This window comes from Nostoc sp. FACHB-152, assembly GCF_014697475.1.
Classification (GTDB): Bacteria; Cyanobacteriota; Cyanobacteriia; order Cyanobacteriales; family Nostocaceae; genus Nostoc_B.
On record NZ_JACJRV010000040.1, the window covers coordinates 1 to 57,671 of the forward strand.

Annotated in this window: 48 protein-coding genes, 1 tRNA gene and 1 pseudogene (1 of these 50 running past the window's edge); 28 read left to right on the plus strand and 22 right to left on the minus strand. The window is 41.4% G+C overall.

The window, feature by feature from the left end:
- Positions 1 to 127 precede the first annotated feature (127 nt).
- Positions 128 to 316 carry a hypothetical protein gene (locus H6G76_RS22120; RefSeq protein ID WP_190705612.1) on the plus strand — a complete coding sequence of 63 codons (189 nt, stop codon included), beginning with the start codon at positions 128 to 130 and terminating at the stop codon, positions 314 to 316.
- A 198-nt stretch (positions 317 to 514) separates the two neighbouring features.
- Here the strand turns inward: H6G76_RS22120 and H6G76_RS22125 are convergent, their stop codons facing one another.
- On the minus strand, positions 515 to 1,753 hold the full coding sequence (locus H6G76_RS22125) for an acetate kinase (RefSeq protein ID WP_190705615.1): 1,239 nt from the start codon (positions 1,751 to 1,753) through the stop codon (positions 515 to 517).
- A gap of 309 nt (positions 1,754 to 2,062) precedes the next feature.
- Between H6G76_RS22125 and H6G76_RS22130 the strand changes: the two genes are divergently transcribed.
- Together H6G76_RS22130 and H6G76_RS22135 are read left to right on the plus strand one after the other, a co-directional pair.
- Positions 2,063 to 2,917, plus strand: a complete 855-nt coding sequence (locus H6G76_RS22130; protein ID WP_190705617.1) for an RnfABCDGE type electron transport complex subunit D — start codon at positions 2,063 to 2,065, stop codon at positions 2,915 to 2,917.
- A 15-nt stretch (positions 2,918 to 2,932) separates the two neighbouring features.
- Complete coding sequence (locus H6G76_RS22135; protein WP_190705619.1) at positions 2,933 to 4,309, plus strand: DUF2330 domain-containing protein; 1,377 nt, start codon at positions 2,933 to 2,935, stop codon at positions 4,307 to 4,309.
- A 20-nt stretch (positions 4,310 to 4,329) separates the two neighbouring features.
- Here the strand turns inward: H6G76_RS22135 and H6G76_RS22140 are convergent, their stop codons facing one another.
- Complete coding sequence (locus tag H6G76_RS22140) at positions 4,330 to 4,701, minus strand: 2TM domain-containing protein (protein ID WP_190705621.1); 372 nt, start codon at positions 4,699 to 4,701, stop codon at positions 4,330 to 4,332.
- A 262-nt stretch (positions 4,702 to 4,963) separates the two neighbouring features.
- Positions 4,964 to 5,749 (minus strand): aquaporin Z, encoded by a 786-nt coding sequence (gene aqpZ, locus H6G76_RS22145; RefSeq protein ID WP_190705623.1) that lies wholly within the window; start codon positions 5,747 to 5,749, stop codon positions 4,964 to 4,966.
- Between the two features lie 423 nt (positions 5,750 to 6,172).
- On the opposite strand from aqpZ, the gene H6G76_RS22150 reads away from it, so the two are divergent.
- Positions 6,173 to 6,823 (plus strand): sigma-70 family RNA polymerase sigma factor, encoded by a 651-nt coding sequence (locus tag H6G76_RS22150; protein ID WP_190705722.1) that lies wholly within the window; start codon positions 6,173 to 6,175, stop codon positions 6,821 to 6,823.
- A gap of 771 nt (positions 6,824 to 7,594) precedes the next feature.
- The gene (locus H6G76_RS22155; protein WP_190705627.1) at positions 7,595 to 13,459 is read left to right on the plus strand and encodes a translocation/assembly module TamB domain-containing protein; all 5,865 of its coding nucleotides are present in this window, start codon (positions 7,595 to 7,597) and stop codon (positions 13,457 to 13,459) included.
- Between the two features lie 194 nt (positions 13,460 to 13,653).
- Here H6G76_RS22155 and H6G76_RS22160 read toward each other — a convergent pair whose 3' ends face one another.
- The 7 genes from H6G76_RS22160 to dapF form a co-directional block, all read right to left on the minus strand.
- Positions 13,654 to 13,959: a 4a-hydroxytetrahydrobiopterin dehydratase gene (locus H6G76_RS22160; RefSeq protein WP_190705629.1), complete on the minus strand. Its 306-nt coding sequence runs from the start codon at positions 13,957 to 13,959 to the stop codon at positions 13,654 to 13,656.
- A gap of 103 nt (positions 13,960 to 14,062) precedes the next feature.
- Positions 14,063 to 14,905: a Coq4 family protein gene (locus H6G76_RS22165; protein ID WP_242056488.1), complete on the minus strand. Its 843-nt coding sequence runs from the start codon at positions 14,903 to 14,905 to the stop codon at positions 14,063 to 14,065.
- 38 nt (positions 14,906 to 14,943) lie between these two features.
- A complete protein-coding gene (locus H6G76_RS37235; protein WP_242056489.1) occupies positions 14,944 to 15,240 on the minus strand; it encodes a hypothetical protein in 297 nt (98 codons plus the stop codon).
- Between the two features lie 412 nt (positions 15,241 to 15,652).
- Complete coding sequence (locus H6G76_RS22175; RefSeq protein WP_190705631.1) at positions 15,653 to 15,799, minus strand: hypothetical protein; 147 nt, start codon at positions 15,797 to 15,799, stop codon at positions 15,653 to 15,655.
- Between the two features lie 56 nt (positions 15,800 to 15,855).
- Positions 15,856 to 17,640 (minus strand): ATP-binding protein, encoded by a 1,785-nt coding sequence (locus H6G76_RS22180; protein WP_190705730.1) that lies wholly within the window; start codon positions 17,638 to 17,640, stop codon positions 15,856 to 15,858.
- Positions 17,641 to 17,731: 91 nt separating this feature from the next.
- Entirely contained in the window at positions 17,732 to 20,308 is a 2,577-nt protein-coding gene (locus H6G76_RS22185; RefSeq protein ID WP_190705633.1) for a PAS domain S-box protein, read from the minus strand.
- A gap of 647 nt (positions 20,309 to 20,955) precedes the next feature.
- Complete coding sequence (gene dapF / locus H6G76_RS22190) at positions 20,956 to 21,795, minus strand: diaminopimelate epimerase (protein WP_190705635.1); 840 nt, start codon at positions 21,793 to 21,795, stop codon at positions 20,956 to 20,958.
- Positions 21,796 to 22,028: 233 nt separating this feature from the next.
- Here dapF and H6G76_RS22195 point away from each other — a divergent pair, with 233 nt between their 5' ends.
- Complete coding sequence (locus tag H6G76_RS22195; protein WP_190705637.1) at positions 22,029 to 22,247, plus strand: Hfq-related RNA-binding protein; 219 nt, start codon at positions 22,029 to 22,031, stop codon at positions 22,245 to 22,247.
- 14 nt (positions 22,248 to 22,261) lie between these two features.
- Here the strand turns inward: H6G76_RS22195 and H6G76_RS22200 are convergent, their stop codons facing one another.
- Positions 22,262 to 24,583 (minus strand): cation:proton antiporter, encoded by a 2,322-nt coding sequence (locus H6G76_RS22200; RefSeq protein ID WP_190705639.1) that lies wholly within the window; start codon positions 24,581 to 24,583, stop codon positions 22,262 to 22,264.
- 210 nt (positions 24,584 to 24,793) lie between these two features.
- On the opposite strand from H6G76_RS22200, the pseudogene H6G76_RS22205 reads away from it, so the two are divergent.
- Positions 24,794 to 24,946, plus strand: a pseudogene (locus H6G76_RS22205) (Uma2 family endonuclease); the annotation flags it as partial.
- A gap of 15 nt (positions 24,947 to 24,961) precedes the next feature.
- On the opposite strand, the gene H6G76_RS22210 reads toward H6G76_RS22205, so the two are convergent.
- Together H6G76_RS22210 and H6G76_RS22215 are read right to left on the minus strand one after the other, a co-directional pair.
- Complete coding sequence (locus H6G76_RS22210; protein WP_190705640.1) at positions 24,962 to 25,546, minus strand: Uma2 family endonuclease; 585 nt, start codon at positions 25,544 to 25,546, stop codon at positions 24,962 to 24,964.
- Positions 25,547 to 25,613: 67 nt separating this feature from the next.
- Positions 25,614 to 28,313 carry a CBS domain-containing protein gene (locus H6G76_RS22215; protein WP_190705733.1) on the minus strand — a complete coding sequence of 900 codons (2,700 nt, stop codon included), beginning with the start codon at positions 28,311 to 28,313 and terminating at the stop codon, positions 25,614 to 25,616.
- Between the two features lie 341 nt (positions 28,314 to 28,654).
- On the opposite strand from H6G76_RS22215, the gene psbZ reads away from it, so the two are divergent.
- The 5 genes from psbZ to H6G76_RS22240 all read left to right on the plus strand — a co-directional run bounded on the left by psbZ (position 28,655) and on the right by H6G76_RS22240 (position 32,062).
- Positions 28,655 to 28,843 (plus strand): photosystem II reaction center protein PsbZ, encoded by a 189-nt coding sequence (gene psbZ / locus H6G76_RS22220; RefSeq protein WP_190705643.1) that lies wholly within the window; start codon positions 28,655 to 28,657, stop codon positions 28,841 to 28,843.
- 157 nt (positions 28,844 to 29,000) lie between these two features.
- Positions 29,001 to 29,558, plus strand: coding sequence for a 6,7-dimethyl-8-ribityllumazine synthase (gene ribH, locus H6G76_RS22225; RefSeq protein WP_190705735.1), 558 nt, complete (start codon positions 29,001 to 29,003; stop codon positions 29,556 to 29,558).
- 102 nt (positions 29,559 to 29,660) lie between these two features.
- A tRNA-Gly gene (locus H6G76_RS22230) sits at positions 29,661 to 29,732 on the plus strand.
- A 640-nt stretch (positions 29,733 to 30,372) separates the two neighbouring features.
- The gene (locus H6G76_RS22235; protein WP_190705646.1) at positions 30,373 to 30,786 is read left to right on the plus strand and encodes a hypothetical protein; all 414 of its coding nucleotides are present in this window, start codon (positions 30,373 to 30,375) and stop codon (positions 30,784 to 30,786) included.
- A gap of 4 nt (positions 30,787 to 30,790) precedes the next feature.
- The gene (locus H6G76_RS22240) at positions 30,791 to 32,062 is read left to right on the plus strand and encodes a glutamate-5-semialdehyde dehydrogenase (RefSeq protein ID WP_190705649.1); all 1,272 of its coding nucleotides are present in this window, start codon (positions 30,791 to 30,793) and stop codon (positions 32,060 to 32,062) included.
- A 184-nt stretch (positions 32,063 to 32,246) separates the two neighbouring features.
- Here H6G76_RS22240 and H6G76_RS22245 read toward each other — a convergent pair whose 3' ends face one another.
- The 3 genes from H6G76_RS22245 to H6G76_RS22255 form a co-directional block, all read right to left on the minus strand.
- Positions 32,247 to 33,314: a fatty acid desaturase gene (locus H6G76_RS22245; RefSeq protein ID WP_190705738.1), complete on the minus strand. Its 1,068-nt coding sequence runs from the start codon at positions 33,312 to 33,314 to the stop codon at positions 32,247 to 32,249.
- A 216-nt stretch (positions 33,315 to 33,530) separates the two neighbouring features.
- Positions 33,531 to 34,583, minus strand: a complete 1,053-nt coding sequence (locus H6G76_RS22250) for a fatty acid desaturase (protein WP_190705650.1) — start codon at positions 34,581 to 34,583, stop codon at positions 33,531 to 33,533.
- A gap of 229 nt (positions 34,584 to 34,812) precedes the next feature.
- Positions 34,813 to 35,631 carry an acyl-CoA desaturase gene (locus H6G76_RS22255; protein WP_190705653.1) on the minus strand — a complete coding sequence of 273 codons (819 nt, stop codon included), beginning with the start codon at positions 35,629 to 35,631 and terminating at the stop codon, positions 34,813 to 34,815.
- Positions 35,632 to 35,716: 85 nt separating this feature from the next.
- Between H6G76_RS22255 and H6G76_RS22260 the strand changes: the two genes are divergently transcribed.
- Positions 35,717 to 36,946, plus strand: a complete 1,230-nt coding sequence (locus H6G76_RS22260; RefSeq protein ID WP_190705656.1) for a methionine gamma-lyase family protein — start codon at positions 35,717 to 35,719, stop codon at positions 36,944 to 36,946.
- A 63-nt stretch (positions 36,947 to 37,009) separates the two neighbouring features.
- Here H6G76_RS22260 and H6G76_RS22265 read toward each other — a convergent pair whose 3' ends face one another.
- Positions 37,010 to 37,387 carry a GxxExxY protein gene (locus H6G76_RS22265; RefSeq protein ID WP_190705658.1) on the minus strand — a complete coding sequence of 126 codons (378 nt, stop codon included), beginning with the start codon at positions 37,385 to 37,387 and terminating at the stop codon, positions 37,010 to 37,012.
- Positions 37,388 to 37,473: 86 nt separating this feature from the next.
- A complete protein-coding gene (locus H6G76_RS22270; protein WP_190705661.1) occupies positions 37,474 to 38,673 on the minus strand; it encodes a Coenzyme F420 hydrogenase/dehydrogenase, beta subunit C-terminal domain in 1,200 nt (399 codons plus the stop codon).
- Between the two features lie 52 nt (positions 38,674 to 38,725).
- Between H6G76_RS22270 and H6G76_RS22275 the strand changes: the two genes are divergently transcribed.
- The 7 genes from H6G76_RS22275 to H6G76_RS22305 all read left to right on the plus strand — a co-directional run bounded on the left by H6G76_RS22275 (position 38,726) and on the right by H6G76_RS22305 (position 46,726).
- Positions 38,726 to 38,929, plus strand: a complete 204-nt coding sequence (locus H6G76_RS22275) for a type II toxin-antitoxin system HicB family antitoxin (RefSeq protein ID WP_190705664.1) — start codon at positions 38,726 to 38,728, stop codon at positions 38,927 to 38,929.
- A 159-nt stretch (positions 38,930 to 39,088) separates the two neighbouring features.
- Complete coding sequence (locus tag H6G76_RS22280; protein ID WP_190705667.1) at positions 39,089 to 39,550, plus strand: DUF29 domain-containing protein; 462 nt, start codon at positions 39,089 to 39,091, stop codon at positions 39,548 to 39,550.
- A gap of 679 nt (positions 39,551 to 40,229) precedes the next feature.
- Complete coding sequence (locus H6G76_RS22285; RefSeq protein ID WP_190705670.1) at positions 40,230 to 40,487, plus strand: hypothetical protein; 258 nt, start codon at positions 40,230 to 40,232, stop codon at positions 40,485 to 40,487.
- 367 nt (positions 40,488 to 40,854) lie between these two features.
- Positions 40,855 to 41,064, plus strand: coding sequence for a hypothetical protein (locus H6G76_RS22290; protein ID WP_190705672.1), 210 nt, complete (start codon positions 40,855 to 40,857; stop codon positions 41,062 to 41,064).
- A 101-nt stretch (positions 41,065 to 41,165) separates the two neighbouring features.
- Complete coding sequence (locus tag H6G76_RS22295; RefSeq protein WP_190705675.1) at positions 41,166 to 42,887, plus strand: DnaJ domain-containing protein; 1,722 nt, start codon at positions 41,166 to 41,168, stop codon at positions 42,885 to 42,887.
- A gap of 694 nt (positions 42,888 to 43,581) precedes the next feature.
- Positions 43,582 to 45,027: a glycoside hydrolase 100 family protein gene (locus H6G76_RS22300; protein ID WP_190705677.1), complete on the plus strand. Its 1,446-nt coding sequence runs from the start codon at positions 43,582 to 43,584 to the stop codon at positions 45,025 to 45,027.
- A 307-nt stretch (positions 45,028 to 45,334) separates the two neighbouring features.
- Complete coding sequence (locus tag H6G76_RS22305; protein WP_190705680.1) at positions 45,335 to 46,726, plus strand: glycoside hydrolase 100 family protein; 1,392 nt, start codon at positions 45,335 to 45,337, stop codon at positions 46,724 to 46,726.
- A gap of 59 nt (positions 46,727 to 46,785) precedes the next feature.
- Here the strand turns inward: H6G76_RS22305 and H6G76_RS22310 are convergent, their stop codons facing one another.
- The gene (locus tag H6G76_RS22310) at positions 46,786 to 47,637 is read right to left on the minus strand and encodes a hypothetical protein (RefSeq protein WP_190705683.1); all 852 of its coding nucleotides are present in this window, start codon (positions 47,635 to 47,637) and stop codon (positions 46,786 to 46,788) included.
- Positions 47,638 to 47,910: 273 nt separating this feature from the next.
- On the opposite strand from H6G76_RS22310, the gene H6G76_RS22315 reads away from it, so the two are divergent.
- Positions 47,911 to 49,260: a 16S rRNA (cytosine(967)-C(5))-methyltransferase gene (locus H6G76_RS22315; RefSeq protein WP_190705685.1), complete on the plus strand. Its 1,350-nt coding sequence runs from the start codon at positions 47,911 to 47,913 to the stop codon at positions 49,258 to 49,260.
- A gap of 57 nt (positions 49,261 to 49,317) precedes the next feature.
- Positions 49,318 to 49,740 (plus strand): TerB family tellurite resistance protein, encoded by a 423-nt coding sequence (locus tag H6G76_RS22320; protein ID WP_190705687.1) that lies wholly within the window; start codon positions 49,318 to 49,320, stop codon positions 49,738 to 49,740.
- Between the two features lie 77 nt (positions 49,741 to 49,817).
- On the opposite strand, the gene psb35 is transcribed toward H6G76_RS22320, so the two are convergent.
- The gene (gene psb35, locus H6G76_RS22325) at positions 49,818 to 50,042 is read right to left on the minus strand and encodes a photosystem II assembly protein Psb35 (RefSeq protein ID WP_190705690.1); all 225 of its coding nucleotides are present in this window, start codon (positions 50,040 to 50,042) and stop codon (positions 49,818 to 49,820) included.
- A gap of 280 nt (positions 50,043 to 50,322) precedes the next feature.
- A complete protein-coding gene (gene namA / locus H6G76_RS22330) occupies positions 50,323 to 51,390 on the minus strand; it encodes an NADPH dehydrogenase NamA (protein WP_190705693.1) in 1,068 nt (355 codons plus the stop codon).
- Between the two features lie 378 nt (positions 51,391 to 51,768).
- Here namA and H6G76_RS22335 point away from each other — a divergent pair, with 378 nt between their 5' ends.
- From H6G76_RS22335 to H6G76_RS22350, 4 genes are all read left to right on the plus strand, one after another.
- Positions 51,769 to 52,182 carry a secondary thiamine-phosphate synthase enzyme YjbQ gene (locus tag H6G76_RS22335; protein ID WP_190705696.1) on the plus strand — a complete coding sequence of 138 codons (414 nt, stop codon included), beginning with the start codon at positions 51,769 to 51,771 and terminating at the stop codon, positions 52,180 to 52,182.
- Positions 52,183 to 52,281: 99 nt separating this feature from the next.
- Positions 52,282 to 53,070: a Nif3-like dinuclear metal center hexameric protein gene (locus H6G76_RS22340; protein ID WP_190705699.1), complete on the plus strand. Its 789-nt coding sequence runs from the start codon at positions 52,282 to 52,284 to the stop codon at positions 53,068 to 53,070.
- A gap of 252 nt (positions 53,071 to 53,322) precedes the next feature.
- Positions 53,323 to 53,532, plus strand: a complete 210-nt coding sequence (locus H6G76_RS22345) for a hypothetical protein (protein WP_190705701.1) — start codon at positions 53,323 to 53,325, stop codon at positions 53,530 to 53,532.
- Positions 53,533 to 54,208: 676 nt separating this feature from the next.
- Positions 54,209 to 54,520, plus strand: coding sequence for a DUF6679 family protein (locus H6G76_RS22350; RefSeq protein ID WP_190590263.1), 312 nt, complete (start codon positions 54,209 to 54,211; stop codon positions 54,518 to 54,520).
- Positions 54,521 to 54,570: 50 nt separating this feature from the next.
- Here H6G76_RS22350 and H6G76_RS22355 read toward each other — a convergent pair whose 3' ends face one another.
- Positions 54,571 to 56,241 (minus strand): MBL fold metallo-hydrolase, encoded by a 1,671-nt coding sequence (locus H6G76_RS22355; protein WP_190705704.1) that lies wholly within the window; start codon positions 56,239 to 56,241, stop codon positions 54,571 to 54,573.
- Between the two features lie 730 nt (positions 56,242 to 56,971).
- Between H6G76_RS22355 and H6G76_RS22360 the strand changes: the two genes are divergently transcribed.
- Positions 56,972 to 57,562 (plus strand): ParA family protein, encoded by a 591-nt coding sequence (locus H6G76_RS22360; RefSeq protein WP_190705708.1) that lies wholly within the window; start codon positions 56,972 to 56,974, stop codon positions 57,560 to 57,562.
- A protein-coding gene (locus H6G76_RS22365) for a CopG family transcriptional regulator (RefSeq protein ID WP_190705711.1) crosses the window boundary here: on the plus strand, positions 57,559 to 57,671 show its 5' end (the start). The gene runs 157 nt beyond the window's last position; 113 of the gene's 270 nt are visible here — the first part of the coding sequence; the start codon lies at positions 57,559 to 57,561; the stop codon falls past the right edge of the window. Before H6G76_RS22360 ends, H6G76_RS22365 begins: the two co-directional genes overlap by 4 nt.

The window sequence follows — 57,671 nt, forward strand, 5'->3', positions numbered from 1 at the left end:
ATTCGGTTTATAGCTTGGGTTTTCTCTATTAACCAATCTAAATTATCTAAGTTTTATTTAATTTTCTTATATTATTTTACCATAGTTACTCTGGGAGAGCCATTTTAATTTCTGAACTGGAGGGTGAATGCAAACTATTGAGCAGCTAAAAACACGCATTCGAGAGTTGGGCAAACTTGCTGCACAGTTAAGTCAGCAAGCTGTTGATGTAAGTACAACTAACCACGAACAAAGCAAAAATATGATGAGACAAGCTAGAGAGGCTAGTAAACAGTGTCAGATATTGATACAAGAGTTAAAAAGACATAACTATTAGAATCGCTTCAAAGACAACAAATTAAACTGTTTATGACTCCATAAAAAATTGAAAGGGAACAGTAATCATTTTTGCCTGGAATTTTCGTAAATTCATAATCAAGCTCCGGAAGTTTTACGATCGCCTACAAATTTATCATGTGAAGATGTTCTCCCTGGTTTTAGTTTAAATTTGCAGGCGATTTTTGCATAAATAAATCTACTCCCCACTCCCTGCTTCATTCTTTTTCATGATTTGCCAACATTGTTGAGCGATCGCCCAATCTTCTTGTGTATGTATAACTAAAACCCGCACTGTAGAATCAGCAGTGGCGATATCTTGATCAACAGGTTTATTTTGATTTTTTTCAGGGTCAATTTTCAAACCTAAAAATCCAAAGGCTTCGCAGACAGCTTGGCGAATTCCCGCAGATTTTTCACCTACACCTGCGGTAAAGAGCAATACATTTAATCCTCCTAGACTAGCCAGCATAGAACCAATACCAGACCGCAGGCGATGGACGTACATATCCCATGCAAGCTGGGCGCGGTAGTTACCTTGGGCGATCGCATCAATAACTTGCGGTAAATCGCTAGATATTCCCGAAATTCCTCGTAAGCCAGATGCTTTATTTAATACATAATCTAAACTTTCGGCTGAGTAATTAGATTGGCGCAATAGATAAATTAAAATTCCAGGGTCGATGGAACCGCAGCGACTACCCATCATTAACCCGTCTAAGGGCGTGAAACCCATTGTGGTATCAACACTACGACCATTTTTAATGGCTGCTAACGAACAACCATTACCTAAGTGACAACTAATGATTCGCAACGATGCCAAATCTCGACCGAGAATTTGCGCCGCACGTCCAGCACAATATTGATGGCTGATGCCATGAAACCCATAGCGGCGAATACCTTGTTCTACCCATTCATAAGGGCCGGGATAAATAGCAGCAGCTTCCGAGAGAGTAGAATGAAATCCGGTATCAAATACTGCTACTTGGGGTACATCTTCTAAACTTTTTTCAATCGCTTCAATGCCTTCCAAGGCAGCAGGATTATGTGCTGGGGCAAGATTAGACAGCCGAGCGATCGCGCCTTTAACTTCTTCAGTAATCACCACACTATGACGGTAATCTTGACCACCATGAACTACACGATGTCCCACCACATCAATTTCTGATAGCTGGCTAACTACTTTAGTATTACCACGGCTGAGAGTGTAGAGCATATAAGCAACGTGTGCTTGGCGAGAATCACCATAAATAGATTCTTGTAGGGTTGTACCAGAAGCTGTTTTTACCTCTATTTCAGCTACACCCCGGTCTTGAGTCCAGTTGACTTTGCCTTCCCACAGAGGTTGAGGCGCTTCCTGTGGCAAAGCATCATCTGCTATTTCATACAGACAACTTTTTTGGCTGCTGGAACCAGCATTTAATATTAGTACTTTCATTACTTTTGCGTCACTCAGGTTTGCGAACAGTGAACAAACTTAATAGCAATACTTGAGAAATCCATCCTCCCAAGGGACTGGACGACATTATTATAGACGACGCTATAGTTTTGGACTGATTGCAGACAACCTTATTATTTCTTGACAAATTTAAGACAGTTTTGATAAGTGTCAAGCTGCCTGAGGCAGCTTATTTCTATCACCTGTCACCTACTATTTTGTAACAAAATCTGTAACAGCAATATTATTTAGGCTTTAATTCAACTAAATTAGTGTCAAATCTACGGGTAATCCCTGAATCTAGAGGTAATGTTGTTAAAAGACATACGGGACTATCAAATTCTGTTTTTGGGTTCATTTCTGGCCTTGGGTATTGGTACAAGGGACTGGACACTGCGACCAGAAATGATTGGAGTGGCGATCGCTTGTTGTTTATCAACGCAACTGATTTTTTCATTTCTTAATGGTCAAGAACAAAAGTTAAATCTGCGTAGTGCGTTGATTACTTCCTTAGGACTCAGCTTACTATTACGGGCTGACCATTGGGCAACAATGGCATTAGCAGCAGTCAGTGCGATCGCCAGTAAATTTCTGTTCAAAGTTGGCGATAAACATTTTTTCAATCCCGCCAATTTTGGCATCATCTCTGCCTTAGTTTTCACCTCCGATGCTTGGGTATCACCAGGACAGTGGGGTGAAGAGTGGTGGTATGGACTGTTATTTGCTGGCACAGGCGGCATGATTTTGCAACGAATTGGTCGCTGGGACACCACAGCCGCTTTTTTAGGTTCCTACTCTTTGTTAGAAGCCATCCGCAACCTTTGGCTAGGTTGGACTTGGGACGTATATTGGCATCGATTAATGAGTGGTTCCTTGCTGTTGTTTGCCTTATTTATGGTGACTGATCCGCGCTCAATTCCTAACGCCAAAATCGGGCGAGTAATCTGGGCAATTTGTATCGCCAGCTTAACATTTATCCTGCGAAATTATTTCTTTCTTTCCACAGCAGTTTTTTGGTCATTGTTTGCCCTTGCACCGTTGACTATTCTTATAGATTTTCTCTGGTCATCTCCCAGATTTTCTTGGCTAGAGGGAAGAGGCAGGGAGGCAGGGAGCAGAGAGCAAGGGGGAGAAAAACAAATGACAGTTGACTCTGCACTTTAAAACAAGAGGTATAAAATGAAGCGATTTCGATTATTAATTTCCTTATTTATCGCCTTAATTGGCGTGTTGTGCTTTGCACCAACAGCCTGGGCATTTTGTGGATTTTATGTAGCTAAAGCGGATAGTAAATTATATAACCAAGCATCTCAAGTAATCCTGGCGCGAGAGGGCGATCGCACTGTTTTAACTATGGCCAATGACTTTAAAGGCGAAGTTAAAGATTTTGCGATCGTTGTACCTGTACCAACAGTTCTCACAAAAGAACAAGTGCGTGTTGCTCAACCCAACATCATCGAACGTTTAGATGCTTTTAGTGCGCCACGCTTAGTAGAGTATTTTGACCCTGATCCTTGCGATGACGATAGAGATAGGCTATATCAAGAAGCTGTACCCGCACCAGCCGCCAGAAGTGCAGGCGCAGCCAGAGGCGGCGATGCGAACTTAGGCGTGACAGTCGAGGCACGTTTTAACGTTGGCGAATACGACATTGTAATTTTGAGTGCCAAAGAATCTGGTGGACTGGAAACTTGGCTAAATCGCAATGGCTATAAAATTCCTAGAGGCGCAAACCAGTTACTGAAACCTTATGTTCGCTCTGGCATGAAATTTTTTGTTGCTAAAGTCAACCTCGATAAATTTGAGCAATCTGGTTATCAGTTTCTGCGTCCGCTACAAATTTCTTATCAATCACCTAAATTCATGCTACCGATTCGGTTAGGCATGATTAACGCCAATGCTGCTCAAGATTTGATTGTGTATGTCCTCTCACCCACAGGACAAGCAGAAATCACTAACTACCGAACCGTAAAAGTTCCTTCTGATGTCAACATTCCTGTATATATCAAAAATGAATTTAGTGATTTCTACAAGTCCATGTTTCAAACAGCCTATGTTAAAGAAGACAGAAAAGTAGCATTTTTGGAATATGCGTGGGATATGAGTAATTGCGACCCTTGTTCTGCGGAACCCCTGAATCAAACGGAATTGAAGCAAGCCGGTGTATTTTGGCTAGATAATAATTCCTCTGATGATTTGCCAGCACTACCAAATTTCCGCCGTCCCTTTCCTCCTACTAGTAGCGTGTTTATCACCCGATTGCATATTCGCTACACCCGCGACAAGTTCCCAGAAGACCCAATATTTCAAACTACCTATAACCGCGAATCTTTCCAAGGTAGATACGTTCTACAACATCCCTTTACAGGCGAACTCAACTGTCAAGCTGGTAAAGAATACAAGCGGTCTTTACCCAAACGGTTTGAACAAGAAGCGCAAACTCTGGCGAGATTAACTAATTGGAATATCCAAGATATTCGCAAAAAAATGAAGTTGGCAGTGGGTAATCTGACTTACTCCTGGTGGGAAAATTTATTATCCTGGTTGGGGATGTAGTTCATTTTGACAAATGATTCTTATCTTTTTTGCAGGTAAACACTAGAAATGTGTAAACCTAGACCCAATCCCCAACCTAAAAGCGGATAAATTGCCCAGAAATAATTAGGGCTAGTGACCAAATTCAACACAATTAAAAAGACATTAATCACAAGATAGCTAATCAAATGTGCTTTGATTTGTTCCAGGCGGTAAGACTTAGAAGCTTGCCGCCGTTTTATTATCTCTTTTTCTCGTTGCCATTCTTGTTGGGCGGTTTGAAGAGTTACAAATGAAATACCAAGCTCTGCTGCCATTTCTTGTAACTGCTGTTCCGAAAAATTTTCTTGTTGTTTCTCAGCCATTGCTCGCTGAAGAATCTGCTGCACATCTTCTGGGCGAAAGGATGTCATAGATTTAGGCTCCTAGATTCCATCTTTCGCCATCATTGTTCAGATTTGTCTAAAATTTTGTGCTTTCAGAACCTTTTTAAGATGTCTTACAGGAATTGATGACTCTATTTTTAATTCTATCTCTTACACCCGCTCATCCAGCCATCTCCAGGGTTTGTGCTTTTCTTAGTGCCATTCAGAGCAGAGGGGAAGTCTTCTTTCTTGCTCCTTTGCCCCTCTGCGCCCTCAATGAAGAGATACCTTTCTTGAGCTACTTTTCTAACTATCTGCGTGAATAATCATCTATCCCGGACGAAAAATCACGTTCTGCCTCACCTACAACTGGCGCGCCTGATTCACCTAAAGCCTTGGAATAAAATAGACCTGCCAATATCGCACCTAAAATTGGAGCTACCCAAAACAGCCATACTTGCTTAAAAAGTTCTACACCAGCAAAAAGTGCGGGGCCAGTACTACGAGCAGGATTAACCGATGTATTCGTAATGGGTATACTGATCAAATGAATTAGTGTCAGTGCCAAACCAATAGCAATTGGTGCAAAACCCTTTGGCGCACGACCATCTGTTGCACCTAAGATCACAATTAAAAAAATAAAAGTAAGTACAACCTCTGTAATAAAACTAGCAGCCAGTGAATAACCTCCAGGAGAATGTAATCCAAAACCATTTGTTGCTAATGGGTTGGAACCAGAAAGTGTAAATCCTGGTTTACCAGTGGCAATTAAATAAACTACACCTGCGGCTACTATTGCTCCCAATACTTGAGAAATAATGTATGGAAGCAATTCAGAGGCAGGAAAACGCTTTCCTGACCAAAGACCAAATGATACAGCTGGGTTAAAATGAGCACCGGAGATATGACCAACTGCGTAGGCCATAATTAGCACTGTTAAACCAAAAGCCAGAGAAACACCAACAAAGCCAATGCCCAATTCATTAGCTTTTGCGTCTGGAAATGCTGCGGCAAAAACAGCACTTCCACATCCACCTAGAACTAGCACAAATGTCCCAACAAACTCTGCAAGACATCGTGTTAAGAGTGGTACCATATATAGCTCCTTACTTCAGAACCTCAGTGAAAAGCTTAGAAACCCTCTTTTGTTACTTCCAGCAGAGAATATTTTTAAAATCTTGTTGCTAGGTACTTCCTCAACAACTCTAATTACAAAATCGGAATGCGATCGCCTTTAGTGTTGGCGTAGCCAACGCTAAATTTCTGATTTTGTCTTAAGTTTGGGTTGGAGAGAGGATTTTTCTCTTCTTGTAGTAACAAAAACGAGAGCAATTAAGCGTTTAGGAATTTCTTTAATACATCGTTAAATTTATCAGCTTTTTTACACTCGAATAGTAACTCTAGAAACTCTTAACAATATGTGCTAGAGAACAGATGTTGGCTGCAACAAAATATTCTTCTGGAGTGCCTATGTAAGCAATACTTATGATATTCTTGCTTTTTTCTTGCCGAAATTGCCATCATGGAATTTGATCAAGAGCTACGCAACTTAGTTACCCAAGCCTGCAACCACCCACCTGGAAGTCCCCAACGCCAAAAACTGCTGACGCAAATTATCCGCTTAACCTCACGTAGACTTTGGCGGGAAAACACTCCTTATTACCAAGATGCACTGCAACAAACTTGGCTATATTTCTGTCGTAATGTTTGTGATGGTTTAACAGGTCAGACCTATGACCCCGCTTACGGTACTGTAGTTACTTGGCTGAATGCTTATTTAAAACGCAGACTCCAAGATTTTTATCTTAACCAGCATCGAGAACAAGCCATTACAGTGCCTTTACAGGTACGCCAATCTTTATCTAGTGGTAACAGTGACGTTATTCATCCTGTAGATAACCTCCCGGCTACTCCTCAAGCACCTCCTATTCTTGAAAATGTAGAGACATGGGCCAATACAGATGTAGACGGAGATTTACGCAATACTCACATTAAAGGTCGTCCAGATGTCAATTGTCAGGTAATAATTCTCAAACGCTTACCCCCGGAAGTTAGCTGGAAAGAACTATCTGAGGAATTTGGATTACCTATCCCTACCTTAAGTAGTTTTTATCAACGCCAATGTCTGCCGCGCTTGCGAAAATTCGCGGAATCAGAAGGTATCTTATGAAATCTATAGATGAGTATTAAGTATTTTCACACAGTTCCTACTGGTGATCAGGCTTTACTGGCTAATTCTTAACTATATCTTTATGAATTTATAAAAATATAGTATAAATAGTATCAGCTATTATTGAGTTTTTTTAGTTTGTCTTTAAACATCGAAACTATAGTTAGTTAATTTACTTAATTAAATGCATTATAAATTACATGAATTTTAGTGAAGAATTTAAGTTGAAATTGTGAGTTATGAAAAAGATGATTGTTGTCTAATTTAAATTTTGCAACTTCTTCTGTTCTAATTTGTCTCAACTCTGAATTCGGTTTTCAATCAAAGTTTCACGCGATCGCGTGAAACTTTGATTGAATATTCCCTCAACTCACGCTAGTCACACGCCACTTGCTACATCCCGCAGTGCTGGACTCACCGCAACGCCGTGGCTCCCCTTAATGGTCAGGCTGAGTTGACCGAAGTCATGCAAATTTCTAAATGTAAAATTAGTTTGTATCTTGAAATTGCCAGATTCAAAAGGGGGTAGGGGGCAGCGTGTGGGTTGTAGTGACCCAAGTTGAAAAACGTGGGATTGAGAACAAGGACGCGCTCATTTCATCGCACTTCGTGTGTCGAAATACATCTTTTTTTAACTGGGCTTTAGACCCATAACTAAAGTTTTTTCTCCATCCCCTACACCCCTACACCCTACACCCCTACACCCTACACCCCACACCCTGTTTTTGAGCAATATGTCCACTACATCCAGCGAATCAAGAGTGAAACCACATGACTAACTCTCGCCATCAAAAACGTCAATCTATTACCCGCACCCCTGCGCGTCTGGGGTTGCTGATTTTGGGTCGTGTTGGCATTCCTTTGTTAGGAATTTCGTTGGTAGGCATTATCGCTGGCTTCTGGCGGTTACAAAGTTTTGTGCAGAAAGAGTTAGCACCGTTAGCCCAACAAAGTCTCACTAATACTATTAACCGTCCCGTCAAACTGGGACAAGTAAGAAACTTTTCCCTGACAGGGGTGGAGTTTGGGACTTCAACTATTCCGGCAACGCCACAAGACCCAGATAGGGTAGAAATTGCGGCTGTAGAAGTGGGTTTTAATCCTTGGCAATTGATTTTTAACCGTCAGTTAAAACTAGATGTTACCTTAGTTAACCCCGATTTCTACATCGAACAAGACAGACAAGGGCGTTGGGTAACTACCAAAATCTCGCCGCCAAAGAAAGGCGGATTGATTAAAACAGATTTAGATCATCTGCGCTGGCGTAATGCCAAGTTAGTGCTGGTTCCCCAAAAGAAGGTACTCGGAAAACGAGGCTTTCCAGGGGAAGTAGGTTCTCCGGTGGGGTTTGTTCAACTTCAAGGTTCTGCCCAATTGCTGGAGAACAACCAACTAATTAAGTTTGATGTTGTGGGAAAGGCACAAAGAGGTGGTAATCTAGCACTTCAAGGAGAAACGCGCCCGAAAACTCAAGTATATGATATGCAGTTGCGCGGACAAGATTTACTCGCTTCTGACGTGACGCGTTTGGTGAAGTTACCTCTGGATATACAAGCAGGTAGAGTCAATGGTGACTTGCAGATTAAATTAGCACCAGAGCAAGATCCATTACTATATGGCAGTGCGGATTTACAAAAAGTTACTCTGCAAGTTCCCCGTGTACCCCAACTTTTTAGGAATACTGAAGGCGACATTTATTTTAAAGGTACAGAAGTCCGACTTGACAATGTAACTAGCAACTACGGCAAGATTCCTTTGGTGGCTAAAGGAATTATCGATGGTAACGCAGGTTATAAGTTGACAGGCAGAGTCAAGGCAGTAAGTGTAGCAAATGCTCAACAAACCCTCAAGTTAAAACTGCCTGTACCTGTAGCTGGACAACTAAAAGCTGATTTGCAACTGACTGGGACTAATACTAAACCTTTTCTTTCCGGTGTAGTTACTACTATCAACACCGCCCGAATTGACAAAATTGATTTTAAGACTATTAGCAGTAAGTTTAACTATTCTGCCGATACTTCGCTGCTGACTTTGAGGGATATTCAAGGTACAACGACCTTCGGCGGACAAATCAATGGTGCTGGCGACATCCAATTGGGAACAACACCTCAACTGGATTTAAATTTTGCGGCTAAGAATGTTTCTGGGGATGCGATCGCCCAACTTTACAATACCACTCCAACTTTTAAAATTAGTACTGTCTCCGGCACAGCCTCTTTAACTGGCGCACCTACCAATGTCACAACTTCGATCAGGTGGCAAGCACCCCAAGCAACTTACCCCGGTACTGGTGAAACTATTGTCGCCCCTGACCGCACTGTATATTTCCGCAATGTGGCGTTGAATGTGGGTGGCGGTGTAGTGCGAGGAACAGGTAGTTATGCTAATGAGCGTTGGCAAGCTGTCGTTGATAGTGATGGCTTACAAATAGCACGTTTTGTCAACCAAAATCAACTGCAAAATGTCTCCTTGGCAGGGGCAGAATTTAATGGTCGCTTGATTTTAGCTGGTAGTTCTGCACCATTTAAAATTGCCTCGGTTCGCCCTCAAGGTGCAGCAGTGCAAATTGCTGGCGGGAGAATTGGTATCACTAGTCTCCAGTTACAAGACCAAACTTTTGCTGCACAGTTAGTAGCCAATAATGTGCGGTTAGGACGTATCCTCAAACAAGCACCCCCAGCTTTACAAGGTTCATTAGCTGGAACATTCCAAATCGCTGGGAATAGGGAAAATTTCAGCCTCAAAACTCTTCAAGGTACAGGCCAAGCTAACCTCAGGGTAGCTGGCGGTACAGTCACAGCGACAAACATTCAACTGGCGAATGGTCGCTATAAAGCGCAACTGTTAGCCAGTAATTTGGCGGTGCAAGAACTCACACCAAATACACAAAAAATTCGGGGTAGGTTAACTGGTCAGTTTAATGTGGCTGGTTCGGTTGAATCTTTCCAACCACAAAACATCCAAGCCAGTGGACAAGGGCGGTTGAATGTCGCTGATGGTGTAATTACTGCCTCGAATATCCAAGTTAATAACGGTCGTTATCAAGCCCAACTCCAAGCTAACAATGTGCCAGTGCAACGCTTGACCACAGTACCGCCGCAATTCCAAGGGAATTTAACAGGCCAATTTAACGTTGCTGGTTCCGTTGCTGCCTTCCAACCGCAAACCATCCAAGCCAGTGGACAGGGAAAGTTGAATGTGGCAGGTGGCACAATTACCGCCTCCAATATTCAAGTTAATAACGGTCGTTATCAAGCGCAACTCCAAGCTAATAATGTACCTTTGCAAAGGTTGGCAGCAGTCCCGCCACAATTCCAAGGAAATTTAACAGGTGAACTGAAAGTTGCTGGTTCCGTCGCCTCTTTTCAACCCCAAACCATCCAAGCCAGTGGACAGGGGCGGTTGAATTTGGCAGGTGGTACAGTTACCGCCTCCAATATTCAAGTTAATAACGGTCGCTATCAAGCTGTAGTCGATGCGGCTGGTGTGCAATTAACCAAGTTAAATCAACAATTGCGGGGTCAGTTGGGCGGTAGACTCCAAGTAGCTGGGGCGTTGGGTTCAGCGTCATTAGCGAAACTGAATGCTGCTGGTAGAGTACAGTTATCTCAAGGTTTGCCAGGATTAGAACGACCAATAAATGCCGCGATCGCCTGGAATGGTGAGAAACTAGCAATTAATCAACTTACCGCCCCAGGTTTAAATGTCACAGGCGACATCTTAGCCAACGCCAATAACCCAGGTATCCCCGAAATTACAGCCTTAAATCTCAACGTCCAAGCCCAGGACTACAATTTGCAACAGTTACCAATTAATCTACCTAATCAGGTGGCTGTAAAAGGTAAGGTAGATTTTAACGGCAGAGTAACTGGTAAGTTACCTTTACCAAACGTCAGTGGAGACGTTGCCTTACGTAACTTAGTCGTGCAAGACATCGCCTTTGAACCATTGTTAACTGGTAAGATTAATTCTGCCCAAGGACGCGGCTTAAATCTAAACGTAGCGGGGAATAAAGACCGAATTGCCTTCAACTTGGATGCCAACAATCGACCGCAATCATTCTTAGTAAATTGGCAAGATGCCTCGGCTACAGGTCAGTTTCAAGGAAACAATGTTGCACTCAATGTGCAGAAATTCCCCCTGCAAATCTTGAATTTATCCACACCACCAGCCCTGCGTTTAGGAACTGGTACGATAACCGGGTTAATTAGTGGTGATTTGCAAGTTAATCAGCAGACATTGGCAGCTAATGGCAACTTAGCGATCGCCAGTCCCAAACTTGGTAGAATCAAAGGCGATCGTTTAACTGCTCAATTCAGCTACGCCAACGGTAAAGCCACACTTACTAAGAGTGAATTTGTTAGAGGTAGCAGTATTTACGCCTTTGCTGGGACATTAGGGCAAACTTCTGGAACACCACAAATACAAGGCAAACTTAACGTTAGTCAAGGTAACATCCAAGATGTCTTAGCAGTAGCGCAGATATTTGACATTCAAGACTTTCAGCGTGGTATGTCAGAGCAAGCTTATGGCACAGCCGCAGATTTGACAACATACTCACGGGGGTTACCCAATGAACCTTTGTTAGATCAACTCCAGCGATTTTACGAAATTGAAGCCCAGTTAGCCCAGCAGCAACAACAACGGCGTGATTCTACTCCCCTACCAGAACTAGCAGACTTGCAAGGAAAGTTCAACGCCGAAATTGCTTTAGATACGGCCACAGCTAATGGGTTATCAGTACAATTTGATATTAATGGACAGAACTTTACCTGGGGTAAGAAAGAAGAAAGCGATCGTTTTTACCAAGCTAAACAAATTATTGCCCAAGGTAACTTTGAAAATGGCGTGTTGCAGTTGCGACCCCTGCGGATTGAGTTAGAAAATAGCCTGTTAGCCTTTACAGGTAACATCGGTGGTAACGACCAATCAGGCCAGTTACGAGTCATTAATTTTCCCATCGCTTTAATCAATAACTTTGTTAAACTCCCAGTTGATATCACAGGTAATCTCAACGCCACAGCAGCGTTAGCAGGCGGTGCAGCCAATCCTCAAGCGCAAGGAGAATTCGACATTACAGGCGGAACCCTGAATCAAAAGCCCGTCGAGTCAGCTACAGCCAGCTTCAACTATAGCAACGGACGCTTAAACTTTAGCAGTAATGTTTCAGTTGCTGGGCCAGAACCAGTTAACATTGTTGGCAGCATACCGTATAAATTACCCTTTGCTACAACCTCACCAGCAAGTAATGAAATTAGTTTAGATGTTCAAATCAGAGATGAAGGATTAGCACTGTTAAACTTGCTGACTGATCAGGTAGCCTTTGAGAGTGGAGAAGGTAACATTGACCTCACAGTACGTGGCACCTTAGATCAGCCACAGTTAACTGGTGTTGCTAATGTTAATGATGCTACTTTTGCTGCCCAAGCTTTACCCGGCAAAATCAGAGACGTGCAAGGCCGAGTACAATTCAATTTTGACCGGATCTTAGTAGATAGTCTCCAAGGCAAGTTTAGTCGAGGCCAAGTTGCTGCCTCTGGCGAACTTCCGATATTCAATAATGGACAAGTGGCTAATAATCCTCTCACTGTCGCCCTTGATAAACTCAATTTGAATCTCAAAGGATTGTACCAAGGTGGTACTAGTGGCAAGCTACAAATTACTGGTTCTGCCCTCAACCCCATCATTGGTGGTCAAATTAGTGTGTATGATGGTCAGGTTTTACTAGCAGAATCTACCAATACTAATTCTGGTAGCGTGTCACCACTCAAAGCCAACAAGCAAGACAAGGCACCAGCAAGAAATAACACCACCAGGTTAAGTAATCTGGAATTAACATTAGGCAACAACATCAAAATTACCCGTGCGCCAATTCTCAGTTTTCAAGCCGCAGGTAGTCTCAAAGTTAGCGGTTCTTTAGCTGATCCTATACCAGATGGTACAATCCGCTTACAAAAAGGAGGGGTAAATTTATTTACAACGCAATTTAATTTAGTGCGTGGTTATAAAAATACAGCTACATTTCGGGCTAGTCAGCCGCGTGACCCTATTTTAGATGTGCAATTATTTGCTAAAGTGCTGGATGTAGTACAGGGTACAGATTTTACTAGAACGAATATAACAGGTGGATTAGGTGCTTTAGAAAGTGTACGAGTTGAAGCCACAGTCCAAGGTCTGGCTAGCAAACTCAACGAAAATTTGGAACTTACCAGCAGTCCGTCACGCAGCCAAACAGAAATTGTGGCTTTGTTAGGCGGTGGATTTGTTGATACTCAAGGGCGTGGTGATAGCACTTTAGGTTTAATTAACATTGCAGGTTCCGCCGTATTTAATAACTTCCAAACTGCTTTTAACCAAATTGGAAATGCTTTTGGACTGAGTGAATTCCGGGTATTTCCTACTGTCATTTCCGATAATCCGGAAGCGGGAAGAACTAGTTCTACTTTAGAATTAGCCGCAGAAGCTGGGGTTGATATTTCCACGAAATTCTCTATTTCTAGTATTAAAATTTTGACAGCTAGTGACCCATTCCAATGGGGGATTAATTATCGAATTAATGATGAATTGCGTGTCCGTGCTTCTACAAATTTAGCTGATGATAGTCGGGCGATTATTGAGTATCAAACTCGATTTTAGAGTGCTTTTTTAGTAGTTGGCTAACAATTCTCAGAGCTAATTCGTAAACAAAAGTTTAACCCTCTTCTGTCACTTTCCCTAGATAAAAATCTAGAATTATTACTGTTGAGCCATTGTATTTGATTTCTTCCCTTATATTACTTGGACTGAACGGTTCAATGGACTGATATGAAGTCCTTACCGGAAGCAGGACTTTACAACTCTAACGTATCAATGCTTTGGGCAAGAGTAACATCATTCATGGTAATTCCACCTGCATCGTGGGTTGTCAGTTGAACTGTAACCTGGTTATAAACATTGAACCACTCTGGATGATGGCCTTGGGTTTCTGCAATCAGTGCAACGCGAGTCATAAAGCCAAATGCTGCGATAAATGAGGTGAATTCAAAGTGGCGGTAGAGTTTACCGTCTACAATCTTCCAATGATTTAGTCTTGCGATCGCGTGTTCGAGTTCATCTGGTGATAGCACAGCGCAATGTACCAATTGATTGCCAATCATACAATTTATGTCTCCAATCGATTTATCAGAATTGCGTCAAACTTGAAGGGCATCTGAGCCTGTTGGATGCCCTTCAAAGCCTGATCAACGAGAGATGATGTCCTCAACAGTCGACCAATGGGCGCTGCGCTGCGAGGGTGGGAGCGATCGCATCCCGCAGATCAGGACGGCTATACCAACTCCAGAGTCCTTCGGTCACTGGCACAATGTTTAATTCGGCACGCCACTCGTCTATAGGACGTTCCAGTCCTTCTTCAAACTTCACCGGAAACAAGGGTTTCGCTTGCCGTGCAATGCCGATGCCTTGAGAAACCAGGTCAAAATTATATCTCAGAGGAGAATCGATGCCTTCCCGTGCTTGATTAGCCATGAACGCTAGCAACGAACCAACCAAATCAATGAACGTGAATGCGGGATAGCTAATTTGCCCAACCGTCACTGAAATCACTCCCAGTTCACCGTAGTCATCAAAGCTAAAGCCCGTCAAAATATGATGCAGATCATGAGTTTTGCGAACGCGATGGGTGATGTAATCGACATCTGATTCAATTTTTCGGAGGCGATAGAACCGTGGATCATAGTTCATGGCACTGAGAACACGAGCATAAGTCCAACCCAATGAGCCTTCCGGCAGCTTCAGCAAGGTTTCCAGATCAAACTCTGGACCCATATAACGCTCATCAACTAATTGTGCTGAGTCTGGATTTTGACGGACAACCTGCAAACATCTTTTCATTTGCTCACTATCAGTCAAAGCATCCTCAATATCGAAGATGTTTTGCGTGTCAACTCTCCCCCCAGCCACCATGTCAACTAACGACAGCAGTTTATCAACATTTTCAGGAGTTGCTAGTTCGTTGATATATTTGAATCCCATGATTGTTACCTCGCGGTGCGTTGTTTGTTTTCGACAACTGCATCTTACGGTGACTCCACAGGTAAGCAACAGGGGCTTTTTTTGATATAAGTCAAATTTGATCTTGATCAAATTTCCTGGGCTAGATGACGGCGGCGTTGCTGATTTCGATATCTGGCGCGGATGCGACTGAGGGTTTCTTGGGTTATTCCCAAATAGGAGGCAAGATGTCCTAGCTTGACGCGATCGAGGATATCAGGGTGTCTCTGAACGAGATCCTCATATCGTTCAAAAGCGGTTTTAGTTTTCATTAGAAAAGCCCATTCTGCTAACTCAATATAATAATGTTCTATTAATAATCGTCCAATCTTATTCCATGCAGGGTCGTTGTCGTAAAGATATTGCAACCCCTCATAAGTTGTCACAAAAAACTGGCAATTTGAAACTGATTTAATATTTTCTTTACTTGGTTTTCTCAAAATAAAGCTATGAGGTGAGTAAATAAAATCATCTTCAAATGCAAACCTTGACGTGATCTCCTTGTCTTCAACACAGTAAAATTGCCTAACTACCCCTTTAACCAGAAAATACAAATAGTTTGATATTTCACCTGACTTCAGGAGTTGATAGTCTTTTGGGAACTCCTGGTACTTGAAAAATTTACGAACATTTTCCTGCTGTTGTTTACTGAATATGACTACTCGATCTAAAACTTGAAATAGCTTTTCGTATTGATCAATTTCTTGCTGCATATGCATCATGTATGTATGGGTGACTATAATCACTCTAAATTCTAGGCAAAATTCTGACAGTACTATAGAATCCAATACAGTTTAGTTAAGCATAACTGTATGTTGGGTGGAACAAAGTGTAACCCAACAAAACGTCTGGAGGCTCTTGTAATGCCTGCCATAGTAATGCTTGCTGTACATCGTCTAAAAGTGGGTTACTACTTCCTAGATTTAAAACTCTTTGATCTTCCAATGTTTCAACTCCACTGCTTAGAAAATAAAGCCACAAACCCATCCCTAGCCAGAGTTTTAAACTCTGCCTCCTGCCTCCTGCCCCCCGCCTTCTAATATGATTGGTAACGTAAACCAGAATGTTGCACCACCAGCTTTTAGCCCACTGTCTAAGCCAATTTCGCCGCCATGAGCATGGATAATTTGCTTACACAGATACAACCCTAATCCTAAACCAACAGAATTACGGTTATTACCGCGAAAATATAAATCAAATAGGCGATCGCTCTGTTCTTGGCTGATGCCCACACCGTTATCGCTGACAGTACAATAAATTTTATCGCCCTCAGACTGAGCATTGATTGTGATCTGCAATCCTGGCGGATTATGTTTAATTGCATTACCAATTAAGTTAGAGAATACCCGCCACAGTTGCGTTGCATCGGCATTGACTAATGGTAAATCTGCGGTGATTAAATTAGATAGGGTTGTTTGATTTTTGGTAAGCATTGGTTGTAAATCTGCGATCGCATCTGTGACAACCGTATGTAATTGCACAGGTTGCAGTTGTAAAACTACTCCTTGCATATCATTTACATGGGCTTCCATCAAAGAATTAATCAAATTTAGTTGGCGATCGCAACTTTGCTCCATCCGTTCTAAAATGAAGCGTGATACCGGAATTTGGGAAGATGTATCATTCCCACTCAGCAAATTCCGCAGCACCATCAGACTTCCCAAAACTGGGTTGCGTAAGTCGTGAGAAACTGCATGGAAAAATACCCGCAGTGCTTCTTCGGCTTGCTTGCGTTGGGTAATGTCTTCAGTTAACCCTTCATAATACAGCAGCTTTCCGGCGGCATCACGCACTGCGTAGGCTTTTTCGGAAATCCAAACAACGCTACCATCTTGGCGATAAATCTGCGATTCAAATTCGGAAATAATGCCATACTTTTCAATTAATCGCACAAATTCAGCGCGGCGGCTGGAATCGACATACAATTGACTTTCAATATCTGTGAAATTCGCTGTCACTTCTTCTGGCGATGAATACCCGTAAATCCTGGCTAATGCTGGATTTGCCGTAATATAACGTCCATCAGGGCTGCTTTGGAAAATACCTTCAATAGCGTTTTCAAAAATGCTGCGATATTTAGCCTCTGCTATTACTAGTTTTTTGTTAGCTGACTCTAATGCTTCACGGGCATTAAACTCAGAATATTGCAGGCGATCGTATAAGTAAACGCCAACATCACATATAGTACAAAACCAAAATATATACAAAATAAATGTCACATTGTATATTTCTGGAAGTTCCGGCAGTATTGGTTTTAGCCCTAATGCCGTATTCACAGCAAAATAATAAACGAGAATACTCATCTGAGACAGCAAGTGCAAAGGCCAACGGACTGGCATAAATATTGCTTGGCTGAGAAATAACAGCGACCAACCGAAGGTGTCAGGTAGGGCAAAACCATTAATAGTGGCAAATAGCTGGGATGCGAAGCTAATAGACCAAGATGTTCCTAAAAATAATCTTCCTGGGTGACGCAGCCCAAACTGAGTTTTATGTACAGCAAAACAGACAAGTAAACTCAGTAGCATGGCAATGTTGATAGCTAACCCCTGAATCCTCAGTACTTTTGGTAACTGTGACAATTCTTTTAAGGGAAAAAACAAGTCATAAATATCTCGTAAAGTAAAACTCAACAAGCAAATAAGCGCCAACCATAACCATAGGCGCAACCTCTCCCATAAGAATTGTGTACGCCAAGATTGATATTCAGCAGTAATTACATCTATTGTTGGGGAAGCAAAAATCTGTTTCCACCACTTTGCCAATTGTTGTAATAAGCTAGCCATCAGTGTTTTACCAACTTTGACCATACCGTCACAGGTGTCGTGCAATTACACCTCGTAATTATTATCGTGACTTATGGCTAAGTTTTGACGACTAACTTGCTACAGGCAATGTGAACCAAAATGTTAATCCACGTTGGCTGCGACTAATCACATCAATCTCTCCACCGTGGGCTTGAATAATTTGCCGAGAGAGATACATTTTTAATCCTAGAATTGTGGAGCAAGGTGCTTGCGGGTCACGTACATACAAATCAAAAAAGCGATCGCAGTCTAACTTGCTGATGGCTACACCGTTATGTTCAATCTGAATCCGAATCATCCCGGCTTCAACAGTAGCATTGAGGCAAAAGTGTAATCCTGGTGGGTTGTTTTGCAAGCTATAAATCAGCAAAGTCAGTAAAACTCGCTGTAATTGAGTCGCATCTGCCATTACTAAGGGCAAATCTGCGCTGACTAAATTCTCCAGGGTTGCTTGATTTTGCTCAAGTAGCGGCTGTAAGTCGGGAATGATTGACTCTAGTAGTGTGTTGAAGTGAACCTGCTGACGCTGGAGAACTACACCTTGCTCTATGAAAGAATGAATTTCTAACAACGCGTTAATCATGCCTAGTTGACGCTCATTGCCTTGAATCATCCGTTCGATCATCGAGCTAGGTATGGAGACGGGATAAGAAGAACCAGAGTGAGGATTTTCTGGCAGAGGGGCGGAGGAACAAAAAGGCAGAGAAGAGGACTTCCCCTCTGCACCCCTGCACCCCTGCACCCCTGCTTCTTGATTTTGCAGTAAATTCTTGAACACCATCAAGTTCCCCATCACCGAAGTTCGCAAATCATGGGCAACTGTATGCAAAACAACGTCTTTGACCTTTTGCAGTGTTTCTAGTTCCTGCATTTTTTGTTGCAGTTGGGCGGTTCGTTCTTCTACCTGATGTTCTAAATTAGCGTTGAGTTGGGCGAGTTCTTGGTAGAGTCGTACTTGCTGAATAGCGATCGCTAACTGCTCTGATAACTGCAAAACTAAATCTATTTCTATTGGCTGCCAATGACGCGGGCCAGAACATTGATTGGCAATCAAAGCACCAAACAATTCTTCCCCCAGCATAATGGGTACAGCCAAGGTTGCTTTTGTTTGAAATTTTTGATAATGTGCTTTTAACTTGGGAGATGCCGTGATTTGACTGATATCATCAACTACACGTACGCGATGAGTTGTGAGGATAGTTTTCAATTCTTGTAGATAATTTTTATCTTCGCTTGTCCAACCTAAGATTGATGGATAGCGGGAGTCTACTGATTCGGCAACAGTTTTAGCTTTGACCTCGTAATCATTCAACCCAATAAAAACCCGATCTGCTTGCAAAAATTGCCGCACTTCGGTCACAGTAGTTTGCAGAATTTCTTCTAAATTGAGCGAAGAGCGAATGCGTACCAAAGTTTCTGTCAACAAGCGATCGCGTTGTGCCGCTAAACGCATCTGAGCTTCTGCTTGCTTGCGGGCTGTAATATCATGATTGATTGCTAAAATGCAAGGTACCCCATCTAAATCAATCACATCAGCAGAAAGCAGGGTTGTTAGTAACTCCCCAGATTTGCGCCGAAAAGCAAATTCTAAATTGCGAATTGCCCCGTTGGTCTGTAACTGGTCTAATAATTGATTGCGATCGCTTTTGTTGTTCCAGATTTTTAATTCAAAAGCCGTATGACCAATAACTTCATCTTGTTCATAGCCTGAAAGTCTCACGAAACTATCGTTAACTTCAATGAAGCGTCCTTCGTTCAGTGTACTAATAGTAATTGGATCAGGACTACAACTAAAGGCTTTAGAAAACTTTTGAGCAAGATTGCGAAGTGAGGTTTCTGCTTGTTTGCGTTCTGTAATATCCCTCACTATCGCTAATACTTCATCTGGGCCGCTGACTACCAAACGTGCTTCATAATCTCGGATTCCCGCAGGCGTTGGTAGTTGATATTCACAAGTTTGCAATGTTCCTGCATCCAAAGTTTTCGTGATAGTTTCTTGCCCAATCAAAGCTATATCATTAGGTAATAAATCCCGCATATTCTTACCAACTATTTCTTCTTTGGTAAGAGCGATTGCACCCTCGCCTTTCAAATCGAGATACTCACCATCCCGGCTCATCCGAAACATTAAATCAGGAATAGCATCCAAAATTGCCTGATACCTCGCTTCACTTGCACGCAACTTTTCTTCTGTTTGTTTTCTATCTGTAATATCTATGGCTAAACCATCACCAATAATTTCGCCATTAACTTGTGTTTCTAGCTGACAAGCTGCCTGAATCCATTTAATTTTGCCACTGGGAGTAATGATGCGACCTTCCCAATGCCAGGGTTTGAGAGTAGCAAAAGCCACACCTAGAGTTGTGGTGAAACTGTTGATATCCTGAGGGTGGATTAGTTGATAAAACTTTTGCCAGTCTGCTTGTATAGTCTCTGGTTCTAATTCACATACAGCGAGACTTCCAGAACTTACATATGAGACAAACAGCAAACCATCTGGCTGTTGTCGAAATTGAAAAATCATCCCTGGTAAGCTAGCCGCAACTTTTTCCAATAGCGCGATCGCCTCCGGGGGAAAATCTGGCTTATGTAGCAGTTTTATGGCTTCATCCACTCTTCCATCCTTTGATATACAAACAACTGGCATAATTTTCCAGGAGATTGTAACTATTACGACAATTTTGCTTCTGTGGATATGAGTGTTAACAAACTCAAAACACAGTCTTATTTCAGGTTAATTCCTCTCAGAGCGATCGCATTCACCCAATCGGGTGAACTAGTTGATACGTAACATTAACTATATATGGATATAAACATTCTCACCTAAGTTAGGTATCAGAAAAATAATTATCTGTAAATAGATGCAAATTAATTTTTAAGCTTTTGTGCTGACAAGTTGCACAATTGAAATTTTGGGGCAAAACTTCAAACTCTCTCCCCTGCTGAGTTGCGGTTTCAACCAGCCAGCTTTTGTGATTATGAGCTTACTTCGAGTTTTTTGAATCTACCACTCAAACAGGCAATCTAAATAATAGTAACTGTAAAATTTTTGCCTGCCATAATATATCTTCTACACGAATAAACTGAATGATTAAATATTATTAACAGCTTGATTCTTGATTGATAGTAAAAGTTCAATATCAAACTCTACTCTCTTACCAAGTTCTGCCCGAAAATTTATTTTTTTTTGAAAATTTTTAAGTATAATTTGACGCTCATCATTCACGCCGACTGATTTATTTAAAAATAGGGAACAGGAAATAGTGTGATGTGCGTTTCCTATTCCCTATGAGGTTAAGCAGTACCGACAAACACACGCTCGGCTGGGCCAGTCATATAAATTCGTTGATCTACTTCTGACCATTCAATTTGTAATGGGCCTCCGGGTAATTCGACAGTAGCAGAGCGATCGCATCTTCCGGTCAAAACCCCAGCAACCAGAGAAGCACAAGCACCTGTACCGCAGGCTAATGTGATACCTGCACCTCTTTCCCATACCCGCATTTTTAAGTAATCACGGCTAACCACTTGAATAAATTCGGTGTTTGTGCGTTGGGGGAAAACTGGATGATGCTCAAACTTCGGGCCGATGCTTTCTAAAGGAATGGCGGCTACATCTTCTACAAAGGTGATGCAGTGAGGATTACCCATGCTCACACAGGTAACTTCCCAAGTTTGACCTGCCACTTCTAGGGGTTGATTAATAACTTTGGCATCAGCCGCACCAAGGGTAGTAGGAATTTCCCCAGCCAGTAGTCGCGGTACACCCATATCCACCTTAACTTGACCATCGGGCATAAGTTGGGGTGTAATCGTCCCGGCTAAGGTATGAATGCGATATTTATCTTGAGTGCGGGATGCGCCTTCTAAATCGGCGAGGAATGCAGCTAAACAGCGAATACCGTTACCACACATTTCTGGTTCTGAACCATCGGAATTAAAAATCCGCATAGTGTAGTCAGTACCGTTTTCTCCTGGTAGGGCAAAAATGACACCATCTGCACCAATCCCAAAGTGGCGATCGCACAACTGGATGGCTTGCTCTGGAGTTAGTACAGGTTTAGCTGAGGAGCGATTGTCAACCAGAATGAAATCATTTCCCAGTCCGTGATACTTAGTAAATTTAATTGCCATTTTGCCAATGATGAATTATCAATGATTAGGAAAGTATGTAGACGCGTTAGCGGCTTGCCGCAGGCTAGTATGAAGTATGTAGACGCTTTTAGCGGCTTGCCGCAGGCTAGTATGAAATATTATCCTAGCCTGTGGCTAACCGCTTCATATATACATTCTTTAGCTTTTATCTTTCATAGTTTCCAATCTTATTATTTAAACAATTTTTTATTGTGCATACATCATTACCCAAAATGCCGACAACTGAATTTGATACTTCACTGCCTAGCATTCGGCAGATGCAAAATCTGGTTAAACAAGCAGCCATTGTAGAGTTCAAGCTGGTGACAGGCGACCTGCTGACAGGTAAGATTGTCTGGCAAGACCCAAATTGTGTGTGTATTGTCGATGAAAACAGCCAGCAAACGACAATTTGGAAGCAAGCGATCGCCTACTTCCAGCCTAAAGGTTAATTATTTTTGGAGTCTCAAGGCGAAAGTTCTTTGAGAGATTGTGACTCCTCTACTTTTACTGTCGGGATAGATACAGGCACTTTGCGGGCTACTGTAAATAATGGTTGTAGTTGATTCAGATTGGGTAAGTTACCACATAACAAAACCTGATCACCAACTCGCAAATCGGTGTTCCCCTCAGGATGGCGGATAAACTTACCATCACGGCGAATCGCTTGTACCTCTACGCTAAATTTTTGCTGGATATCTAAAGCTGTGAGGGTTTTGCCAAAAACAGCAGAATCAGCATTGACTAAAATCCACTGGCAAGCACTATTTTCTCCGGGAACGGCTATTTTACCCTGAGCGAATTCTTCTAAGGCTGCTAATTCCTCCGTTGCACCGACAACTAACAAGCGATCGCCTTCTTCTAATTTGGTTTGATTATTGGGATAATCAATTTCATTACCGTTAGCGCGGCGAATTGCCATCAAACTTACCCCTGTTAAGTAGCGCATATCTGCTTCTTCTAAGCTCATGCCAATGAGAGGAGAAGTAGATGGTAGGGGATACCAGCGACGATTTAAATCGCGGGTGGCTTGGAATAAATCGCGGGAAACTTCCGAAGCAGAACGCTCTGGACGTAAGTCTAGGTAATGGTCATTGCGGATTTGTTGCATTTCCCGTTGGACTACAAATGGCGAGAAACCTATGTCATTTAATAGATAGGTTGCCATTTCTAAGCTCGCTTCAAACTCTGGTTGTACTACTTCTCTGGCTCCCAGTTGGTAAAGTAATTCAATATTTTTGTCTTGAGTAGCGCGGACAACCAAATTTAGTTCTGGACACAACTCTAAGGCACGTTTTAGGCATAGACGGGTACTCATGGGGTCAGGAAGTGCGATCGCCATTCCTTTGGCATGGTTTACCCCAGCAGTTTCTAGAACATGGAAACTTACACAATTGCCGTAAACGTAAGGCACTCCAGCGTCTCGTAATTGCTGAATTCGACTTTCTGATTGGTCAATCACTACTACTGGCAAGTCATGCTGCTGCAATAACTTCACCAAATTTTTGCCTACTCTTCCATAACCACAGACTACCACATGGTCTTTGAAGGGCAAATCGTCTGATACATCTTGTGCTTCACCTTCCCCAGCTAAATAAGGTTTTAGCCAAGGCATCGATTCGGCAAAGTTAAACAAGAATGGTAGTAGCCGCAAAACAAACGGAGTAAGTACGAGTGTGACTGCTGTAGTTCCCAAAATTAATAAATATATGCGTCGGGAAACCAGTCCCAATGCTTGTCCTTCACTAGCAAGAACAAAGGAAAATTCCCCAATTTGGGCTAGTCCCAACCCAGCGATTAATGCTGTTTTTAACGGGTAGCGAAACAGCTTCACTAAAGGGGTAATAATCAAAAACTTACCCACAAACACCAGTGCCACTAACCCTAAAATTAATTCCAGATTGTTCCATAAAAACACTGGGTCAATAAGCATCCCAATGGCAGCAAAGAACAAACTAGCAAAAATATCTCGTAGTGGTTCGACATAAGTCAGGGTTTGATCAGCGTACTCCACCTCCGAAATCATCAAGCCGGCGACGAACGCTCCCATCTCAATGGACAGACCCAAATATTCTGTGAGTAACGCAATACCCAAACACAGGGCTACTACACCTAATAAAAATAATTCTTTGCTTTCAGTGCGGGCCAGCATTCGCAATAATGGCGGTATCAACCAAATTCCTGCCACTACTGCCCCGGCGGCAAATAAACCAATTCGCACTAAGGCTGTTAAAACTGCCATACCGATGACTTCACCTGGTTCATGAAGGGCAGGTAAGACGGCAAGCATCAGTCCTAAAGCCAAGTCTTGTACTACCAGAATACCCAGCATTACCTGGCCGTGGGGCGTTTCGGTTTCGTTACGCTCCATCAAGCATTTGAGGACAACTGCGGTGGAAGACAAGGACAAAATTGATCCCAAGAATACACCTTTAGCGGGTAAGCTGCCCCAAGCTCCTGTGACTCCACACACCACAACAGTAATCAGGATTGTTAAGGCAATTTGTAGCCCACCTCCACCAAGCGCGATCGCTTTTACTTTTTTCAGTTCTGCAAAGGAAAATTCTACGCCCAAGGCAAATAGCAAGAAGGCCACCCCGAATTGCGCCAAGGTTTCTACTTGAATCACCTCTTTAATCAATCCCAGGCCAGCTGGGCCGACAACCATCCCACCGATGAGATACCCCAACAGCACCGGTTGCCGTAAAAGGGATGCCAACAGTCCGCCACAGGCTGCAACTGCCAAAACTGACACTAAATCGACAATTAACCTAAAATCTTCCTGCACAATTTTTAAAAAGAACTATTAAGACCTGTTAAGTTCACTCTAATAATTTAAGCTGGACTTTTCAACATCCCTCAAAATTTTAGGGGATCAGTCATCAGTCTATAGTTAGTTTTGTCACCAATTTATACAGCAGCTATTAGTTTACCAAGCGATCGCTACCCATAACACTGCTAAAATAAACCCATTAATATTGATGCCGCATCCAAATCTATGACTATTGCTCAAGAAGGCATCCATCAAGATGTTATTTTTCCTCCCGGTGATTTATATAGTGATGAGCCTCCCTGGGAAACTGAACTACATCTGCGACAAATAATTTTATTTTTAAAATGTTTGGAATGGCTGTGGCGAGACAGATGTGATTGCCTATTATTGCAATTATTTTTCTAACTCAAAATTTACGCCTGCATAAATATCATTAAGTGAAATTTGAAAGTCTATTGTCTGGAGTGATAATAATACATCAATAGATTCATACTCTGTTAATACCCATTGTGCATTATCATTTTTAGCGTACTGCTCAATTAGGTATTCATATTGGTCAACTATAATATATTCTTTAAATGTTGGAATAGAACGATAAAACCTAAATTTATTGGTTCTATCATGGTTTTCTGTGGATTTAGATAATACTTCTATAATTATTGAAGGGTTGGTAACGGTAGTAGTGCCAGTTCCTTCATATCTTGGTTCTCCTGCAATTATCATGGCATCAGGATATGTGTAGATGCGATAACGAGGTATCCATAGTCTGACATCTCCCATGTAGATTTTGTAATCTTTACCTCGCATCTTCAGTTTGAAATTAGCGTAAAAATTACCTGCTATTTCATTGTGGTTGGTAGTGCCGCCTGCCATTGGTAAAATTTCTCCATCATAGTATTCATTTTTAAATTCTGATGTTTCTTCTAGTTGGAGATATTCTTCTGGGGTGTAGTGTTTTTTTGGTGTTTGTGTTTGCATAAAATATATAACGGATAAATTATTTTTTTCGCGCAAAGGCGCAAAGTCGCAGAGATGAGGGCGCGGTTTATTTAGGGTAATTTTGGGTTAAAAATTCTTTGGCTTCTGTTGTATTTGTAATTACTTTATCTAAGGTTGCGGCGAGGAGATCATCTAGCATTTGGCGATATTGTGGCCCTGGTTTGTAACCTAATTTTTTGAGGTCGTTGCCATTTAATATTGGTTGGATATTTGCCCATACTGTTAAGTAATGCCAGATTTTTCGTCTGAGCGATCGCGGACTTTGCAAGGCAATTAAAATTAGCATTGGTAAGTCATACTTTCTCAGCAAATGCACCGCTTGGCTAGGTTGCTGACACTGAGGTAAAGATTGGGTTACGTCAGCTTGCGCTTGGGCTAAATTTTGTAAGCGTTGAATGCTCTCTTCTTGTAATTGCAGATTATGTGCTACCTTGACGCGATATGTTGGTGCTAGGTGGGCAATTAAGGCTTCGAGGCGCATTTGCCAGTGAATTAGGGTTGTTTGGGGATCAAATCTTTGCAGACAGCGTTCTAATAAGCGTAGTTGGCGCAGTAGTTCTGCGTCTAAGGTGAGGGTAGGATGGATACACTGCAACGCCTGCAAATTGTCGAGTAATTGCAAAGCTGATTTCCAGTACGATGCTTCTAAGATGTGTTTCAATTCGGTTTTCAATCGCGTTTGCAGTGCCGGAGTTCTGCTATTCTCTTGAGCAGTGCGATCGTAAACTCCACTGTTAATGGCATAGCGGATATATTCTTCTGTTTGCGGTTCAAATTCAAATCCGAAGCGCACAGCAAAGCGCACACCGCGATAAATACGGGTGGGGTCTTCAATAAAGCTATTGGCGTGTAAAACCCGAATTTGCTTGGCTTGTAAATCGATTAAACCACCAAAAAAATCGAGTAATTCTCCCGCGCGGGGAGTTGTCAGCCGCAGTGCCATTGCGTTGATGCTAAAATCTCGACGATACAAGTCTTGGCGAATAGAACTGGCTTCAACTTCTGGGTTGGCTGCTGGGTAAGGATAAAATTCTGTCCTAGCGGTGGCAATATCTACCCACAATGAATCTAATTCTGGGTCTTTGTGCCACAATAAAGCTGCTGTTTGAAAAGCGCCATGAATTTCTAAACGTGCGGCTGAGTAAATTGTTTGGAGTGCTTTTGCTAGTTCCACACCAGCACCGACATCTGCTGATTTGTGAAAGCCATCTACTACCAAGTCAATATCTTTAATCATTAATTTGTCTGCTGTTCCGGCTAACAGCAAGTCTCGTACAGCACCACCGACCAGATAAAGATGCCAACCGCGTTTTTCTGCTTCTTGGGATGCGATGGTGAGTAATTGCCACAGTTGAGGTGCAAGGCGTGATTGTAAGTTGGTGGTGAGTAGTTGAGTGCTGAGTCCTGACTGTTGAGGACTTAAACTTTCAAATTCATCATCTGCTTGATGTAACTCCCGTAGAACATCAGTACGGGTGACGATACCAACTAATTGCCCATTTTCCAAAACTGGTAAACGTCCAATATCGTATGTCACCATCAGTGACTCGATTTGTGGCAGGGTAGTATCTGGGGTAATAGTTTTGATATTGGTAGTCATGTAGCCTTTGACTGGTGCATGACTAAAGCCGTGGTGAAAGGCGATATCTAAATCTCGTCTAGAAATAACTCCTACCAACTGCCCTTGAGTATCGACTACTGATAAACCAGAATGTCCGTAACGTAATAAAATCCGTTGTGCTTCTTCAATAGTAGTGTCGGGACGGATAGTGCGGACTGGGGAGGACATTAAATCTCTGGCGGTGAGAGGATGGGGAATTGATTTTTTTAACTCTTCTAAAAGTTTCTCTAAGGTTGCTTGGGTATCTACTCCGCGTGTGTTCAGGGATGCTGCTTGAGAATGACCGCCTCCGCCATAGGGTTGGAATAACTGGTTAAGATTGACACCAGGAATGTGCGATCGCCCAATCACGGTTAATCGTGTATCATCTTCTCCCAAGGGGTATTCGTTTGCTAGTAATAAAGCATCAATCTCGCTTAACTCTACTAGTTGAGACGCTAAACTCGATAACCCTGGGACAAACTCATCTGTTTTTAAAGTTACCCAGGCAATGCTATAACCACGCAAGCAAATATATTCTAAGTTTTGCAGTGCCGTTGTTAATAGCTGTTGCAATTGCGGCGATAAACCAGGGTCACGATAAGTAGAAATGACTGATAAACTAGCTCCTTGCTGCATCAACCAAGCCAAGGCGAGGGCATCACGGGCTGTTGCTGAATCATAAGTTAAGGAACCTGTATCAACATGGATACCTAAAGCCATAACTGTAGCTTGGGCTGGTGTGAGAGAAACTTCCTGTTGTTGCAACTGCTCCACCATTAAAGTTGTGCAAGCTCCTACCGGGGCAATATGCGATCGCGTCGCGGGAATATCCCCCTCTTGCTCTAAGTGATGGTCATAAATTACAATCTCTTTTACATTGGGTAAATCTAACCACTCAGCAGCTTTACCCAGGCGATCGCGATATTGTGCATCCACAACTGTGATTGACCGAATACTTTGCGGATTCACTGAACGTCTTTCAATTAGCGGATACTCATCTCGATGTAACGCCAAAAAATCCCTGACAGGTGGGTGCGCGCCGCCAGTCAATACAATCTTGCTACCAGGAAGCAAGCAAGTTAGACCTACTGCTGCTCCCAAAGCATCAAAATCAGCTGTTGTATGGCAAAGAATTAAATCCATAGTCATTAGTCATTGGTTATTAGTCATTGGTGCTTAAACAAAGGACAAATGACCAAGCCCCGTTGGGGCGGGGTGTGGGCTGAGTGGGTGTAGGGTGCAGGGAAGAAAAAGCCCCAACAACTGCCATCTATACAAGCCCTGCCCTTGAGGGCAATTGTGTTGGTGGGGGATACAAGCCCCTGACAACACAGTTTTCACTACACCCAACACCCTACCCCCAACACCCTTCTTCTTGACCAAAGTGTATCAATTTCTGCTAGGTTAACAAATAGGAAAAACAGTCAGTGTCGCCCTTTAGGATATTCTATCTTTAGTATTACGCTGTCTTGGGAGAAGGAAAAATGACGATTATATTCCAGTTGGCTTTAGTATCGCTTGTTTTGTTGTCTTTTGTTTTAGTTGTAGGCGTTCCTGTTGCCTATGCTACTCCCCAAAACTGGGTTGAATCTAAAAGATTGTTGTGGCTAGGTTCTGGTGTTTGGATTGCTTTAGTGCTTTTAGTTGGTGTATTAAACTTTTTTGTGGTTTAGGCGTAAAAAAATAGCCTAAACCTTATAGCAAAAGAAAAAGGTAAATTGCTGAAATTTACCTTTTTACTTTTTTTGGTAGTTAATTGTGGCCTTCATCTCAACCATATACAAAGAAGGAATGTATATTGGCAAGAGTATAGTTGATGAAGAGGCAGTCATGGCAGTTTTTGAGGGAACTTTTACTCAAACTGAACCCTTGCGTTTCGCATTGGTTATTGGTCGTTTCAATGACCTTGTTACTGGCAAGCTGCTAGAAGGATGTCAAGATTGCTTAAAACGCCACGGTGTAGATCCTAATCCCCACGGCAATCAGGTGGACTATGTTTGGGTTCCGGGAAGTTTTGAAGTACCAGTTGTTGCTCGTCAACTGGCACTTTCGCAGCGTTACGATGCCATAATTTGTTTAGGTGCGGTAATTCGGGGTCAAACTCCCCATTTTGATTACGTATCGGCGGAAGTATCCAAGGGCATAGCTGCTGCTAGCTTTCAAACGGGAGTACCCGTGATTTTTGGCATTTTGACAGTAGACACGATGCAGCAAGCTTTAGAACGAGCAGGGATTAAAGGCAATCATGGCTGGGATTATGCGATGAATGCGCTAGAAATGGCAAGCCTGATGCGGAAATTGCGTTCTAATCTCACAGAACCATACCCTTTAAATCCTCAACCTTTACCTGCGGCTCATAGTCAAGAGTCGATAATTAGCAGTCAATAGTCAATGGTCAATGGTCTAATGACAAAGGACAAATGACCATTGACTAAAATTTAGGGGTTGACAAATCAAAAAATCTCTGGCAATATAAATAATGTGAAGTTTGCGGGTATAGCTCAGTGGTAGAGCGCAACCTTGCCAAGGTTGATGTCGCGCGTTCGAATCGCGTTACCCGCTCTCTAAATAAAAGACTAACATTTAGTGTACAAGTTAAGGATGCTGAAAAAATATATCTTTTCAGCATCTTTAATTCGTTGGATTGCTGTTATATTACACTAGATTAAAAGTAGTTAGTTAAATAGCGGCGTTATCAGGTAAACAGTACCTCTTGGCAGAAAGTTAGCCACAATCTATTTTGAGCAAAGAGCCATTCTGAACCTAGACAATTAGCAGGTGAGTAAAAATGAGGCTAAAAAGTCTTCGGCTTTTTGTCTGGAAACAGGGGTGTGGGGATGTAAAGGTTTAGGGGAAATATATTTTTATATTTTGCGGTGAAACTGATTTTATCAGGGCTGCCTTGTGAACCCAGCCTTACCGAATGTTTTGTTTTCAAAGTAGTTGCGGCGTAAGCTTAGAATTGTATTAGATATGTCAGCACAATAACCGCTTAAAAAACTCGACTATATTATCTTAAAAGCTACAGATGAAAATTATGAGCCTCTTAAATCACCTTGTTAGCTACACAAAAAGTCAACAACTGTCTGTTGTGCATCATGGCAGTCTTTGCCTAACTTCGCAAGGAAACTAATTTTCTAAGCATTAAGCTGGAAATAGAATCCCCAACTATCAAAATTTAGCCCAAGTTAGTAGAACGCTTGTGCATCCTCAAAAACCCGAAAAAATAGATTTTAACCAGGAATATCCCTGTCCCTGCCCCCGTCGTAAGGGACGGTTAGTTCCGATTACCCTCACAGAAGCATTTGGCTGCGATCGCTGTCAACAAATCTTTGTTGTCGAAGATAATGGCCATATCCTAGAACAACTTTCAACCACCTATCCCTATAAAAGGGCTTGGCGATGGACAGGAAGCACTTGGCATATTATTCATCCAAAATTGGTAGACAGTTATCTGCCAATAGCTTTAGGCATTATTTTTGTGCCAGTGATTATCTGGTTGCCATTAGCCTTGAAATTATCCAATGGTTCCAGCATAGTTGTTTGGGCAATGGTGGCAGTGCTATTAGCTATCATGCCAGCACTGATTATGGTTTGGCTTACTTACCGACGTTAACTCCATGACTGTTGAAGTTTTGTACGATTACCCCGACCCTGAACCGATGAAGAGTGCTAAACGCGCTTATCAGGCTTCCCTGAAGTTGGGGTTTACAAAGGGAGGAGACCGTAGCCGCGCTGTGTTGGCGATGGCACAAGCCCTCGAACAGTCTTTTGATGACATTTTAGAAGCCAATACCCTGGATTTAGAAGCCAGTAAAGAAATGGCCGTGCCAGAGTTGATTTTAGACTGGCTGAAACTCACTCCCCAAAGGTTAGAACTCACAGTAGAAATTCTGCAACGCTTGGGTGAAATATCAGATCCTCTACGAAGGGTGCGGAATGCTGATTTTCAACCAGAAGATTCTCAAAGTTACTCTCAGTTAATGCCTCTGGGAGTAATTGGATTTATTTATGAGGCATTTCCTGACTTAGGTGCGATCGCCGCAGGTTTGTGTATTAAAACTGGCAATTGTATCATCCTTAAGGGTAGTACAGAAGCTAGCCATTCTAACGCCGCGATCGCAGAGGTACTGCAAAGTGCAATTGAGGAAGTTGGTTTACCACCAGGCTGTGTTGAACTAGTAACTGCCGAACACGGTGCTTCTATCCGAGATTTGGTTACACAAGACCAATATGTGAATTTAGTCATCCCCTACGGACGTTCTAGCTTGGTGCAGCAGGTGATGCGGCAATCAACTTGTCCAGCCTTGAAATCAGCGATGGGTAACTGTTACCTTTACTGGTCGCTAAATAGCAGCTTAGAGATGGTACGCTGGATGATTCTCGATAGCCATCAAAGCGAACCCGATCCCGTCAATGCGATAGAAAAGGTATTAATTCACCGTCAAGCTATGCCTTCATCCTTAGCAGTGCTGTGGAATAGTTTGAAGGAGAAAGGCTTTGAAATTAAAGGAGATGCCGAGTTAGTCGAAGCCTTCCCCCAATTGCAATTAGCTAAAGATAGCGAATGGAGTAGTCCCTACTTAACGAAGACAGTAGCCTTTAAACTAGTGGATAGCTTAGAAGTTGCGATCGCCTGGATTAACCAACACAGTAGCGGTCATGCTGATTGTATCGTGACGGAATCTTATCAAGAAAGTCGGCAGTTTGCTTTAGGCGTAAATAGTGCATCTACCTACATCAATACTACCCCGCGTTTCTCCCGTAACCCTTCGCGGGGAGATTCAGTATTTTTAGGAATGTCCAACCAAAAAGGCCACCGTCGCGGATTTATTAGTTTAGAAACATTGACTACAGTCAAGCATATTGTACAGGGGAATGGACGGTTTTAAAATTTACTCGTTAATGGCAAAATTCGTAGTCAATTTCATCACTCAAACACAGGTGGCCATAACTCAGAAATTGCCACCTCCCAACACTGAATAAAAACAGGTTCTGCTTTGCAGTATACATAAGCCTAAAAAAAAGTCCGCGTCGGCGGACTTTTCGGAATAATCAGACCTCTAAATTGAGGAGTTATTTTTGGTTGGAGGTGTAATAAACCTTTCCGCCTTCATCAGGTACAAAACGACAGGTAACGGATGAACGCCATAAAGATTTCCAAATCGGTTCTTCAGACTTGCGGTAATACTCACCCATAACAGGTTTAATCGCTTCAGTTGCCTTTAACAAGTTGTAGTGAGGGATATTCAGGAAGATGTGATGGGCAACATGAGTACCGATATCATGGTGGATGTGATTGAACAAACCATAATTGCGATCAATACTAGAAATTGCACCTTTAAGAAAAGTCCAATCTTCGCCACGATACCAAGGAAGTTCAGCTTCAGTGTGATGTAGGAATGTGACTAAATCTAACCAAATTACAAACACGATGTATGGTGCAGCGTAGTATTTCAACAACCACATCCAACCCCATTGATAGGTAAGGAAACCCAACAACGCTACCATACCAACCAACAGAACTGTACTAGTAATTACATCCCATTTTTCTGATGGCTTGAAGAGTGGGCTATTAGGTGAAAAGTGAGAACCTTTTTTATTAGGAGAACGCTTAAACAAATACAATGGATAGGCCAATAAAAATAAATAGTATCGAACTATCTTTTGTTCTATGGGCATTTGCTTATAGTCCGATTCTGTCAAAGGATACCAGCTTTCATCATTATCGATATTGCCAGTATTTTTATGATGTGTCCTATGGCTGATGCGCCAACCATGATAAGGAACTAATATCGGTGTATGAGACAAATGTCCAATTAAATCATTAAGCCATTTATGCTTAGAAAAAGATTGGTGTCCGCAGTCATGTCCGACAACAAATAAAGCCCAAAACATTGTGCCTTGCATTAGCCAAAAAATAGGCCAGACAAACCAAGAATCAAGGTAATGAGCTATTGCATAAAGCGAACCAATAATCAGAATGTCACGAACGAAATAAAACAGTGATTTGCTGACATTGGGTTGAAAACATTCATCTGGGATAGCAGCTTTTAAATCCTGAAGAGTAAAGGGTAGTTTAGTTGTATCCTCAGAAGCTTCATTGACACGAGAACTGTCGAAAGAGATGGTATTTGATTGCACTTGATTCTTTGATGAATATAAATCGGACATTGTTTGAGGTTGAAATTCACCTCTGTAATACCTGCGATGTTTGTATACACGCAAGACAAAAATATCTGGCAATTCAATTAGCAATAATCACTGAGGCAGAATTGCCAGAATATATAGAATTTGCAGGCGAATAACCGCTCTACTATATAAGCTTAATGCTCATGGCGATTTTAATTGCTTTTTTGCTTATTTACCTGCGTAATATTCGTTAAAAGTTTGATAACCAACATCAGTTACATACAGTTGACATTGGTCTGTAATCTGCTTCATTAAAGGCCAAGAAAACTTCAATTCATCATGCAAAGAATCCCCCCAATTTTCTTTGATGCTGCTGTAAGCTAGCCGCAAATTATAAGAGGGAATAGCAGTAGAAAGGTGATGCGGTACGTGGACATTAATATCGTGGCAAAGTATCTCTACCCAACGAGGATAATCGCAATGAATAGTGCCAAATAGCTGTGCCATTGCTTCGTTCCACTTGCTTGCTTCCTCAAAAGGAACGTCTGGGTATGTGTGGTGAACAATGGTGAAGGTACTCATCCAGAAATGATAAACCAACCAAGGCACAAGCCAGAATTTGACAAATCCCCAAATACCAGTTGTAGCGATGAGGGTAGGAAAGACAACTGCGGCAAAAATTACTACTACAGCAACCGAAAGTTTGATACTGCCTTGGTCTTTAACTTTAAATTTGCGCCAGTCAAAATGCACAACAGCCCAATGCCCTATGGAACCTACCCACCAGAGACGCTTCCGCATGAACAATTCAAAAGCAGATTGACGAGTTTTATCCCAACTTGCAAAAACTTCTGGTCGGATGGGATGCCAAGCATTATCTTCGTCTAACTTGTTTGTATGTTTATGGTGATGATTATGCTTAATCCGCCAACTGTGAAAAGGGTAGATTAACGGCATCATAAAGATATGCCCTACTAAATCATTAACCCACCGCCGGTTGGCAAATGAACGATGACCGCAGTCATGACCAATAACAAAAAAACCTGTTAAAGCTGTACCTGTAAAAATCCAGGCAATAGGCAAAAGAAACCAGGGAGAAATCGTCAAACTATAGTAGCCTAAACCTACCATCAAAACACTTATGAAAACTTGTGTCCAAGCTTTGCGACGATTTTTTTGAAAACATTCTTTTGGCAAAGTTTTGATAATATCTTTTAACCTTAGTTGGGAATCACTAAGGTCTTTGCTTATTTCTTGCGTCTTGATTATTGATGTAGTCATGAAAACCCGAAAAACAACAAACTCCTCCACCAAGTCACCCAAAAGTAACTTGCACCAAATTTTCTTTACATTAACGCTCTGGATTATAGCAACTTTAGCTACCTAAGCACACCCGTAAGTAGTTTTTGGCGGCTATTTTAGATCTGACGAATGGATATTTTGATTACTCAGAAATTCCTCTGTCATTAATCATTGGTAGACCAATGACTAATGACAAATGATAAACGACTTACTGTTTTTTGTCTGCAAGTTTTACATTTGTAGCCAAACCTAAGAATTGCAAAAATTGAATTGTCATCCAAGTTAAGTCGATTTCCCACCATTCCAAACCGTGACGGGCTGAGTATTGAAAAGCATGGTGGTTATTGTGCCAGCCTTCGCCAAATACTAATAAAGCTACCCACCAACAGTTAGTTGAGTTATCACCAGATTCATGGCTGCGATAGCCAAATTTATGGGTAGCACTGTTCACTAACCAGGTGCAGTGGTAAACCCAGACAATGCGAACAAAAATTCCCCAAACAACAAACGGCCAACCGCCTAGAAACAACAATAATAAACCGAGTGCAACTTGGATGAGAATGAAATATTTTTCTAAAAACTGATAAACTGGGTCTTCGGCAATATCTTTGGTAAAGCGAGGAACATCAGCATGAGCGGGACATTTGTGAATTAGCCAACCCATGTGGCTCCACCAGAAGCCTTTATTAGAATCATGGGGATCTGGGTCAGTATCGGAATGTAAATGATGAATGCGGTGTGTCCCGACCCACTCGATTGGCCCTCCTTGGCAGGATAGTGTCCCGAAGAACACTAAGATATATTCCAACCACTTGGGAGCTTGGAAACTGCGGTGAGTCACAAGGCGATGAAAACCTAAAGTAACGCCTAAACCACCAGTTATCCAGTAAAGTAAGAAACCCACACCAACTGCCGTCCAGCTAAAGTTGCTAGGGACAAAGGCAAATAGAGCGCCGATGTGTAGACCAACGAAAAAGAGGGTATTTACCCAATTGATTTGAGGTTTAGTTGTAGTAGCAATTGTCATGCAGTAACCTGTATTGAAATTGTTCAGCCTAATCTGCGCGATCGCAAAATCCGCATATCTATAATTTTTTATTAATGAGGAAGTAATGAACAGCTTGGAACAGCTGCGGCAAGCAGAACAGGCATTGATAGAGATTTTTTCTGGAATTGACGCTCAGGTCAAGCATAATCTAAAAAGAGTGCTGGATGCCTTTCGTAATCAGCGCGTAGGAGCGCACCACTTTGCTGGTGTGAGTGGCTACGGTCATGATGATTTAGGACGAGAAACTTTAGACAAAGTTTTTGCGGAAGTAATGGGTGCGGAAGCGGCGGCCGTGCGAGTGCAGTTTGTATCGGGAACTCACGCGATCGCTTGCGCCCTTTTTGGTGTACTCCGTCCTGGTGATCAGATGTTAGCAGTTGTCGGCTCTCCCTACGATACGCTCGAAGAAGTGATTGGGCTACGGGGTCAAGGCCAAGGCTCCCTTATTGAGTTTGGCATAAAATACCGCCAATTGGACTTAACTCCTGAAGGATCTATCGATTGGGAAGCTTTAAGCCATGCTATAGATGACAAGACGCGTTTAGTCTTAATTCAGCGTTCTTGTGGCTATTCCTGGCGGCCTAGCTTATCCATTGCTGATATTGAAAAGATTGTGCATCTAGTTAAACAGCAAAATCCCGATACCGTTTGCTTCGTTGATAACTGCTACGGCGAATTTATCGAAACTCAAGAACCCACCCACGTTGGTGCTGATTTAATGGCGGGTTCCTTAATTAAAAATCCTGGCGGTACTATTGTCACGGCAGGCGGTTACGTAGCTGGCCGTGCTGACTTGGTAGAAGCCGCCGCTTGTCGCTTAACTGCACCCGGTATTGGAAGTTATGGCGGTGCGACCTTTGACCAAAATCGCTTGTTATTCCAAGGCTTATTTTTATCGCCGCAGATGGTGGGTGAGGCTATGAAGGGAACTTTTCTCACGGGTTATGTTTTTGACAAGCTTGGTTATCCGGTGAATCCTGCGCCGCTTGCGCCGCGTGGTGATGTGATTCAGGCGATTAAGCTGGGTTCTGCGAAAAAGTTAATTGCTTTTTGTAAAGCTGTACAACAGAATTCTCCGGTGGGTTCTTATCTAGACCCTGTGCCTGATGCTATGCCGGGGTATGAGAGTAAAGTTGTGATGGCTGGGGGAACGTTTATTGAGGGAAGTACATTGGAATTCTCGGCGGATGGGCCTTTGCGGGAGCCTTATATAGTTTATTGCCAAGGGGGGACTCATTGGACTCATGTGGCGATCGCCTTAGAGGCGGCAATTGACGCTGTAGGCCAGGGTTAGAATTGTTTCGCGCAAAGGCGCAAAGGCACAAAGAGCTTTTTGCATTTTTGCGCGAAATTAACTTTACAACCCATTCACAAGTCGTGTGATGCCGTCTTTAATCAGTTCTTCACCTAAGTTTATCAGCAAGCCAAGGTGCTTGTCTGTTAAGCGAAGGTATGTCAACAGTTGCTTTTTGTGTACTGGATGTATTGCTTCCAAAGACTTAATTTCAATGATTACTTTATCTTCAACAATTAAGTCTGCCCGAAAGCCTTCCTCTAAGCGTACACTTTCGTAAATTACAGGAATAATCTGTTGCCTTGTTACCCAAAGCCCCCGCTTTTCTAACTCATAAGCTAGAACGGACTCATACACAGATTCAAACAAACCCGGCCCTAAGCTTGTATGAATCTTGTATGCAGCATCAACAATTTGCTTTGCTATCTCATTCTCAGTCATCTATCCTCTCTCTTCGCGCCTCTGCGCGGCAGTCGCTTCAAGTCGGGGAACCCGCCCAACGCGCTGCCTTGCCTTTGCGCGAAACATCACTCCGGCAACTTATACTGCCCAACAATCCGTTTAGCAAACTCCGGTACGTGCGCCTCCAACTTCTCAGGATGATTCCGCTTCACATACAAGTAATTCCTGGTAAAGTGCGAATCAATCGAGAACCGCGCATACTCTAAACCTTTGGGGCCGATTTTATCAATCACCACACCCATCATTTTCGCCACCCACATTGGTAAGGTTACGCCTTTGTCATAAGCCGGAATTCCCTGCTGTACGGCTTCTTTTCGGTTACCTTGGGATATCACAGGTTGGGTGTCTATCTGGTCTTGCACCAAGTCCAGCATTTCTTTGCCTGTATCATTTCTAACTAAAATCCATTGCCAGCCGAAGGGTGCGCCCATGTAGCCAACGACTAAATCGGCTAGGGAGTTGACGTAATCAAAACAACTCATGCAGGAGGGGGCGAAGACATCTTTCAGTTGATTAGTTTTTAAGCCGAAGAATGGTACTTTCTCAATTGAACCGTCTTCATGCTTGAAGTGAATACGGAAGTCTTGCATGAATTCGTAGTGTACTACTGTCTCAGGCGATCGGCTGGTGGTTTCTAAGAATTTTTGCAGTCCGGCGCGGGTGACATTATCTACACAGGGTGTGCCTAGAACGTATAACTTTTCTAAACCTAGTTGTTTTTCTACCGCCCTGAGTGCCTGAATTTGGCAACCAACACCAATTACTAATAGTCGCTTCATCCCTGATTTTTCTACCTGTTCCAAGATAGAAAGGTTGGGTGAAAGTGTTGGTTTATTGACCCGTGCTGCCAGTATTTCTTCTGGGGTGCGAGCAATTACAGGCATGGGTTGAAAGCGGTCTTCTTTGGTATTTTGCACACAGACAACGCCTTCAACTAAGCCGCGATTCAGCATTTCTATGGCGATGGTGCTGACGATACCTGTCCATTGTGCGCCTTCGATGGGTTGCTGTTTCCGTGCTGCCATCATGTCTTGATGCACACCAAAGTAGAGTTCATCGAGGTTGCCGAGATTCCGAGAACGGCTGTGGCTTTGTTCTTCTAAGGTGTCTATCTGCTGGTTGATAAAAGCGCAGGCTTCCTTGACGTAGTGAATATAGTATGTATCACATAGTCCGCATTCACTGCACAGTTCTTTGGCAGGGCGACGGCTACCGGGTTTTAAGGCTTTGGCTTTTGTATGCTTGTTAGAATCAACAGAGGTCATATAAATGTTTGTTTTATCCAGGAATCCTTTTACTACAATACCTTTACAGCTTATGAACTTAACTATAGAGATTGAAAAAGAAGAGGACGGACGGTTTTTGGCTGAGGTGGTTAATTTTCCTGGTGTGCTGGCTTATGGAAACACAAAAGAAGAAGCTGTTGCCAGAGTTCAAGCATTAGCTTTGTGGGTTCTAGCTGATAAGTTGGAAGATGGGAAGCTGATGTTAACACGCCCTACTGAATATTTTCTGAATTAAAATATTCTTCATTTTACGGCAACTTTACTTGATTTACACTTTATAGAGCTTATAGGGCAAATGATTATCCAAGTAAAAGCAGACGCAGAATAAAGTGAAATTACAACTAGCAGGATTAAATTAAGTTTAGTAGATAGTTTTGAGAGGTTTACAAATCTGATGACTGCGCCTCAATCAAAAGTTTTTACCAACTTGCGTCTTTACGACCAAGATTTTTATTTGTGGATAGAGACAACTGCTAAACAACTAAAAGAAGGCAGATTTTCTGATGTTGATTTAGAAAATCTTATCGAAGAGATTGAAAGCATGGGGAGAAGTGAAAAACGCGTACTTGAGAGTAATTTAGTTGTTCTATTAATGCATCTATTAAAATACAAATATCAGCCAGAAAAACGCTCTAATAGTTGGAAAGTAACTATTAGAGAACATCGCCGCAGATTGACAAGGACTTTTAAGGATAGTCCTAGTTTAAAACCATATTTTCAAGAAGTTTTTACTGATTGTTATCAAGATGCCAGAAAGCAAGCCAGTGATGAAACTGGTTTGTCCGTTGATATTTTTCCCGTAGAATCTCCATTTACTATGGATGAATGTTTAGATGAAGATTTTTTACCGGATTAAGTAGGTCGTCGTGAATATTTATCGTCAGGATAAAGCAGGAGGCAAGAGGGGAGAGACTTTTAGCTTAGTTAATTTTTCGTAACATAGTTAGGTTTTCCTCACCGACTTACTTAGTTGACTATTGATATTTACCGCAGCTTAAATGGCGATGTCATGACCTAAAATCTACTTACCACTACTTGAGCTTGGGCATTAATTACATCAATAAATTCTTTTAATCTTTACATAAATCTATACTTAACTGAGTTCTTCTACTTCTCTTAAGATACAAGGTTGGGTTGAGGAACTAAATCTAACATCAAAATATCTTGGCATTGTTGGGTTTCACTTCGTTCCACCTAACCTTCATTTATTTTTCTCTAATAACTTTATACAAAATTTAAAAGCAAGACTTAATATTTCATTGATTATTACGAGGTGGTAACAAGATTTCTTAGCTTACTCTTAAGTAGTTTCATTTTGTAAATAAATTGACACGCGAGAAAGTTAAATGCCAAGTATCTTTCAAAGTACGAGAAGACTTATATCAATACTATTGGTGACTTTGCTTGTTGTAACAAGTACATTAACAATCTTTCCAACTTCAGCTAGAGCAGAAGGAAATTTAATAGAAGGAAGTCTTATAAAAGGTGATGGAGATGTAGTTTTGTTCAAATGTGAGTCAAATTGTGGAAATCTTATGACTTGGGCTGTGGGTGCTGTTTCTGGTAGTGCAATCACACTTATGGCTACAGGTGACACTGCAACTTTAGCCGCAGTTGCTACAGCAGTTGGACACCTAGCTGTAACAACGGTTGCTCCATTAGCAACAGTAGCACCAACCTTGGCAGCAGCACCAGTATTGGTTCCAGTTGCAGCCACAGCAGCAGCTGGCTATGGTGCTTATAAGTTATGGAAATTTGTTAGCCACGACGACACTACAAAACCTGAAAGCTAACATAACTAACTGTTCATACTATTTGCTGGACTTGATTGTTATCAATTGCAGGACTGACTTACAACTAATGGAGAAATAAACCACAGTGAATACTAAGAAAACTCCCAAATGAGATTTTGAAACAATTTATACGTAGTCCTATATTGGTTTATTAAGCCTCCCATAATACTATGGGAGGCTTCTGTTCGACATAACTACCTGAGTTTCAAGCTTTGGAGGCAAGTGCCTATCCTTGGTTTAATGTTCATACTGAGTGAATTTAATGATTGTAACTTTGCGTGTTTAGCGAAAATTACTGATGTCCTTGGTGGTTTTATTTTTTAATATTAAACAGTTGTATCGAGCTACTACGATATTTTTAAATCTTATGCAACTAATACAAAACGCAAAAAGAATAATGTCACTATGTTTAATGACGCTGTTTGTATTGACTAGCAGCATCATGATTTTACCAAATTCTGCTTGGGCAGCACCAGCTAACGAACTTCAATCTGAAAATATTGTCGAAGTAATGATAGGTTTTGTAGGTCTTATTATAGGTTTCTTTCTAGGAATCTTTTCTCAACATTTAAATTAATTAGTTTATCTTTTTTGCTTTTATATAAATATATTCAACTTCTACACTCAATCTAGATGATATTTCTTAGCTGAAAAGTCAATTATAAATAAGTAGTATTAGTGACACAAAACTCTAAAACGGGTGCAGCATTCATCGCTGGAGGAAGCCTAGCAGGTGCAGGTGTTTCTGCGTCAGTTGGCGGAATGGGGTTAGCAGGCGGATTTGGTGCTATTGGAATTGGAACTGCGCCTGTTGTTGGTGCTGGTGCTGTGGCTGGTGCGGCTGTTTATGGTGCTTTTCAAGCCGTAGCTGCGGGAGATGTGGCGGCTTTTGGTGCAATGGGAATTGGTGCTGTTGGTGGTGCTGGCTTTTCTGGCGTTGTTGGTGGTATGGGAATAGTTGCACCTAAAATTGGTTTAGCGTTTGGTATTGGAACTGTACCAATGGCTGGCGTGGGTGCAGTTTTAGGACTGGCGGCTTATGGTTTTGCTAAGTTGTTAGATGAATCTGAGGTTAAAGAAACTCCTGCACAGCTTTTTGAACGGATGGAAGAAAAAGTTTTGCAGATGGATTACTATAACGCTGCTGTTATAGAGTTAGGTTTATTGTTATCTGGTGAGGATCTCAACCAAAAATTTGCTGCTTTGGAGGTTGAGGATGAGTTACAAGCACTTAAGGCTGAATTTGCTAGTGCGAAGACTGAACAAGAAACTGTAACTTCCAACCTTCAGCTTCCTGAAACTTGGAAATGTGTCAAAACTCTTAAAGGTCATACTGCAAAAGTTAATGCGATCGCAATCACTCCTGATGGTAATACTTTAGTTAGTGGTAGTGATGACAGACAAATTAATCTGTGGAATCTAAAAACTGGAAAGTGGCTTCATACTTTCTCTGGTCAAGCAGAGGCGGTTCTATCTCTTGCTATCAGTTCTGATGGAAAACAGATTGTTAGTGGTTGTGTTGACCGCAAAATTAGCACTTGGCAATTGGAGAAAAAACAATTTTTGCGGACATTTTTTTATTCCAACTCACCCTACAGTCATAATGGTTTTGTAAATTCAGTAGTATTTAGCCCTGATGGTAGATTTCTTGCCAGTGGTAGTGCTGATAAAACTATCAAAATTTGGGGAGGCTATACAGGCAATTTAAAACTTGCTTTGAGTGGGCATACAGATGCAGTTTTATCTGTTGCTATTAGTCCTGATAGTAAAATTTTGGCAAGTGGAAGTGTTGATAAAACTATCAGGCTGTGGGACTGCACAACTTGGAAACCACTTGAGATTTTTACTCAACATTTGGCTGCAATCAATACAGTTGTTATTAGTTCTGATGGTCATACTCTGATTAGCGGTAGTACCGACACTACCATCAAGCTGTGGAATCTCTATACAAAAGAATTAATTTGTACTTTGACTGGACACACAGAAGCAGTTTCATCTGTTGCTGTTAGTTCTAATGGAACAATCTTAGCTAGTAGCAGTCTTAGCACCATCAAACTCTGGCATATCCCAACAGGGAATTTATTACATACTCTTGCTGGTTGTAGCCCTGTCGTCTTCACTCCTGATGGCAAGATGTTGGTAAGTGGTGGTAACGGCGGTACTATTAAAATTTGGAGTCTGCAAGGTCTAAATGAGTTGAATCTCGATTCTTTACTGCATCAGGAATGGTGGGAAGTTTTAGGTGTAGATCCAAATACTCAACCTCAAGATGTCAAGCTTGCCTACTTTCAATTAGCTAGACAATATCATCCTGATATTAATAGGTCTGCAAACGCTAAAGCGTCAATGCAACTAATTAACAAAGCTTATCAACAATTCCAAGGGCAACTGAAGTTTTGATGAATGCGCGATCGCCTTTCTACTTTAATTCTACAAATTTAGATAATTTATCTTATCTATCTCCAAAGATTGGTGCAATTAAGATTAATTTTTCCTATATCTATACAAGCTATTGTTAATTTAAATTTCTACAAATATTGAGTATTTACACTCATTTTTTTACTTCCTTATTCCTCAAAACTGACTAAAGTGTATGACAGCTACATCTTTAGGACTATTGACATTTTAAGTTTGTAAATAAATATGTTGCAGATTTTGAAAAAAAGTTATAAATTATTAATTTATGGGGGGATAGCTAAATTTTTAGTTGCAAAAACTAAAAACCCATACGTAAATATACTGAAATCTATTGAAGCTTTACATCAACATAAAATAGCTAATGAGATATGTTTTAGTTTGGTAAAAGAAGTTCCTGACTTTTAAACGGGAATACTAATAATCTAAAAATATATTTCATGTCGCTGTTTTATGCATTCTTTTGATTGCTGAAGGTGAAAAACAGATGATTGCAATTCACCGCCAAAATAATAGTAAGTAATCTATTTACGTTAACTGCTAATTTTGTTTACTAAACTCATAACAAAATTAATTGCATAATAAATGAAATAAATGCTCTTTGTTATGATGAGGATAGCAGCAAAAAAATAAGGAGCATCTACCACCAATCTACACCCTAAATGGAGCTTTTTTAGCAATGCAAATAGAGAATTTAGTAATGGATGAAAGTACAGAAAAAGCGGCGTGGGAAGCATTAGAAAAATCGATTCTCTACTATCGAGGGCGGCCGATTGGTACAGTAGCAGCCTATGATAATTCTGTAGAAGCACTCAATTATGATCAGGTTTTTATTCGAGATTTTGTTTCTTCTGCCTTAATTTTTTTGGCAAAAGGTAGAACAGATATCGTTCGTAATTTTTTGGAAGAAACTCTAAAGTTACAACCTAAAGAAAGGCAATTAGATGCTTACAAACCAGGTAGAGGTTTAATTCCTGCTAGCTTCAAAGTTGTAAATATTAATGGTGAAGAATATTTAGAAGCTGATTTTGGCGAACACGCGATCGCCAGAGTTACGCCTGTTGATTCTTGTCTGTGGTGGATTATTTTATTACGGGCTTATGTTGTCGCTACAAAAGATTTTTCTATAGCCTATCAACCGGAATTCCAAACTGGTATTCGGTTGATTATGGAAATTTGTTTGGCGAATCGCTTTGATATGTACCCAACTTTATTAGTTCCAGACGGTGCTTGTATGATTGACCGTCGTATGGGTATATATGGTCATCCTCTGGAACTTCAAGTTTTATTTTACACGGCAATGCGGGCGGCGCGTGAGTTGCTAGTTTGTAATGGCAATCAAGATGTTGTAGCAGCAATTGATAATCGTTTGCCTCTTTTATGCGCTCATATTCGTCAACATTATTGGATAGATATTAATCGCTTAAATGCCATTTATCGCTTTAAAAGTGAAGAGTATGGCAAAACGGCTGTGAATCTATTTAACATCTATGTAGACTCGATTCCCTATTATGAATTAGATAAATGGCTACCTAGAAAAGGTGGTTATTTAGCAGGTAATGTGGGGCCTTCGCAGTTCGATACTCGGTATTTTGCTTTGGGCAACTTGATGGCAATTATTTCCGATTTGGCTACTGAAGAACAGTCACAAGCCATCATGACTCTGATTGAAGAAAGATGGGACGATTTAGTAGGAGATATGCCTATGAAAATCTGTTTTCCAGCTTTGGAAGGTGAAGAATACAGAATTGTCACTGGATGTGACCCGAAAAATATACCTTGGTCTTATCATAATGCTGGCAGCTGGCCTGTTTTGATGTGGATGTTAGCCGCCGCCGCTATTAAAACTAATAAAACTAGTTTGGCTAGAAAAGCTGTTGAAATCGCTCAGTCACGTCTTTGTGAGGACGAATGGCCAGAATATTACGATGGTAAAAAAGGTAGATTAATTGGCAAACAAGCTAGAAAATACCAAACTTGGACTATTGCAGGTTTCTTATTAGCTAAGGAACTACTCAATGACTCTTCTCATTTACCTTTGGTAACTTTTGATAAATTAGCTCCAGAGTTGATTTCTAGAGCTTGTGAGTTTGAAATTGGTAGTGTAAATCCTTATATGTCTTAATATTGGCTATAGGGAAGAGAATTATACTGCTTGTGAAGTAAAATATTTGTTCACAATTAACAATACTTGAAAGCCCTTTATAGATAATATGGGGCTTTTTTATTATCTATTTTTTTAACAGTCACAGCTTAAAGAAGATATCATATAAAAATATAAATGAGATAACAGTTAGCCTTTTACTAGCAAATACTTATATAAATATTGCTTGGCATTAAGTGTGGCAGTAACTTAAGTAGCAATATACTCTAAAAATTTTTTCTTATTAAATAAAAGTAGTAACCTTTACCAAATTGGAGGATGATTTGCGATGCAAAGCATTGAAGAGCAGGCATGGCAATTACTAGAAGAATCAATTATTTACTATCGAGGTCGTCCTGTAGGTACTGTAGCTGCCAATGATGTGTCACAATCAGCATTGAATTATGACCATTGTTTTATCCGTGATTTTGCTTCTTCAGCTTTCTTATTTTTGATTAAAGGTAGATACGATATTGTCCGTAATTTTTTGGAAGAAACTTTACGTTTACAGCCTAAAAAAGAGAAATTAGATGCTTATACACCTGGTCGTGGTTTGATACCAGCTAGCTTCAAAGTTGTATCAATAAATGGAAAAGAATATTTAGAATCAGATTTTGGAGAAAATGCGATCGCTAGAGTTACACCTGTTGATTCTTGTCTCTGGTGGATAATTATCTTACGCGCTTATGTGAAAGCTACAAAAGATTTACAGTTTGCCTTACAACCAGAGTTTCAGGAAGGGATTGCTTTAATTATGGAACTTTGTTTGGCAACTCGATTTGATATGTACCCGACGCTATTAGTTCCTGATGGGTCTTGTATGATTCATCGTCGTTTAGGTATTTATGGTTATCCTTTAGAAATTCAAGCTTTATTTTATGCAGCCTTACGTGCTGCACGTCAGCTATTAGTTTGTGCTGGTGATGAAGAGATTGTTATTGGTATTGATAAACGTCTACCTCTGTTGCAAAATCACATTCGTCAACATTATTGGATAGATATTAATCGTTTGAATGTTATTTATCGTTTTAAATGTGAAGAATATGGACTAACAGCCATTAACCTGTTCAATATATATTCTGACTCAATTCCTTATGCGGATTTAGCTGTTTGGCTACCTAAAAATGGCGGTTATTTAGCAGGTAATGTGGGGCCTTCACAGTTAGATACTCGCTTTTTTTCGTTGGGAAATTTGATGGCTATTATTTCTTCTCTAGTCAGCGAACAGCAATCACAAGCAATTATGACTTTGATTGAAGCACAGTGGGAAGATTTAGTAGGCACAATGCCAATGAAGATTTGTTTCCCAGCTTTAGAAAAGGAAGAGTATCGAATTTTTACTGGATGTGACCCGAAAAATATTCCTTGGTCTTATCATAATGCCGGAAATTGGCCGGTTTTGTTGTGGATTTTAACGGCTGCTGCTCAAAAAACAGGCAGAAAAAATATTGCGAAAAATGCAATGGAATTAGCTGAAAATCGTTTGAGTGAGGATGAATGGCCGGAATATTATGATGGCGCACGGGGAATGTTAATTGGTAGGGAAGCGAGAAGATATCAAACCTGGACAATTACTGGTTTTTTGTTGGCTAAAGAACTGATGCTTCATCCTGAGTATTTAGAGTTATTTAGTTTTGAGGAATTTGATGTAGAAAATGCTGGGTATGCTTGTAATTTGTAATTTTCAGTTATCAAAGTAACAAATCAATTATTCAAGTAATTAATTGCCTCTCAATATTTTTAGCATCGGACTGGCTCTACGTAGTGATTACCAATGCACTGCTGCCATATTAATCGGCTAAAATCCGACGAAAACACCCGCAACAATAATAAAGACGAACTAAAATGATCTACAGGTAAAATCTGAAGCAACACAATGTAGTTAGAAAGTTTTGCTGAACGTATTACCCTATGTTTATGGGAGGAAATTAAAGACGAATTTACTGGTACTCCCGAAACACAATCACTAGGGAAAGAAATTGGCAGTTCTTTGTTTTCCTGCTTCACCGAGTTAATGGTGAAGCCGTCTATATGATTTGTCTTATCTAACGAGATATTTGCTGTTACAGGCATAACTTTCACCAGCATAGAAATTATTTTACGACTTGCGGCTTGTATGTATGGGCTGGGTACAGATCCTCCATCATATTGGGTTGAGCCATCAATGCGTATCCAGAGCTTTTTTGTTGAAGCATCCCAGCGAGCTTCGAGATTGACCGATAGACCCTGATAATCGTTATAGTCAAAGATGGCAGGTAAGCCCAATAGCATATCAAACCAAGTCGAAGTGTTTACTGTTTTGCCGGTTTCAGTGTTTAGTGCCAAGATACGAAATCGGTTACTTAAGCCCTCGATGAACCAGAGATTTTGCCCAACCACAGCCAGAGGTATTCCCGGAGTTTGCACAGTCCACAGCAATTTGCCAGAGTCTAGGGTTCGTTTGGCAATGCCTTGATCTATTGTCTGATGAAAGAGACAAACTTCGTCTGCATCCACCGCCGCCCCAGGAAAAATTAGCGGGCCGGCTAGCGATTTTTGATGTGCAGAAGGTTCTCTAGAATGCAATCGATTACTCCAAGAGAAAAAATCCATGTTATGAGTAATTTCTAAATATCCGAAAGTGTTTTTTGGCGGCTAGTAAGTGGTGTGGCAGAAGGAAAGAAGTATAATTTAAATTGTATGTTTCGCGCTAAAGTTGTCAAATAAAGGCGGTTGTTTGAAGTATTCAGTTGATAATTAAATACAGGATATTGCAAGTCAAAAATTACAAGACTAAAATCTACAATTATGTAGAAATGTAGAAAAATTCTTTTAAAATTTCAAAATCCGATTTTCTATGTCCCCAGATACAGGGGAAATGCTTTCATGACTAACGCCCGTCAAATAGCTTTTATTGTTCTGCGAGATGTCCACAAAGGGGCTTATGCTGATGTTGCTCTAGATAGAGTGTTGCAAAAATTTAAATTGCCAGATAGCGATCGCCGTTTAGCGACAGAATTAGTTTATGGCAGTGTCAGAAGACAACGCACCCTAGACGCATTAATTGACGAACTCGCTACAAAAAAATCTCACCAACAACCACCAGACCTCCGCACTATCTTACATCTGGGTCTGTATCAACTACGTTACCAAGAACGAATTCCCCCTTCGGCGGCGGTGAATACTACTGTCGAACTAGCGAAGGAAAATGGTTTTTCGGGACTCACGGGTTTTGTCAATGGTTTGTTACGTCAATATCTTCGGCTGGCTGAAGATTCTCCTGAACCCTTGAAATTACCAGACAACCCAGTAGAACGCTTGGGTATTTTACATAGTTTTCCCGACTGGATAGTTCAGGTGTGGTTAGACCAAATTGGTTTTGCTGAGACGGAAAAACTCTGTGAGTGGATGAACCAAACACCAACAATCGACCTCCGCATTAATCCATTACGGACTAATTTAGAGGAGGTGGAAACAGCTTTACAAGCGGCGGAAATTTTAGCAAGACCCATTCCCCATTTACCCCAAGCTTTACGCTTAATTAGCAGCACCGGGCCAATTCAAAATGTACCTGGATTTACTGAAGGTTGGTGGGTTGTCCAAGATAGTAGCGCGCAATTAGTGAGTCATGTTCTCGACCCCCAACCAGGTGAGGTGGTGATTGATGCTTGTGCTGCGCCAGGGGGAAAAACCACGCACATCGCCGAATTAATGCAAGATCACGGGAAAATTTGGGCTTGCGATCGCACTGCTTCCCGTCTGCGTAAACTCCAAGAAAATGCCAAGCGGCTAAATTTGCACTCAATTCAAATTTTCACGGGCGATAGCCGCAACCTTCCCCAGTTCTACAATACGGCTGACCGCGTTTTGCTCGATGCACCATGCTCTGGTTTGGGAACTTTACACCGTCACGCTGATGCACGTTGGCGACAAACACCCCAATCTATCCGAGAACTTTCGCTACTGCAACAGCAACTACTGTCACATACATCAAATTTTGTCAAAAAAGGTGGTGTACTGGTTTATGCTACCTGTACACTGCATCCAGCAGAAAATGAAGATGTAATTTCAATATTTTTGGCTGAGAATCCTGAGTGGCAAATTGAGCTTCCCAAGGTTGGTTCACCCTACTGGGCTTCTTCCACGCCACAAGGCTGGCTGAAAGTTTGGCCCCATCTGCAAGACATGGACGGCTTTTTTATGGTGCGCTTAAGAAAAACCAACGATTCCGAGTGATCACTACCTGGGATTGTACGATTTGATGGAAGCCCCAATCTACCACAGGAGGCAGCAATGGTTACTGATTCTAATGTAAAGAACTTAGTTAAAATCTTGATTGGAGCCGCTTGGATTGATGGCAGAATTCAACCGGAAGAACGGCAATATCTCCGTGAAATTGCTCAAGCAAAGGGTCTATCCACAGACCCTGAGATTAAGCCTTGGCTTTATGAATTGGTACCCGTGCAACCAAAAGAATGTTATGCATGGGTAAAGGAATATTTAGGCGATCGCCCTAGCCTGGAAGACTGCGAAAGTCTGATTGAAGCTATTAGTGGCTTAATTTATAGCGATGGTGAAGTAGCAACAGAAGAAGCAAGACTCTTGACCAAGTTACAGGAGTTAGCACAACTAAATGACTCTGCCCAACCAGTTTACAATGCGTTGCTTAAACAAATTCAACAGCTTTATCGTCGTTGGGTTGATGTTCAAAATTAAACTCATAGTTCAGAGTCAAAAGTCAAAAGTCTTGATTTTCTATTTTTGACCATTGACTATTGACCATTAACCACTTATTACTTCGGTTCACCTAGACCCGGAGTTTCTTCTTTATCAACTTTAGGCACAAAGTCTGGACGGTCTTTACTTTCCCAACCTACTGGACGTTTAGAGTTGTACCAAGCAATAGAACCAATTGTGACAGCCGCAATGAAGCCAACTACATACACTGCTGTAAAAGCGAAAGGAAAGTGGGTGCCATTGGTTGCAACTGAATCTGCTGCTTGCATTAATATATGCATGAGTATATGCTCCTAAATTTACGCAACACTACTTAAGACACTATAAAACTAGCGTATCACTCACATCCCCCTCAAGTTTGAATTGCTTGCTATTTCAATAGAAGCAGGCAATAGGGAATAGGTGACAGGTAATAGGGTTAAAAAACTTTTGGTGTTTAAGTTTTATCATTTGTTAATGCCCTAGCCTTTTGGCTGCTGCTATGTCAGCCAAAAGGCAGTACGGATTAGGGTATTGCCTATAATCTGTTCCCTGTCACCTGTTACCTAATCACCTGCTTTGTTACGTCCAAGCGCGATCGTATTGCACTGGCCAGAGTTTCTCATGTCCTAGCTGTTTAGCTGCTAGATGCGGCCAATAAGGGTTACGAAGGAGTTCACGTCCTAACAGAACTATATCTGCTACTCCTGTGCGAATTATTTTGTCGGCTTGTTCTGGGGAAGTAATTAAGCCAACTGCACCTGTAGCAATATTTGCTTCTCGGCGAATACGTTCAGCAAATTGAGTTTGATAGCCGGGTTTAACTGGAATACTAATCCCAGGAATAATCCCTCCTGAAGAACAATCAATTAGGTCTACACCTAAGGTTTTGAGTTTGTCACATAAAGTAATACTTTGTTCTATATCCCAACCTTTATCTATCCAATCGGTGGCGGAAAGGCGAACAAATAAGGGATAACCTTCTGGTAATACTTGTCGCACACCTTCTACAACTTCTCTCAAAAGACGAGTCCGATTTTCAAAGCTACCACCATAATTATCTTGACGATGGTTTGCTAGAGGTGAAAGAAATTGATGCAGTAGGTAGCCGTGGGCTGCATGAATTTCGATGACTTTGAAGCCTGCTTGTAGTGAACGTTGAGTAGCTGCTACAAAGGCTTGAATAATTTGTTGAATACCTTCTATAGTCAAGGCTTCTGGTACAGGACTATCTTTACTAAATGCGATCGCACTACTCGAAACCACAGGCCGCCAACCCTCATGAGATTCGTCCAAGGCTTTTCCACCTCGGCTAGGTTTAGCTGTGCTGGCTTTTCTCCCTGCATGGGCGAGTTGAATACCTGCAACTGCACCAAAGTTATGAATTAATGTAACTATTTTCGCTAAAGCTTCTATATGTTCGTCTGACCAGATTCCCAAATCTTGCGGACTAATTCTTCCTCGCGCTTCTACAGCAGCTGCTTCTGTCAATACCAAACCTGCACCACCTACTGCACGAGAAGTTAAATGTACTAAGTGCCAGTCATTGGCATACCCATTTGTACTAGAGTATTGACACATGGGCGAAACGGCAATACGGTTGCGAAAGGTGAGTTCACGAATGCTAAACGCCTCAAACAGGTGTGCCATTGGAATGATTTCCTTCACTTATTAGGTAAGAGAAACTTTTGATGTCAAACTTGTAGGCAATATCTGAAAGCACAAACGCTGCTTTTTTTGAGAACCTAGCTATAAATTTTTGTAAAAATAAATATGTGGAAAATTAAATAATAGAAGACAACCAAATTTGGTTACTAATAGTTTATTTTTAGCAATTATTTACAAGAGAGGCTTAAAATTTTTACTCAATTTTAACTTCTTAAAGATGCCTCAAATTTTGGTAAGCACTCGTCACTACTTTGAATAGTTATAGTTGTCTATTTAATATATAGCAAAATTACTGGTGAATATCGCTGCTAATTTCCTAAGAAAGTCTATATTATTAGTGAATAGTCAATTAATCTACAGATGGTTCACTTCCAAAAGCTACTTAGAGTTTCTACTACTGGTAAATCCTTTCACAACATTACTGCAAAAGTAGAAGCGATCGTTGCCGAGTCGGGTGTAGAAACAGGACTTTGCACTTTATTTCTACGTCATACTTCTGCTAGTTTAGTCATCCAAGAAAATGCTGACCCCGATGTATTAGTAGATTTAGCTAACTTTATGGCAAAACTTGTTCCAGAATCAGGGGGATATATCCACGATGCGGAAGGCTCTGATGATATGCCTGCACATATCCGTTCTGCCTTAACTCACACTTCAGAACATATACCTATTAATCGCGGTTATTTGGTATTAGGCACTTGGCAAGGAATTTATGTTTGGGAACATCGTCAGCGTAGTCATACACGGGAGTTGGTTGTTCACATTTCTGGATAGGTTTTAAGTTTCGCGCAAAGGCGCAAAGACGCGAAGAGTTAAACAGGCATAATCTGATTTATGTAAGAGTTTTAATAGCTATTTTTTACAGATTAAATTATGAAAATTGCTGATTTAATTACTTGGTTTGAAGAGTGGGCAAATCCAGCTTGGTGTGAAAGTTGGGATAATTGTGGTTGGCAAGTTGAGCCGGGTGTTTTGCAGGAGTCGGCGCGGGTTTTGGTGTGTTTAACACCCACTTTGGCGGTGATGGAAGAAGCAATATCTAAAAATGCTAATTTGATTTTTGCCCATCATCCGTTAATTTTTAATCCACCTAAATCTCTTCGCCGTGGTGAAGCGATCGCCGAAATGATCCGGTTAGCTTTTACCCATAATATTGGGATATATACTGCCCACACTAATTTTGACCAAGTACAAGATGGCACGGCTGATGTTTTGGCACAAGTTCTCAGCCTACAAGAAGTTACGCCTATAGTACCAACTGTTTCGGGGTTGGGTTACGGGCGTGTCGGGGTACTAGAACCATTGCTGACATTACAAGATTTACTGACGCTTATTCAACAGCAACTTACCCCACCCAATTTGATTTTTTCTCCGACGGTTGATTTACAACAGAAAATTTCGCGCGTGGCTGTTTTAGGTGGTTCGGGAGCTAGTTTTATTTCGTCTGTAGTCAAAACTGGGGCGCAAGTTTACTTAACTTCTGATTGCAAATTCCATCAGTTTCAAGAAAGCCGCGATCGCGGTCTAATTCTAGTCGATGCTGGACATTATGCAACGGAGCGCCCTGCTTGCGATCGCTTAGTACAAAAGTTTATATCTTTAAATCTTGATTGGGTGCAGTTGAGTCAACAGGATGAAGATTTCCGCCAGTTCTTGTCTTAAAATATTTTGTATATAAAGTTACATATTATGCAGGGTTTTTACGTACGCTTTGAGCAAAGATTATATGAAAAACTACCAATTTATCATCCAAAAATAGTAAGCTATGTTTTATCAAGCTAATAAGCCCCTGTGATTATAATCACAGAGTTTTTGTAACTACAATCACTAATAATCACTGTTTGATATCAGTCAGTATTAAAAATTTATGTTCCAAAATAGATATATTAAATTGCTTATTACGCCCTAATCAAAATGATTCGCACACTCGTTGAATCTGCTTTTCAAACTGGATATCTTAGTGTTGAATCTGAGGGTCTGCTCCATCAAGTGCTGGCTACCAAGTGCTACCAGTCCGGGGATTTAGCACTTCTAGCAGATCTATATGATGCAGTTATGGCAGGTAAAATCAAACGAGAAGGGGCTTCGGAGCGACTTAGAGAATTACTCACCCAGTACAAATAGGATAGCGAAGGGTACAGGGGTGTAAGGGTGTAGGGGTTTTACGGACAAACAGTTTTTGATTTTAGATTTGACATTGACCCCACAGCGCAACAAAGAATCCAAATAATAATGCTAACCAGTCAACCTACCTATACCCCTACGCCCTACCTTTGTACCCAAATCCTCAAATAAATTGCCTAAAATATAAAACTCATGTGATGTTGTTGTTGAAAACCATGAAGGTCAGCAAAATAATGAGTTAAGATCAAATACATAGGGGTAAAAGTACAGCAGAATCCCCAGATTTCCCAGTAATGCCCATGAATACAAGTAGGCAATTTTCACAACCGCAATCACCACTTGTTTTGGAGTATTTATTATTACATAATGATAGGAAAGACTTACCAGCAGCTATTGATCTGGTTAGGAAAATTCCCGAATTGTATGACTTCTATGAAGTAAACATTCGTTCTTAACTATTCAAAGACGAGATTGAGTTCAACTGGTGCAGTAACTATTGGTTTATGACCCAAAATTTCCCTAAGTTTAAACACTATCATTTAGCTCTTGGGGCAGGGTCAGCAGACGCACTCTTTTCTGAACCGTGAAACTAACCTCTCTTAGGATGTTATCTTATGGGGTAAAACCCAATTTTTTCAGGTTTAACGTACGTTGTTTAAAAAGGCAGAAGCAGTACATGCTACACCGCAAGATTTATCAACTGTGTTGCGATGGGCGGGAGGTATGTGTATTCTTGCGGGACCAGCAACGCTGGATAGAACGCGCCCGCATCATCGACATAGAGGGAGATTTGGTGACGCTACGCTATGAAACAGATGAGGAGGACGAAGTTTGTTCTTGGGAAGAAATGGTTCGCCTCGAAAGCATTGGCGCTGTCACTCAGAAATTAGCTTCCGTACCACGCGGTAATGTCGAACCTCTCCTAACTGAAGATTGTCCTGAGGCTGAACGCATCCGTAACCGTTTTACCGATTCAAATCCTGATTAATTAACAGCACAGTGCTGAGTCCTGGACAAGCGAGATTAATTTCTCTTTGCTCAGGACTCAGTAGTTGATGAGCGTTCAAAAGCTGGACAATAACCTTCGAGAGTGACCTTAAAGTTATATAAAGGAGAAGCAGGGTTCCAACAACGCTGTCCCCTTTGGTGTCGGCAAGTACCGCAACAGTCAACATCAGATAAAGTATAGCGATCGCTGCTTTGATTCAGCAATTCTCTTTGGGATAACCCCCGCAACACGATTTCTTCTCCCTGCCAACGGGCTTCAATTAACCCTGTATCAGCAAACTGTCGCCACCGGGGATCGTCTGTAATCGCTTCAGGTAGGGTAATAGTGATGACTGTTGCTAATTCTGTCAGTTCGCCTTCGTAATTAGTCTCTGGCGCGGCTGGTTGGACAAATGTTTCTCCTATGGGCAGTTCTACTAAGGTGCTAGCCAGTGGCGAATGGACATGATAGCGGTTTTGCAGTTCCTCCAAGCTAGTTAGGTCTGCCAAATAAGCAGGAGAACCGTGAACGAATAGAACGTGCTGGGGTCGCAAATTATGAATTAGTTGAGTAGTACCAGGGCCATCACTGTGTTGAGCAAGCAAATAGCTTTCTAGGGTGGTGGGTGCTGGATATTGTTTGTTAATTTTTATATCAATTTTTTCGGGAATCAGGATCAGCCAGGGGCCTGTATTAGGCTGACAGTACTCACCTAAATCTGCTGTAGAGTCAGTGAGAACTATACAGGGTGAATGTCCCACAACAGCACGCTTTTCTGCTTGTAAGCGTCTCACTCTGGGACGTACCCGTTCATCCCAAAATAAGGGTTGATGGCGAGCGAAGTTCTGTACGGATGGGGGAAGATAAGAAAGTAGTTCTAGGTAAGCATCGCAACCTCTAGCAACACTACCATCCACCCAAATATCTAAATCCCGCCCAGTGAAGTGATGATGACTCCGCAACAACATCAGCAGTTCTTGTCCTAAACCTAATGCTGGTGTGGGCAGGAGTACAGAACAATTATCGGCGATCGCGCGATTAATGCGTTCTGCTAGTTGGTTTTCTTGAATGCGGCGGTGGGGATGACGAGATGTGCCATAAGTACCTTCGACAATCAGTACATTTACATCTAATCCCCGTAATTCTTCTAAGCGTAAACCTTCTACTAGCCGGGAATTTGATAAGAAAAAGTCGCCTGTATATAAAACCTTATAAGAGCGATGTTCAGTTGTATAGGTTAGCAAAATCGCCACAGCCCCAGGTAGATGTCCGGCAGGAAATAATTCTACTACTAAACCATCACGCAATTCTACAGGCGATCGCAATGGTAGAGCATGACACAATTGCGGAATTTCTTTGGGGTTCTGCTCTGGCCAATTTAACGGCAGTAACTTTGTGGTAACTTCGCTAGCATAGATAGGTAAAAGTGGGAAAGTTTTGTGTAATGCCAGCACCCCTCTTGCATGGTCTGGGTGAGCGTGACTAATCAATACTACATCGGCTGGTAATGGCGAACTCCCTCGACGAGCCGATTTTGTTAGTCCCTTCTGCAATGACGAAATATTCCCCAACCCACAATCTAGCAGAATGCGGTGTGGCCCCATTTTGACAAGTAAACACACACCCTCATCATGATGCTGGACACTGTAAGGAAAACAGTTTAATTCAACCCCTGTTTCTTCAGTATCAAAGCGAGAGGATGCGGACACATTATCCCTCATGCTTTCCCCCCTCCAACCGAATCGTCATTTATGTATCCCAAAAGCTAATAATTCTGGTAATTTTGCTTTTGTGACCTAGGGGCAAGTTTTATAGTGCGCTCATACACCCCAAGACATGGATTTTTGATTGGAGAGAACGACTTTTGTAAACCCGCACTGGTTCTCAAAAGCTGGAATTTGCCTGCTTTTTTTACTGTGGCACTATGTTAGTGTGCAGAGCCATTGCCATGATAGTTCTCTGAATCATAAAATCCATTTTTCGTACCAAAAAATAGGCACGCAACAGTAAATATTACTGTTAATCCAACTAGAATCAGCTTTACATCCATTGTTTACAACCTCTACTCAAGACTTCCTTATCTTAATAGGATGTTTCCACACTCAAGCGGAATCACCAGAAAATCTTTACTATGCTTGGTTTGCTTAAGCAATAAGTAGTTTTACTGTTATGACTCAGATTGTAGAACTTTTCAGTAACCCTGTCTATCTATCTTCATTAGCAGTCTAGTGTTGGCAGTTTGAAGACCTAATGTAGTGTTTCTAAGTATAAATGTATAAATTTAACAACTGACACTCGACTCGCTGACATTATTTAGTACACAAATAGTTTATAGCTTAAATATATGCTTACTATATTTAAGCACATTAAACATCTAAGTTTTTAAATGTTTAAACATCTAAATGTTTAATATGCAGTAAAATCTGGGCATTATTTCCTGTTAAAACCAAAATGATTATTACCGTAGCAGCATTTAAAGGGGGGGTCGGTAAATCTACGACGGCGTTGCACTTAGCTACGTACTTTCAGAACAAGGCTGACACACTATTAGTAGATGGCGACTTAAACCGCAGTGCTTTAGATTGGTCTAACCGGGGTTGTTTGCCTTTCAAAGTTGCAGATGAAGTGCAAGGAGTACGTTTAGCTAGCTTATATGAGCATATTATTATTGATACGCCAGCCCGCCCTGCAACCGATGAGTTAAAAACTATTGCCCAAGGATGCGATTTGCTAGTGATACCTACTACACCAGATGCGATCGCATTAGCAGCTACACTGCAAATGGTTGACTTATTAAAACAATTTAAAACAAACTATCGAATTTTATTAACTCTCATTCCACCCCATCCCAACAAGGCGGGAGAAGAAGCCAGAACCACTTTGTTAAAGGCTGGTTTACCCCTATTTCAAACAGGAATCAGACGGCTGGCTGTATTTCAACGCGCTGCTTTAGAAGGAGTTCCAGTAAATGCAGTCAAAGACCCTTACGCCCAAATTGCTTGGCGGTGTTACGCTGAAGCGGGAAAGGAGATATTACCTTGAATAACCAGAAAAAAACGAGTCGTTTTGATGATTTGATTGATGCTGCACGTAGTCGTCAACAAAGAGATAAACTACAGCCTGTTGAGGAGAAACCAACTTCTAGTACCAA

Coding starts and splice junctions, on each gene's coding strand:
- H6G76_RS22275 (WP_190705664.1), top strand. CDS start 38,726: ATGAACTTAACTATAGAGATTGAAAAAGAAGAGGACGGACGGTTTTTG.
- H6G76_RS22240 (WP_190705649.1), top strand. CDS start 30,791: ATGACTGTTGAAGTTTTGTACGATTACCCCGACCCTGAACCGATGAAG.
- H6G76_RS22360 (WP_190705708.1), top strand. CDS start 56,972: ATGATTATTACCGTAGCAGCATTTAAAGGGGGGGTCGGTAAATCTACG.
- H6G76_RS22250 (WP_190705650.1), bottom strand. CDS start 34,583: ATGACTACATCAATAATCAAGACGCAAGAAATAAGCAAAGACCTTAGT.
- H6G76_RS22140 (WP_190705621.1), bottom strand. CDS start 4,701: ATGACATCCTTTCGCCCAGAAGATGTGCAGCAGATTCTTCAGCGAGCA.
- H6G76_RS22320 (WP_190705687.1), top strand. CDS start 49,318: ATGGTTACTGATTCTAATGTAAAGAACTTAGTTAAAATCTTGATTGGA.
- H6G76_RS22290 (WP_190705672.1), top strand. CDS start 40,855: ATGCAACTAATACAAAACGCAAAAAGAATAATGTCACTATGTTTAATG.
- H6G76_RS22135 (WP_190705619.1), top strand. CDS start 2,933: ATGAAGCGATTTCGATTATTAATTTCCTTATTTATCGCCTTAATTGGC.
- H6G76_RS22335 (WP_190705696.1), top strand. CDS start 51,769: ATGGTTCACTTCCAAAAGCTACTTAGAGTTTCTACTACTGGTAAATCC.
- H6G76_RS22125 (WP_190705615.1), bottom strand. CDS start 1,753: ATGAAAGTACTAATATTAAATGCTGGTTCCAGCAGCCAAAAAAGTTGT.
- aqpZ (WP_190705623.1), bottom strand. CDS start 5,749: ATGGTACCACTCTTAACACGATGTCTTGCAGAGTTTGTTGGGACATTT.
- H6G76_RS22215 (WP_190705733.1), bottom strand. CDS start 28,313: ATGGATTTAATTCTTTGCCATACAACAGCTGATTTTGATGCTTTGGGA.
- H6G76_RS22210 (WP_190705640.1), bottom strand. CDS start 25,546: ATGCAAACACAAACACCAAAAAAACACTACACCCCAGAAGAATATCTC.
- H6G76_RS22280 (WP_190705667.1), top strand. CDS start 39,089: ATGACTGCGCCTCAATCAAAAGTTTTTACCAACTTGCGTCTTTACGAC.
- H6G76_RS22195 (WP_190705637.1), top strand. CDS start 22,029: ATGCCGACAACTGAATTTGATACTTCACTGCCTAGCATTCGGCAGATG.
- H6G76_RS22260 (WP_190705656.1), top strand. CDS start 35,717: ATGAACAGCTTGGAACAGCTGCGGCAAGCAGAACAGGCATTGATAGAG.
- H6G76_RS22255 (WP_190705653.1), bottom strand. CDS start 35,631: ATGACAATTGCTACTACAACTAAACCTCAAATCAATTGGGTAAATACC.
- H6G76_RS22130 (WP_190705617.1), top strand. CDS start 2,063: ATGTTGTTAAAAGACATACGGGACTATCAAATTCTGTTTTTGGGTTCA.
- H6G76_RS22160 (WP_190705629.1), bottom strand. CDS start 13,959: ATGATTGGCAATCAATTGGTACATTGCGCTGTGCTATCACCAGATGAA.
- psb35 (WP_190705690.1), bottom strand. CDS start 50,042: ATGCATATATTAATGCAAGCAGCAGATTCAGTTGCAACCAATGGCACC.
- H6G76_RS22185 (WP_190705633.1), bottom strand. CDS start 20,308: ATGCCAGTTGTTTGTATATCAAAGGATGGAAGAGTGGATGAAGCCATA.
- H6G76_RS22355 (WP_190705704.1), bottom strand. CDS start 56,241: ATGAGGGATAATGTGTCCGCATCCTCTCGCTTTGATACTGAAGAAACA.
- H6G76_RS22180 (WP_190705730.1), bottom strand. CDS start 17,640: ATGGCTAGCTTATTACAACAATTGGCAAAGTGGTGGAAACAGATTTTT.
- ribH (WP_190705735.1), top strand. CDS start 29,001: ATGGCAGTTTTTGAGGGAACTTTTACTCAAACTGAACCCTTGCGTTTC.
- psbZ (WP_190705643.1), top strand. CDS start 28,655: ATGACGATTATATTCCAGTTGGCTTTAGTATCGCTTGTTTTGTTGTCT.
- H6G76_RS22310 (WP_190705683.1), bottom strand. CDS start 47,637: ATGGATTTTTTCTCTTGGAGTAATCGATTGCATTCTAGAGAACCTTCT.
- H6G76_RS22120 (WP_190705612.1), top strand. CDS start 128: ATGCAAACTATTGAGCAGCTAAAAACACGCATTCGAGAGTTGGGCAAA.
- H6G76_RS22155 (WP_190705627.1), top strand. CDS start 7,595: ATGACTAACTCTCGCCATCAAAAACGTCAATCTATTACCCGCACCCCT.
- H6G76_RS22340 (WP_190705699.1), top strand. CDS start 52,282: ATGAAAATTGCTGATTTAATTACTTGGTTTGAAGAGTGGGCAAATCCA.
- H6G76_RS22345 (WP_190705701.1), top strand. CDS start 53,323: ATGATTCGCACACTCGTTGAATCTGCTTTTCAAACTGGATATCTTAGT.
- H6G76_RS22300 (WP_190705677.1), top strand. CDS start 43,582: ATGCAAATAGAGAATTTAGTAATGGATGAAAGTACAGAAAAAGCGGCG.
- namA (WP_190705693.1), bottom strand. CDS start 51,390: ATGGCACACCTGTTTGAGGCGTTTAGCATTCGTGAACTCACCTTTCGC.
- H6G76_RS22315 (WP_190705685.1), top strand. CDS start 47,911: ATGACTAACGCCCGTCAAATAGCTTTTATTGTTCTGCGAGATGTCCAC.
- H6G76_RS22305 (WP_190705680.1), top strand. CDS start 45,335: ATGCAAAGCATTGAAGAGCAGGCATGGCAATTACTAGAAGAATCAATT.
- H6G76_RS22350 (WP_190590263.1), top strand. CDS start 54,209: ATGCTACACCGCAAGATTTATCAACTGTGTTGCGATGGGCGGGAGGTA.
- dapF (WP_190705635.1), bottom strand. CDS start 21,795: ATGGCAATTAAATTTACTAAGTATCACGGACTGGGAAATGATTTCATT.
- H6G76_RS22265 (WP_190705658.1), bottom strand. CDS start 37,387: ATGACTGAGAATGAGATAGCAAAGCAAATTGTTGATGCTGCATACAAG.
- H6G76_RS22270 (WP_190705661.1), bottom strand. CDS start 38,673: ATGACCTCTGTTGATTCTAACAAGCATACAAAAGCCAAAGCCTTAAAA.
- H6G76_RS22285 (WP_190705670.1), top strand. CDS start 40,230: ATGACTTGGGCTGTGGGTGCTGTTTCTGGTAGTGCAATCACACTTATG.